Below are 55,153 nucleotides of genomic sequence, written 5' to 3' on the forward strand. Positions count from 1 at the left end.
TGCCTCTCCATCATCGTCACCCCGGGCTTGACCCGGGGCCTGCCTTTCCTTTCACCGTCAGCCAGAAGAAAGGCGGGTCCCGGGTCAAGGCCCGGGATGACCGAAGTGGGGTAGCTCAACGTCCGCTCTCCACCCCAAAGCGGACTATCCATCTGCGCGGAGGAAGCGATGCCGCCGGCGAATCTTTAGCGCGCGGCAAAGCCTTCAGCTGTCAACCAGCCCGCCAGAAGCGCCAGATATTCCGCTGAATCTGGGCTCTCGGTGCCGTCGTGCTTCGGGTCGAGCGAGATCGACCGGTCGGCCGATACCTCCATCGCATGATCGGCCCCGGCGATGCTGTGCACGGTCATCTTCGGCATTTGCGCCGCAATCGCGCGCAGGCGGTCGACCGATACAGCGACGGGTACGACGGCATCGTCGGCGCCATAAAGGACAAGCGTGGGGACAGCGACCGCCGACAGATTCTTGAGCGGGTCGTTCTCGATCTCGCGGCGCCAGCCCGAAACCGCGCGGTCGCGGACGGTTTCGCCCATATAAGTATATTTGAACCACGGCTGTGTCTTCGCCGCGTCGATCATTTTCTGCGCCGCCTCGCGGCTTCCCGACCCGCGCATATAGGCATCGACCGCTTTGCGCGTCGCGGTCATCTGGTCGATTTCGCCCTGCGAATGCCCGTTGGCGATCAGGTGATTGGTCGACGAAAACAGCATCTGCACATCGGCGGTGACGACGGGCGCCGACACCGCAACCACAAAGGCGACGTCGGCGCTGCGCGAAGCCGCGAGCGGGCCGATCCATCCGCCCTGACTCAGCCCCCAGATGCCGATCCGCCTAGAATCGATGCGCGCGTCGCCCTTCAGGCTTTGCACCGCAGCGATCGCATCGTCGGCGAGCAGGGTAAAATCGCCCCCGGCCGTCTTCGTGCCCGACTGCCCAGATCCGCGCCGGTCATAGGCGAAAACCGCGATGCCGAGCGCCGGGAGGGCGGTCTTGAGATGGTCGTAGAGCGACGCATCGCGGAGCGGCGAGGAGGCGCTGTGCGTGACGACGACCGCGGCCACCGGCCTGCGGTTCGCCGGCATATAGAGCGTTCCGGCAAGCTCGGTGTCGCCGTTCGTGAAGCGGCGCTCCTCGGTCGCAACCTTTGTCGTCGCGGGCGCGCTCCACGGCAGCGGCGCAGCACGCGGTTCCGCCATCGCCGGCTGGAGCACCGCGAGCGCGACAACCGACGCCCAAAGACGGGCGACCGTTCGCATCAGGCGCCCCGCACGCCCGAAGACGGCGGGACCATGCTCACTTGATCTTGCCGCGGTTCGCGTAAAGCAGGGCAGCGATCACCGCCGCCGATCCGATACCGAGCCCGGCGGCAGCGGCCGTCTTCCAGCCGCGCTTGCCCTTGCCCGCTTCCTTGTCGGCGGCTTCGGTGGCCTCGGCCGCCTCGCGCTGCTGCTGACGCTCGCGCGCGGCACGCAGCACTTCATTTTCTTCCTGTTCGTCGTCGTGAGGCGGCGGGGGAGGCGGCACTTGGTCGGTCATCGTCTCTCTATGTCCTTGTTGTCAGGCGAGTGCCTGATCAACAGGCACATAATCGGTTCCGATCGCTTCGGCTACGGCCTCGAACGTCACCTTACCATTCCAAACGTTCAAACCCTGCGCAAGATGCACGTCGCGTTTCAAAGCTTCCTTCCAGCCGAGGTCGGCGATGCGGAGCGCGTGCGGCAGCGTGACATTGTTGAGGGCATAGGTGCTGGTACGCGCGACCGCACCGGGCATGTTGGCGACCGCATAATGGACGATGCCGTCGACGACATAGGTCGGGTCGGCGTGCGTCGTCGCATGGCTCGTCTCGAAGCAGCCGCCCTGGTCGATCGCGACGTCGACGAGCACCGAGCCCGGACGCATCGTGCCGAGCATGTCGCGCGTCACGAGCTTCGGCGCCTCGGCGCCGGGGATCAGCACCGCGCCGATCACGAGGTCGGCCTCGGCAACGCATTCGGCGAGATTGGCGCGGTTCGAAAAGCGCGTCTTCGCGCGTGCCTCGAAAAAGGTACCGACGCGTTCGAGCACTTCGGGATCGCGGTCGAGGATGGTGACGTCGGCGCCGAGCCCGGCCGCCATCTGCGCCGCGTTGAAACCGACGACGCCGCCGCCGATCACGCACACCTTGCCCGGCGCGACACCAGGAACGCCGCCGAGCAGCACGCCGCGGCCGCCATGCGCCTTTTCGAGCGCGGTCGCGCCGGCCTGAATCGACATGCGCCCCGCGACCTGGCTCATCGGCTTCAGGAGCGGCAGGCCGCCGTGCGGGCTGGTGACGGTTTCATAGGCGATGCAGATCGCGCCCGACTTCATCAGGTCGCGCGTCTGGTCGGGATCGGGCGCGAGGTGGAGGTAGGTGTAGAGGATCTGCCCTTCGCGCAGCATCGCGCGCTCGACGGGCTGGGGTTCCTTCACCTTCACGATCATCTCGCACATCGCGAAGATTTCTTCGGCACTCTGGACGATCTCGGCGCCCGCCTCGACATAATAGCGGTCGTGCGCCCCGATGCCTTCGCCGGCGCCGGTCTGGACCAGCACGCGGTGGCCGTGGACGACGAGTTCGCGGGCGCTTTCGGGAGTCAGGCCGACGCGATATTCGTGGTTCTTGATTTCCTTGGGGGTGCCGATGATCATGGTCGCTCTCCGAATATGGATGTCATCGGCGATCGACTATGGCCGCCGAAAACTTGTCGGCGCTTTTAGCAGGAAAACGGTGCGAGGTGCTTGCATATGCTCCTTTGATTCTGCACAAGCACGCGAGATTTTCGCGCCATATGGGCAGATCGCGCAATATGATTGATCGCATCGACGCAAAGCTGCTTCACCTGCTGCAACGCGAAGGCCCCAAGCCCGCCGCCGAGCTTGGCGAGATCGTCGGGCTGTCGGCATCGGCGTGCCACCGCCGCATCCGCGCGCTCGAGGCGGCGGGGATCATCACCGGCTATGCGGCGCGGCTCGCCCCCGACCGCATCGGACTGGGACTCGACGTGTTCGTCGACATCAGCCTGACCTCGCAGAGCGAAGAGGCGCTGACCGCGTTCGAAAGCGCGGTGAAAAGCTTCGACGAGATATTGGAGTGCCAGCTGTTGTCGGGCGCGTCCGATTACCGCCTCCGCGTCGCGGCGCGCAACGTCGCCGATTTCGACCGGCTGCACCGCCACTGCCTGTCGCGCCTGCCCGGCGTCGCGGCGATGCACAGCGCCTTTGCGCTGCGCACGATCAAGGCGTTCGAGGGCTATCCGGTCGCATCCGCCGGTTAACGGCGAATTTACCACTTCATCGCATATCCCGTTCACCAGTTTCGCAAGATGACTGCGTGGCGACAGACCCGCGCGTCTTTGGGGTGATCAGGGAAGCCAAGATCATGGTGAAGGACAATCCGATTCATAAGCAGCAGATCGATCCGGTTTTGATGTCGGAGCGTTTTCCCTATTACGACCTCGACGGCCGGCTCGCCGCCTGCGGGGCCGAAATCCACGCGATCATCGCGGGCCGCGAGGAAGCGGTCGCGCGCGCCTATTGGGACGCGTTCAACCTGCTTCCCGGCGTCGAGCGCAAGGTCGAGGGCGAACTTTACGACAGCTATGTCCGCGGCAGCGCGCGCCACACCTTCACCAAATATGCCGATGCCGCCGGGCAGGAAGTCGCGACGATCGCGTGCCAGAACACCCATATGGCGCGGCGCGTGAAACTGCCGCTCGCATCGGTCATGTCGTGCATCGCCGAGAGCCAGCGGCTGACGATCGAATATGTCGTCGACGCGTGCATTGGCGAACCCGAGCGCCTGGCGCGCCTGACGAGCGCGATCAACCGGCTCGCGCTGCTCGAATTCGACATCATGCAGCGTTATGCGGCCAAGCTCGACCGCGCCGTCTTTTCGAGCGAGCGACAGGCGCTGGCGGGCGATTTCGACCGTTCGATCGCGTCGCTGGTGCAGGATACCGACGGCGTGCGCGAACAGCTGGCGCGGCAGGCGGCCTCGGCCGACCAGGCGGCAAAGGGCATGATCGCCAAGACGAGCGAAGTCGCCGCCGCGTCCGAACAATCGGCGATGGCGATGCGCGAAGCCGCCTCGACCGCCGCGGGCCTGATCCGCGCGATCGAGGATGCCCGCAGCGAGGTCGAAGCATCGGCGACGGTCGCGACGCGCGCATCCGAACAGGCGGGCGAAGCCGTCGCGATGTCCGAAGCGCTGTCGCACCATGCCGAATCGATCGAATCGATCCTCGGCCTGATCCGCGAGATCGCCGGACAAACCAACCTTCTCGCCTTGAACGCGACGATCGAAGCCGCGCGCGCCGGCGAATCGGGCCGCGGCTTTGCCGTCGTCGCGCAGGAGGTGAAGAGCCTCGCCAACGAAACCGCGCGCGCGACCGACGATATCGCGGGCAAGATCACCGCGATCCAGCAGGCGACGCGCGGATCCGTGTCGGCGAACCAGTCGATCCAGCAGACGATCGTCGAAGTGCAGCGTTCGGCGCAGCGTATCCGCGACGCGATGGACGCGCAGGCGCAGACGGTCACCTCGATCACCGCCGCGGTCGACGAAACCGCGCTCGCCGCGGACAGCATGTCGTCGACGATCGCAAGCATCCGCAACGATTCGGGGATGGTCGCGGGCGAAATCAGCACGCTGAGCGAGGAATTCGCGCGGATGGGCGGCCGGTTGCAACAGCTGGAAAAAGCCGCAAGCGATTTCAGCAGGCGCGTGGCGTAAAACTGCCACTTCCCCTGCTTGGCAAGCCCTGCCCCGCTGCCTAAGGCGGGGGCATGAGCACGCATATCCTGATCACCGGCGCGAGCCGCGGCATCGGCGCGGCGATCGCCGAAGCCCTGACCACCGACGCGACGCGCGTCGTCGCGCTGTCGAGCGCCGACGGCGACCTCGCCGACCCAGCCACCCCCGACCGGCTGTGGCGGGCGAGCCTCGATCGGCTCGGCGGCCGCATCGACGTGCTGGTGAACAACGCCGGGGTGTTCGAGGCCAATCCGATCGATGACAGCGATGCCGATTGGCTGGCGAACTGGAACCGCACATTGCAGGTCAATCTGACCGCCAGCGCGCAGCTGTGCCGCCATGCCGTACGGCACTGGCAGGATCGCGGGTCCGCCGGCCGCATCGTCAATATCGCGAGCCGCGCGGCGTATCGCGGCGATAGCCCGGCGCACTGGCATTATGCGGCGTCGAAATCGGGCATGGTCGCGATGACCAAGACGATCGCGCGCGGCTATGCGAAGGACGGCATCCTCGCCTTCGCGATCTGCCCCGGCTTCACGATGACGGGCATGGCCGACGAATATCTGGCGAGCCGCGGCGGTGACAAATTGCTCGCCGACATTCCGCTGGGCCGCGTCGCGATGCCGGACGAAGTCGGCGAAATGGCGCGCTGGTGTGCGCTCGACGCCCCCGCCTCGATGACCGGCGCGGTGCTCGACGTGAACGGCGCGAGCTATGTCCGCTAGATGAGCTGGATCGTTTCCCTCCCCTGCACCCGCGCCGAGGCCGAGGCGCTGTCGGGCGAGATACCCGAACTCGACGCCCTGCCCGAGGCGCCCGTCGTCGTGACGCGCGAAATCGACGAGGACGCCGGACTGTGGCAGCTCGACGCCTATATGGATGCCAGGCCTAGCGCGGCGTTGCTGACCCTGCTCCAGTCGTTCGTGCCGAGCGCAAAGGGTATGAAGCCCATCGTCGAGCAATTGCCCGAAGAGGATTGGGTCACGCTGTCGCAGCAGGGGCTCGAGCCCGTGCAGGCGGGTCGCTTTTTCGTGCATACGAGCAGCCACGCCGACCGCGTGCCGGCGGGTACGACATCCTTCCTGATCGACGCGAGCCAGGCATTCGGAACCGGCGGCCACGACACGACCGCGGGGTGCCTTGCCATGCTCGACCGGCTGGCGCGGCAGGGCGCGAGTCCGCGCAACATCGCCGATATCGGCACCGGCACCGGGCTGCTCGCCTTTGCTGCCATGTCGCTGTGGCCGCGCGCGCGAACGATCGCGTCGGACATCGACCCCGCGAGCATTTTCGTGACGCGCGACAATGCCGCGATCAACCGGGTGCCGCTCGGCCGCAGCGGCGGGCGGCTGGCGCTCGCGGTCGCGCCGGGGACCGACCATCCCGCGATCCGTCATCGCGCGCCCTATGACCTGGTCATCGCGAACATCCTTGCCGGGCCGCTGATCACGCTGGCGCCCGATATCGCCGCGGCGACCGCGCCGGGCGGCCACGCCATCCTCGCCGGGCTGATCGCGCGCCAGATGGAACCGGTGCTCGCCGCCTATCGTGCGCAGGGCTTCCGCCTCGCCGCGCGCGGCGGCAGCGCCGAATGGCCGTGCCTGCTGCTCGTCAAGCGCCGCCGTTACGGCTGGCGGCGCAAGGAACGCGCCTTTCACCGTTCGGACCCGGCGGACGCCAGTTTCGGTAGCTGGTAAGGATCAGTCCGCGGAGATCGTCAGCGTGCCGAAGGTCATGAAGATCATCGTCGAGCCCGACGGGCCGCGATAAGCGCCCTGCGCCTTGGCCAGATAGGCTGCGAGCGCGGCGAATTGCCACGCATCCTCTTCGCTCGCCTCGATATGGCGGGTCGTGAAGGCTTCCAGTCCGTGCTTCGCACCGAAATCGCGAACCAGCGCGGCGTCGGCGCGGAGCGGTTCGGGAACCGAGGGATGGTCCCAACCCCAAAGCCAGGTGCCGTCCAAGGTGTTCAGCGTACCTACAACCTGCACTGGCGCCACGATCTTCCATCCGCGTTCATTGGTGAACACGATCGTTCCGGCCTCCAGATCGGCATCCCAACGCGCCGTCCCGAGGCGCCACGTCGCGTTATGCGCATTGGTAAGCGCGTCCAGATAATGGATCGCCGCGTCGAGCGACCGGTCGGGTTCGTCGGGCGGCAGGTCGCCATCGTCGAGATCGCTTTCGGCGAGGTGAATCGGTTCGATGCGATCGGGTGGACCGGCGTCGCCGCCGCCATCCTTCGCACCGCCCAGCATATCGCGCAATTTCCGGAACACAGGATCCTCCCGCACCGATATTAGGCGGGCCCGGCGCGCGCCGACAACCGGAAAATCAGCCGCTCTTTGCGAGCGCATATTCCTGCGTGCCGCGCGTCACCACCGCATCTTCCGACAATATGTCGGCGATCGGGATCGGCGGTAGCGCGGCATTGGCGGCATAGAGCGGCGCGAAATCGATATTCACCGTCGTGTCGAGCAGTTGCTCGAGGCTGTCGATGACGAAATAATTCTGCTGGAAATCGTCGATCCGGTAATCGGTGCGCATCACCCGCGCGAGATCGAAGCCGATGCGGTTCGGGCTGTCGCTGTCGAGCGCGAACACGCTCTCTGCATAGGACGAGACGATACCGGCGCCATAGATGCGCAGACCACCCGCTTCGCGAATGAGCCCGAATTCGACCGTATACCAGTAAAGCCGCGCGAGCTGTTTCAGCGCGTCGAATTTCAGGCTGCGCAGCCCGCCCTCGCCATAGGCGACCATATAGTCGGCGAACACGGGGTCGGCGAGCATCGGGACATGGCCGAAAACGTCGTGGAAAACGTCGGGTTCCTGCAGATAGTCAAGCTGCTGCGGCGTGCGGATGAAATTGCCTGCGGGGAAGCGCCGGTTCGCGAGATGGTCGAAAAACACGTCGTCGGGCACGAGCCCCGGCACCGCGACGACCTGCCACCCCGTCGCGGCCATCAGCCGCGCATTGAGTTCGCGATAATCGGGAATGCCCGGTTTTTCGAGGCGCAGAACGTCGATCCCGCGCAGGAAGGCGTCGGACGCGCGGCCGGGCAGCATGTCCGACTGGCGCGCGAACAGCCGGTCCCACATCGCATGTTCGTCGGCGGTGAAGGCGTCCCAATTTTGCGAAATCGTCCAGTCTGCCGCGGCGCCGGGCGGCGGCGTGTCATGGACGTGGGTAAACTGGCTTTCCATGTCCGCACCCTATCACAGAAATGGTTTCAGGTGAAACTTCATCCGCCGAGCGTCACGACCGTCGTCGCGAGCCGGTCGACCTCGGCGCGATCGTGGCTGACATAGAGGATCGGCAGTTTGAGCTCGTCGCGAATCCGCTCGATCACCGCCATGATATCGCCCCGCCGCGCGGCATCGAGCGACGAGAGCGGCTCGTCCATCAACAGGATTTCGGGACCCGCGAGCAACGCCCGCCCGATCGCGACGCGCTGCGCCTCGCCGCCCGACAGGCTGTGCGGCCAACGGTCGAGAAGCTCGCCGATGCCGAGGAAGGCGACGGCTTCTTCGGGTGTCATCCAACGGTTCGCGGGTTGCGCGAGGTCGTGGCCGTAGAGCAGGTTCGCGCGCACGCGGCGGTGCGGAAAGAGCCGGCCGTCCTGAAAGACATAGCCGACTCGGCGCGCCTCGGGCGGCAGGTCGATGCCATCGCCGAACAATATCCGGTCGCCGACGCGGATATGGCCGCGGTCGGGCCGAAGCAGCCCTGCGACCATATTGAGGATGCTCGTCTTGCCGGCGCCCGAGGGGCCGAACAGCGCCGTGAGCCCCGGGCCGGCCGTGAAGCGCGTTTCGACGATCCGGTCGCCGCGCCGCTTTGCGACGTCGATATCAATCGCCATGGCGCCGGCTTTCACGGTGGGTGCGGCGCACGAGCCATTCGGACAGGACCAGCGCGGCGAGCGACAGCGCGACCGAAAGCAGCGCGAGCCGCGTCACCATCGCTTCGCCGCCCGGCACCTGCAGCGCCGAATAGATGGCGAGCGGCAAGGTACGCGTTTCGCCGGGGATGTTCGAGACGAAGGTGATCGTCGCGCCGAATTCGCCGATCGAACGCGCGAAACCGAGGACGAGCGCGGCGAGCACCCCGGGGAGCGCGAGCGGCAGGCTGACGCTCCAGAAGCTGTGCCAAGGCGTCGCGCCGAGCGTGCGCGCCGCGCCCTCGAGCCGCCGGTCGATGCCCTCGATCGACAGCCGCATTGCGCGCACCATCAGCGGCAGCGCCATGATCGCAGCGGCGAGCGCGGCGCCGGTCCAGCGGAACATCAAGGTCACGCCGAACCAGCGGTCGAGCCAGCCGCCGACGGGACCCAATGGACCGAAGGCGATGAGCAGCAGCCAGCCGGTGACGACCGGCGGAACGACGAGCGGCAGATGGACGAGCCCGTCGAGGAGGACGCGGCCCGGAAAGCGGTAGCGCGCGAGCACCCATGCGAGACCGAAGGCGATGGGAAGCGTCGCAAGCACCGCGACCCCGCCGACCTTCAGCGACAGCGCGACGATACCCCATTCTTCGGGTGACAGCATCAGGGCGCCGAAAAGCCGTGGCGGGCAAAGATGGCGCGGCCCTGCTTCGAGAGGAGGAAGGCGCGGAAACCTGCGGCATCCTTGCTGCGCGACGCCTTGAGCTGCGCCACCGGATAGCGGATCGGCGGATGGCTTGCCGCGGGGAAGGTGCCGACGACGCGCACCGCCTTCGACGCGCGCGCGTCGGTTGCATAGACGATGCCGAGCGGCGCGGCGCCGCGTTCGACGAGCGCCAGCGCGGCGCGGACATTTTCTGCCGGAGCGACCCTGGCGGCGACGCGGCCCCAGACGCCGAGACGCGTGAGCGCGACCTTTGCATATTTGCCGGCGGGCACCGCATCGGGATCGGCGAGCGCGAGGCGGCCCGAGCCGAGCGCCCGCGCGAGCGGGAAGCCGCGGGCCGGGGTCAGCCGGACCGTGCTCGATACCGGAGCGATGAGGACGAGCCGGTTGCCGAGCAATGTCGTACGCGTGCCGGCGCGCAGCAGGCCCGCTTTGGCCACCGCGTCCATCCATTCCTCGTCGGCCGACAGGAAGAGGTCGGCAGGCGCGCCGGCGATGACCTGCCGCGCGAGCGCCGACGAGGCGGCGAAGGAGATCACGGGTCGGGCATGCCCCCTAGCGGCCCAGGCGTTCGCCGCTTCGGTCAGCGATTCCTGCAGGCTGGCGGCGGCGAGCACGACGGGACCCCGCTCCTGCGCCATCGCGAGCGGCGCCAGAAACATTGCCGTGAAGAGAGCGAGGAGGCGGAGGAGACGGGCCATGGCCAATGCTATAGCGCCCTCACCCCTCGCGCGATAGCGGCGTGCGCAGCCTGATGCAGCCGTAGCCGCGGGTGAGTGCGCCGCGCGCCTCCAACTCGCGGAGCGCGGCACCGAGCGTCACGCGCGACACGCCGAGCAGGTCGGCGAGCTGCTGCTGCGTCGCGGCGACCGTGCAGCCATCGGGCGCGTCGGCCGCCATCGCCGCGAGCAGGCGCCGCAGCCGCTCGGCCGTCGGCAGCCGCCGCTCGGCATCGATAATGTCGAGCGACACCGCGAGCTGGCGCCCGAGGCTGCGCAGCAGCAGCTCGGCCCAGCCGACATCCTCCTGCATCAGCCGGCGGAGCAGTGGCCGGTCGATCGCGACAAGCCGCGCGGGGCCGCTGGCGATGGCATCGACCTGTCGTTCCATGCCGGTGAAGAAAGCAAGCTCGCCGAAAATATCGCCGGGCCCGAGTACCGCAAAGGCGGTGAAGGCGCCGTCCTCGGCATAGCGGCCGACGAGCACATGTCCCTCGATCACCGCCCAGAAGGCGTCGCCGGGATCGCCCTGATGCTGGACGAACTGCCCGTCGGCGAACGTGCGCGGATCGCGCGCCGCAAGCAGGCGGTCGCGCTCGTCGCCCGCGAGGCGGGTGCGCTCGGCGAGCGCCAATTGATAAGATCTTTGCATTTCTGTCGCCGCTTTTGCGGCACGATGCGCGCAATAACAAGCGGCAAGGCCGCGAAGGGAGATTGAGGATGCACCTGACCACCGCCCAGTCGAGCGCGATCGTCGCGGCGATTTTTCTCGGCTTCTGCCTGATCGAGCTGATCCGCACGCGCCTGTTCGCGAAGGACGAGCAATCGCGGCACGACGGGATCATCGAGATCATCAGCACCTTCATGCTGCTGATCGTCACGCAGCCGACGATCCTGCTGATCGTCGGCGCACTCGGCCACAGCTTCTTTCCGCAATATGAGGGCGCGCTCGCGAATGTGCCGTTCCTCGTCGCGCTCGCGCTCTTCCTCGTCTGCGAGGATATGATGCAATATTGGTGGCACCGCGCGAGCCACAGCTTCGGCTGGCTCTACAACCTCCACCGCGCGCACCATAATGCGCGCTATATGAGCGTGCGGCTCGTCTACCGGAACAACATCATCTATTATGCGATGATGCCGAGCATCTGGTTCGCGGGCGTGCTCGTCTATCTTGGGCTCGGCTGGTTCTATGCGGGCTATCTGGTCGTCAAGATGGCGGTGATCATCGGCGCACACAGCGATGTCGCGTGGGATGCGCCGCTGTACCGGATAAAGGCGCTGTCGCCGGTCATGTGGGTCGTCGAACGGACGATCAGCACCCCGGCAACGCACCATGCACACCACGGCCGCCACGCCGACGATCCCGCCGTGAACTACAAGGGCAATTTCGGGAACCTGCTGTTCTTCTGGGACGTGCTGTTCGGCACCGCGAAGATCACGCGGCACTATCCGCAAAGCTATGGCGTGGAGAACCTGCCGCCCGCGACGCTGGGGCAGCAATTGCTGTGGCCGATCTTTCCCGAGAACAAGGAGATGGACGCGTGTATCCCCGGCGCCGTGCCGTCGGCGCCGGGGCCGGCGGCGGCAACGAGCTAGGCCGCCACCCCGAGCCAGCGCGCCGCGCGCGGCAGGCGGGGAAGCAACAGCCGCTCGGCGATCCAGAGCAGGATCAGCGAGGCGGCGAGCAAGGGCAGCAGTGCCGCGAGCAGCAGGACGATCGCCGCGACGCCGCGCAGCCGCGCGGGGTCGCGCGCGGCAGGCGGTGCGCCCAGCGCGCCCTCCGGCCGGCGGCGGCGCCACATCAGGAAACCCGAAATGGCGAGCATGACGAGCGCAAGCGCGGTCGCGACGCCGATCAGCTGGTTGGCGAGACCGAACAGCTGCCCCTCGTGCCAGGCGATGCCGTAACCGACGACGCGGTCGACGGCATGTTTGTCCGCAAAGCCGCTGCGCGCGACCTCGGCACCGGTCGTGGGGTCATAGCTCACCTTGCGTACCAGCGGGCGGTTCTGCGTCTGCGTGGTCAGGGTCCAGTTATTGCCGTTGGGCGGACCGAAGAGGTTAGGCGCACCGGGCGGCAGGACGATCACAGGGGCGGGCATATTTTCGGCGCGCGCGCGCGCGACGATCTGCGCGAGCGGAATCGCGGGTGCGGGATGGGCCGCATGGCCCGCCATCGCCATCGCGCCATGGTCGTGCGCGGCATGGTCGCCGGCCGCCCCGCTTTTCCAGTCCTGCGCGCCCGATACCCAGCCCATTTCGGCGCGGATCGCGCGAAAGCCGCTTGCCCAGACGTCGGTCCATGGCAGCGCGGTGAGGAGCAGGATGAGCGCAAAGCCCGACACCCAGAAGCCGGTCACCGCATGAAGGTCGCGCAGCGCGGTACGTCCGCCCAGCGACAGCCGCGGCCAGACGACTCCCGCCGTCCCGCGCCCCTGCGGCCACCAGAGATAGAGGCCGGTCAGGATCATCACGATCGCCCAACTCGCGGCGAGTTCGACGATGAGGCCGCCCGTCCGTCCGATCAGCAGGCTGCCGTGGATTTTCGCGAGCCATGCCGAAAGGCGTTCGTCGGGATCGGCCCAGCCGATCACGCGCCCCTGCGGCGAAACCGCAACGTCGACCATCGTCCCGCCCGACAGGCCGAGATGGACGACCGCGGCGTCGCCGGGCGCCTCGGCTATGCGATAATAGTGAAAATTGGCGCCGGGAAAATCGGCGATCGCCGCGGCGACCTGTGCATCGGCGCCGACCGCGCCCGCAGTCGGCAAATCGCGCCACGCGCGCTCCTCCCACCGGTCGAGCTCGGGTTTGAACAGATAGGCAGCGCCTGTCACCGACAGGATGAGGATGAAGGGGATGACGAACAGTCCGGCATAGAAATGCCAGCGCCAAATCGTGCGATAGAGCGGAATGCGGTTGCTGTCGGTCATCCCCCGTCCCCTTTAGAAGCGCGCGCGAATACCGGCGGAAACCGCGCGGCGTTCGACGGGGTAGTAGATCGCCGAGCTCGGCGTCACCATGATCGCCGCGCTGATGTCGCCAATCGCCTTTTTGCCCGTGATGTTGCGAACATCGACAAAGGCGTCGATCCCTTCGGCGATCGTCGCACCGCCGGTGACGCCGATCAGCGCATAGCCGGGGGTCGAGACGAGATTATGGTAGTCGGCGAAAGGACCGTCGGGCACCCATTCGACGTTCGGCGCAACATGGAACGCGTCGCTGCCGATGCGCAGTTCGGCGCGGTAGACATGTTTCGGCACCACGGGCAGCCGGTTGTCGCCATAGTCGGCGTCGCCCCGGAAGCGGAAATTGCTGTAGGTATAGACCTGCCGCACCCGCAGCCATTCGGCGACGTCGAACTGCAAAGCCGCCTCGACGCCTTCGTGGCGCGTGCGGCCGGCGTTGAAGGTCGAGGCGGGGACCGTCGGGCCGACGTTGAACTGGAGCAACTCGCCCTTGATGTCGCTGCGATAGTAGGTGAGGTCCCAGCTCGCCGGTCCGGCTTTGCCACGCGTTCCGATTTCGGCGGTCCAGGCACGCTGCGGGTCGAGCGCGACGAAGCTCGCGATCTGCGCCAGCTCGTTGAAGCCGGGGAATTCGACCGAACGGCTGTAATTGGCGTAAAGCTGGACGTCGGCGACGGGTTCGAACAACAGGCCGAATTTGGGCGAGAAAGCATCGAAGTCGGCGCGGCCGACGGTGCCATTCTGCGCCGGCGCGGCGGCATTGAAATTGATCACCTGCTTGCGCTTGCCGTCGGCGTAAATGCCCCCCGCGATCAGCGACAGCCGCTCCACGGGTTTCACGCGCAGTTCGCCATACAGCGTCGCCGCGCGCGCGTCCTGATCGGCGTTGAAGCGCACCGCGCCGCGCTTGCCCGCGAGATTGACGAAGCGTTTCGAGCGGATGTCGCCGACGCGCAGTTCGCCGCCGACGGTCGCCTCGATAACATCGCCCGCATAGTCGAAACGGAAATAGCCGCCGCGATCGGCGCCCTCCTGATCGATCACCTCGAAGATCGGGTGGTAGAGCGACTTGACGTTGAGGAAAGCGCCGACGTCGAGCGTCAGCGCGCCCCAGTCGAAGCGCGTGCGGTTCTGGATGCGCAGCGAATCGACATCGCGCGCCTGATCGAGCGCGATCGCGCCGAGGCTCGCCATGCGCGGGGTGGTGAGCGCCTGCGTGCGCGTCAGCGCGCCCGGGATTTCCTGATCGATATTGTTGAAGCTGACATAGAGCCGGTTCGACACGACATCGCTGAACTGCATCCCGACATTGCCGTGGAAGCGGAAGCTGCGCCGTTTGACATGGTCGCGGTCGCCGTCCGAGCTGTCGGCGCTGACCGCCGCCCACGCATCGACGCGATCACCCGCCACACCCGCCGACACCAGCCCGCGATAGCTATCGAAGCTGCCGGCGTCGGCGCGCAGGTAAAACCCCTCGGCGGTGCGTCCGGTCGGGGTGACGCCGTTGATCGCGCCGCCGAGCGTTCCCGATCCGAAGCGCAGCGCGTTGGCGCCGCGATAGACCTCGAGATGGTCGAAGAAGATAGGTTCGAGTTCCTGGAAATCGCCATTGTCGTCGGCAAGGTTGATCGGCACCCCGTCCTGCAGCAGCGTGAGCCCGCGCATGTGGAAGCCGCGCGACAGGCCCGATCCGCGGATCGAAATGCGCACTTCCTGCCCGTAGCGCGGCTGGAGATAGACGCCGGGCGAGAAAGCGAGCGTGTCGCGGAGCGAGACGATCGACTTGTCGGCATAGTCGCGGTGGCTGACGACATCGGCGCCGCCCGCGGTCCGACTTACGCGCTCCTCGGCTTCGTTGGTGAGCGCGGGCGCCGTGACGATGATTGTCGGGTCGGCCTCTTCGGCGTGGGCGGGTGTGGCGGCGATACAGACGGCGAGCGCCAGCAGCGGCGCCCCCCCGTGGAAATGGGTCTTCATGATAGGTCTTTCGCTGAATGCAGTCATGGGCCGCACCGCGGGAAGCGCGGGCAGCCGGTGGGTCTGGATCAGGCGAAAGCGGGCGGTCCGGTACTCGGCGGCAGCGGCGATGCGATACCCGGCGCGAAGCCGAGCGAGGGCACCGCGACGGGTACGGGTTCGGCGACGACCGGCGCCGCGGCGAGTAGCGGCAGGTCGGGGACGATCGGCGCATTCGCGAGCGCGCCCCATGGGCAATGCTGCTGCGCTTCGCCCTTGTCGTGGCTGCCCGCCTTGTCGCCAGCCTTCTCGAACTCGATCGTCATCGTCCCGCCGGGGTTGGCGGGGTCCGAACAGATGCGCACGGTGATCGACCCGCCCGCATCCGATTCGATCATCCAGCCGGGCGCGACGAGCACGCGCGCGGCGAGCGCGAGGAGCAGCGGCACGAGCAGCAGGAAGCCGGGACGGCGAAAGGCGGCGAGGATGCCCACGTGCCGCGCCTTATGGCGCCGGCACGATGCTGGCAAGCGGACAGATTGCCCTACTCTGCCCCAAGCTATTCAGCGGGCGTCTCGTCGGTCTTCTTGCCGGTGCGCGTCCACGGATAGAGGAACTGGCCCCAATAGTTTTTCGGCACATCTTCGGGGATGCCGTAATTTTCGGGCCAGCGGTCCTTGGGCAGATGGAAGGTGCCGAACAATTTGTCGATCCACGGGAAATGGATCGCGAAATTGACGTCGAACGCCTCGCGCTCCAGCCCGTGATGCCAATGGTGAAAACGCGGGGTCGCGATCCAGTGGCCGAGCCGGTTGAAATTGCCGCCGACATTGGCGTGCAGCAGCGACGACCAGACATAGACGAAGCCGATATAGGCCTGCATCACCGAGGGCGCGAAACCGAGCGTGAAGAGCGGCAGCGAGGTGATCGAGCGCAGCAGGATGATCTCGACGAAATGCATCCGCGACCCCGCGAGCCAGTCCATCGATTTCGCGCTGTGGTGCACCGCGTGGAAGCCCCAGAGGAAGGGGTAGCGGTGGAAGGTGCGGTGGAAGAAATATTGCGCCAGATCCGACGCGACGAGCACGATGCCGAACTGGACGATCCACGGCAGCGAGGCGACACCGGCGCGGAACGCCTCCCAATTGCTCGTATTCTCGTTGATGATCGTCGAGGGTGCGAGTGCGAGGAAGCCGAGCACCTGCACGAACATCGTGCTGACGAGATAATAGAAAAGATCCTCGCGCCATTCGGTGCGGAACAGGCGCTGCGTCCGGCGATGCGGAAAGGCGCGCTCGAGCGGCGCGAACATGAAGCCGGTGACGAGCAGGTTCACGACGAAGAAGTCGAGCCCGAAGAAGATACCCCAGTCGCGCGTCTCCTGCGGCTGGACGTTCGCGCCGCCGACGAGGATCGCCGCCAGCCCGATCATCAACGCGGTGAGACCGAGCACCTTGCGCGGCCGGAGCAGCAGGCTGAGCAGCGAGAGGCCGTAGCTGATCAATAGCGTCGCATGGACGACGCCGCGGAAACCGCCCCAATGTTTGATGATTTCGAGTTCGGGGGTCGCGAACCAGTCGGGGAAGCGCAGCGCGATGACCATGAAGAAGCCGGCGATCGCAAACAGCAGCCCGAAAAAGCCCGACAGCCAGCCGCTGCCGAACCGCCGCACCTCGGTATGCGATTCGAGATCGCGCATCAGATTCTGAAGATAGTCACGCTTTGCCATGTGGCCCCCTCACAGCATTTTCGCCGCGCCGTCTGTGATGATGCGCACGGGTTATTATCACGCTAACCCGCCGCCGCGACAATCTCCGCCCACCCGGCTTCGTCGATCACCCGGATGCCAAGCGCGCTCGCCTGCTTGAGTTTCGATCCCGCGCCGGGGCCGGCGACGACGAGGTCGGTCTTGGCGCTGACGCTGCCCGCGGCCTTGGCGCCCAGCGCTTCGGCTTGCGCCTTGGCCTCGTCGCGGCTCATCGTCTCGAGCTTGCCGGTGAAGACGACCGTCATGCCCGACACCTCGCTTGTCCGCGTTTCGACGATGTAGAGCGGCGGCGCGACTTCGGAGAGGAGGTCGTCCCACAACGCGCGGTTGTGCGGTTCGTGGAAGAAATCGGCGAGCGCCTCGCCGACCGCGATGCCGATGCCGTCGGCGCGCACTTCAAGGATCGCCTTGAATGCCTCGACACGGCGCGCCGTATATTTGCCGTCGGATTCACCCTCAGCGCGCGGATTGGCCTCCAGATAGCTACGAATTTCGGCGGCCTTTTCCGGAAGGCGCCGGATGTCGCCGAGCCCCTTGAGCAAATCGCGCGCGGTCACCGCCCCGACATGACGGATGCCGAGCCCGAAAAGCAGCCGCGCGGCATCGGGCTGCCGCTTCGCCTCGATCGCAGCGAAGAGATTGTCGACCGACTTGTCCTTCCAGCCTTCGCGCCCGAGCAGATCGGCGCGGTGCGCCTTCAGGCGAAAGATGTCGGCCGGCCCCTTGTCGAGCCAGCCCAGCTCCAGAAACTCGGCGATGCTCTTTTCGCCCAGCCCCTCGATATCGAGCGCGCCGCGGCTGACGAAATGGCGCAGGCGCTCGAACTTTTGCGCATTACAGATGAGGCCGCCGGTGCAGCGCACATCGACCTCGCCCTCCTCGGCGACCGCCTCGCTGTTACAGACGGGGCAATGGTCGGGGAAAATATATGGCGCGCGATCCTCGTCGCGAGTCAGGTTCTCGACGACCTGCGGGATCACGTCGCCCGCGCGCTGGATGACGACGCGGTCGCCGGGGCGCACCCCCAATCGGCCGATCTCGTCGCGGTTGTGGAGCGTGACGTTCGACACGACGACGCCGCCGACGGTGACGGGCACAAGGCGCCCGACGGGGGTCAGCTTGCCCGTGCGGCCGACCTGGATATCGATGGCTTCAAGCGTGGTCTGCGCGCGCTCGGCGGGAAATTTATGCGCGATGGCCCAGCGCGGCGCCTTGGCGACGAAGCCGAGCCGCTGCTGCCAAGCGAGGCTGTCGACCTTGTAGACGACGCCGTCGATGTCATAATCCATGTCGGCGCGGCGGCGCTCGATCTCCGCATAATGGGCGAGAATATCGGCGACCGATTCATAGCGCGTCAGCAGCGGCGACACCGGGGCGCCCCAACGCTCGATCGCCTTCATCACCTCAAATTGCGTTTCGGCGGGCAGCGCGCTGACCTCGCCCCAGCCGTGCGCAAGGAAGCGCAGCGGACGCGACGCGGTGACGCTCGCGTCCTTCTGGCGCAGCGAGCCTGCCGCGGCGTTGCGCGGGTTGGCGAACTGACGGACGGTGGCGGGATCGAACTCCTGTTCGCGCTGCGCGGCGAGCGCCCTGCCCTCTTCCATCAGGCGTTCGTTGAGCGCGGTGAAGTCGGCCTTCGCCATATAGACTTCGCCGCGGATCTCGAAAACGTCGGGCGCGGCGCCGTTCAGCTGCTGCGGAATGTCGGCAATGTGGCGGACGTTGGCGGTGACATCCTCGCCGACGCTGCCGTCACCGCGCGTCGCGGCCTGCACAAGCTTGCCCTTTTCATAGCGCAGCGAGCAGGAGAGGCCGTCGATCTTGTCCTCGGCGGTCATTGCGATCGCAGAACCCAGGTCGAGGTTGAGGAAGCGCCGCACGCGCGCGGCGAATTCCTCGACATCCTCACCCGAAAAGGCGTTGTCGAGGCTCATCATGCGCTGGGCGTGGGTGACCTTCGCGAGCGGCGACCCCTCGACCGCGGCGCCGACTGCATTGTTCGGGCTGTCGGCGCGGATCAGGTGCGGAAAGGCGGCTTCGAGTTCGTTGTTGCGGCGAACGAGCGCGTCATAATCGGCGTCCGAAATCTCGGGCGCATCCTCGGCATGATAGCGTTTGCCGTGATAGGCGATCGTCTTCGCCAGACGCATCAGTTCATTGGCGGCATCGGCTTCGGTCGTCACGGCGTCTTCAATGCTTTCACGAAATCGGGATCGGAAAAAACCTGCCGAACGAGCAGCGGGTACAGTGCATTATACTGCCGAAACGCCTCGGGGATAGCGATGGCGCCGATAAAGTCGCCCTTCCAGCGTTTTTCGACCCGATAATCTTTCGAAAAGCGCTCGGCGCCGTCACGAACCACCGCGATGCGCGCGCCGATCGACGCGCGCGTTTCCCCGGCACGGCTCTCGGTCAGCCGCGCCGTGATCGCGACGGGCGCGGCGGCATCGAGCCGCCCCGCCGCCCCAAGTTCCCTTGCGAAGCCCATCCGCAGAAATTCGGCAAAACCGCTCCCTTTTGGCGGGCTCATGGTCGACCCGCGGATCACGACCGTGCCGGCGACCGGTGCCGTCCCGCCCGCATCGACAAAGGGTCCGAGAGCCACCGCCGGCACCTTTTCGGCGCGCAGCAGCTTCAGCGTTTCGATCGACGGCGCAGTCTCTTCGACCCGCGTATGGACGCAGGCGGCGAGACCCAGCGCGATGACCCCCATGGCAAGGACGGCACGCATCGCAGCGCTTATTGCGGAAAGGCGGGATCGGAAACGAGATTGTTGATACCGTGATCGGTCGCCTGCCGCACCACCATCTTCACGGCTTCACTAACATTCTTGACCTGTGTACCCGGAATTTCGACGTCCTTCTTGCCATATTTCATATGAAGCGCGTGCTGCACCAGTGTCTGGACAGAAGCGGCGCCTTCGCCCGGCAGATATTCGAAGGCCACGTCATAACGGTCGGTAGCAACCACGCCGCCGAACAGCCCGAAGCCCAGACCGGCGCGAAAGCCGTCCTTCTTCGCCTTGTCGAGCTCTTCCTGCGCGATGACATTGTTGAACTTGATGCTGAGTACGGCGCCGCCCGCGACCGGTGCCTCAACCACCTCCGTAAAAGCGCCGGTCGCCTTGAGTGCGTCGAGGATCCACGGCTTCACTTCTTTCGTCGCGCGCGGATTCGGCTCTCCGTTGCGCTGGAATTCGAAGATCAGCTGCACGGGCCGGGGCGTTGCCGGCGTCTTCTTTTCCTCGGGTTTCAGATCGCCAAGGCTGTTGTCCACAAACCATTTCGCTGCCTGCGCGGCGGTCGGTACGCACAACAGCATGAACGCGGCTAGCAACGACAGCGTCGCGGCGCGAATGGACATAAAATGATTCCGCATGGAAGTTCCCCCTCTCCCCTGATGAGAAGCGGATATCATCACCGCCGAAATCGACAAGCCCCGAACGTCGGATCAGGGGTGTCCAGCGCGCACCGGCTTGAACTCGGCGCGCATGCCAAATCCGGCAATCAATGGACGACCTTTACTGATCGCGTCCTGCACCGCGGGAAGCCCTAGCGACGCGGCGTGCGCCTCCTTCGTTTCCCATAGCTCGACGATCCAGATCGCATCGGGGTTCGCGCTATCCTCGCCGATCAGATAGGCCATGTTGCCGGGCATCGCGCCCGTCCCTTCGGACAGGATCGCGACCAGTTCGGCGCGCTTGCCGGGCTGCGCGATCATCTGGCCGATCAGGCCATATTCGGGAACAAGCTCTTCCATTCGCTTCTCCAGCGCCTGCAATTGACCCACCGGCAGCAGCGCCGCCGCCATCGCCAGCATCGCGGCCATATGTTCGCGCCGGTTCATTTCGCGATCGCCAGCACATGCACCTCGCGCCGAATGCGGAAACCGAGCGATTCGTAGAGCGCAATCGCTCCGGCATTGTCGGCGTAGCTGTGCAGGAAAGGCGTCTCGCCACGCGCGACCATCGCACGCATGACATGCCCGATCAGCGCGCGCGCGAGCCCGCGGCCGCGGCAATCCTCCCACGTCGCGACCCCGCTGACCTCGGCCATGCCAAGGACAAGGATGCGCTGCCCCGCCATCGCGAGCAGGCGGCCGTTTTCGCGGATGCCGAAGAAGGGGCCGTAACGATGCGTCTTCGGCCCCCATGGGCCGGGCTTGGCATGGTCGGCGAGCGCAGCCATTTCGGGGGCGTCTTCGTCGCCGAGCGCAAGGATCGCGGGTTCGCCGTCGCGCAGCGCGGGCGGCGGGCCCTCGGCGACCATCTGCGCCAGCACCGCGCGTTTCACTTCGCGCGTGCCGGGTGGAACCACCCAAGGCTCACCCTCGACGATCCAGATTTCGCCGTCGCCCGGAACCAGCGCGGCAAGCGCCGCCTGCGCCGCGTCGCCCGTATCGGCGGCAACGCCGAACACGCCATAGCCGCGATCGATCCGCACCGCGCGCGCATCGCCTTCGGCCAAGTGCGCCTGCCGGCCGGTGAGCATGCTCCAGACCGGACGATCGAGGGGGTGGGGCGCGGTCACGCCGGCCAGTATATTTTTGTGAGTGGGAGCAGGCGCCGACCCTCTTCATCAAGCTTGTCATATTGCTCGATAAGGGCCCGCGCCAATTCATCCAGCTCCATAAGGTGGGTCACCGTCGAAGCGCGTTCGGCCTCGTAACGCGCATCTCGCGTAAAACCTCCGGTGCTGACATAGAGACCGCGATCATCAGGGTGGCGACCACCAAGAAAGCTTCGGATTTCTTGCGAACCCATCTGCCCGCGTCGATGTTTAACCTCAACCACGATCCGCGGTCGCTCAAATCCGAAACCATCCTTCGACGCTATGATATCTTTGCCGCGATCGGGCCCGGCGGGCGAGACCGTCGTCCGATAACCCAGCGCGCGCAGCAAAGACGCGACGACCTCTTGCATGTCATCCCAGGCAAGTGCGAGCAATCGATCCTTGACGCGTTCGATCGCTTGTTCGGCCAATCCGTCAAAAGGGTCTGCAACATCGTCGGGGTCTTCGACCAACTCAGCTGGCGCGGCTGAGGCGCCTTCCTCGCCGGAAGCCAGGTTTCGCAATTCCTGAATCGCTGAAGGCGCGACCTTGAACAGGGTCAGGATGGCTCCTAGCCGCCCCCGTGCTGCGTCGGACAATTTGTCGCGCGACACCGAGGATTGCCATTCCACCGATCGCTGAACGGGCAGGAGTTCAATTTGGTCCGGAGCAAAGGCTGGTTCGCCAGTCACGACACCCAAATGATAAAGCCGACTGCGAGGATCGTACGTCATGACGGGATCGCCGACACTCACCTCCCTGAGAAAGCGCCAAATCTGACCAGCGCTAACACGCTTTTGCTGTTCGCTATTGTCAGGATATGCCTCGGAAATTCGATTCAGAACCTCGTCAAAACTCTGGGCGCGGGAGTAATCCCCGGCTTCCCGCCAGCCGATGGCAACAACATTTCTGTTCAAGAAATCTTCCGCGAGCGCGCTTCGTCGCCCCGCATTCACCTTCCACACATACCCCTCCTATACATTCTCCAGCAACCGCTCGGCCTGCGCGCGCGCTTCCGCGGTGACCTCTGCGCCCGACAGCATGCGCGCGATTTCCTCGCGGCGGCCTGCGTCGTCGAGCGCATGGACACTGGTGCGCGTAACGATGCCCTCGCTCGACTTGGCGATGATGAAATGCGCGGCACCCTTGGCGGCGACCTGCGGGCTGTGCGTCACCGCGAGCAATTGTTTGCCGGCACCGGCGAGGCGCGCGAGCCGTTCGCCGATCGCGCTCGCCACTGCGCCGCCGACGCCGCGGTCGATTTCGTCGAAGATGATCGTGTCGGCGCCGCCCTCTTCGGCAAGTGCGACCTTCAGCGCGAGGATGAAGCGCGAGAGTTCGCCGCCTGAGGCGATCTTGGCGAGCGGCGCAAAGGGCGCGCCGGGGTTCGTCGAGATAAGAAACTCGACGCGGTCCATGCCCTCGGCGCTCCAGCGTTCGGCGGGCAGCCGTTCGACGAGCGTCTGGAAACGCGCGGCGTCGAGTTTGAGCGGCACGAGTTCGCCGGCGACCGCGGCGTCGAGGCGGGTCGCCGCCTTGCTCCGCTGGTCGGACAGCGCGGTCGCGGCATGGGTGTAGGCGGCGGCGGTTTCGGCCACCGCGGCTTCGAGCTTCGCGAGCCCCGCGCTGCCGCCCTCGATCGCGTCGAGCCGCGCGGCGAGCGTGCCGGTGAGTTCGGCGAGTTCGTCGGGCTGGACATTGTGCTTGCGCGCCATCGCCCTGAGTTCGAACAATCGCGTTTCGGTCGCCTCGAGCCGCTCGGGATCATATTCCATCGCGCGCGCAGCTTCGTGGAGTTTCGTCTCCGCCTCGTCGGTCTCGATGATCGCGCGGTCGAGTGCCGCGAGCGCTTCGGCAAGCAGCGGATGATCCCCCGCGAGCCGGTCGAGCCGCCGCGCCGCGCCGCGGAGCTGCGCCGGACCGCTGTCGCTGCCCTCGAACGCCTCCATGATCGCGCCGAGATCGCCCGCGAGCTTTTCGCCCTTTTGCATCGCGGCGCGTGCTTCGGCGAGTTCGGCCTCCTCGCCCGGCTGAGGGCCAAGCGCCTGCAGTTCGGCGACACAATGTTCGAGCCATTCGCGGTCGCGCTCGGCTTCGGAGATTGCAGCCCTTGCAGCGGCCAGCTTTTCCTCCGCGGCGCGCCATGCGGCGTGGGCGGCAGCGACACCGCGCGTGTCGGCGCGCGCATAGGCGTCGAGCAGCGCACGGTGCCCGGCGGGCGCGAGCAGCCCGCGATCGTCGTGCTGGCCGTGAATTTCGACGAGATAGCTGCCGACCTCGCGCAGCAGCGCCGCCGAACAGGGCTGGTCGTTCAGGAAGGCGCGGCTCCCGCCGTCGGCTTTCAGCGTGCGGCGGATCAGCAGCGGCTCGCCCGCTTCCTGCGCGATCTCGTTTTCGGCGAGCAGCGCGGCAAGCGGCGTGCCCGGCGCGGGGGCGGTGAAGCTGGCGGTGACCTGTGCCTTGTCGGTACCCTGCCGCACCAGCGCGCTGTCGGCGCGCGCGCCGAGCGCGAGCCCGAGCGCGTCGAGCAGGATCGACTTGCCTGCCCCCGTCTCGCCCGTCAGCACGCCCAGCCCGGCCTCGAAATCGAGGTCGAGCCGTTCGATCAGAACGATATTGGCGATGGAAAGCGCCGTCAGCATGCCCTGCCCTTACCGCAGAACAAAGCCAGAATCTACGCGCGAGCGATCACGCGCTCGGCGCGTGCCGCTGCATCAGCTTGTAGGCGCGCTCATACCATTCGTTGCCCGGATAGTTGGCACCGAGCACCGCCGCCGATTTCTTCGCTTCCGACGGGATGCCGAGCGCGAGATAGGATTCGGTCAGGCGATAGAGCGCCTCGGGCGTGTGGCTGGTCGTCTGGAACTTGTCGACGACTTCGCGGAAACGGATCGACGCCGCGAGCCAGTTCGAGCTGCGCTGGTAGAAACGGCCGATTTCCATTTCCTTGCCCGCGAGATGGTCCTGCACCAGGTCGATCTTCAGCCGCGCGTCGGCCGCATAGCGGCTGTCGGGATAGCGGCGGATCACTTCGCCAAGCGCGTTCGACGCCTGCTGCGTGATTTTCTGGTCGCGGGTGACGTCGCTGATCTGCTCATAATAGCTGAGGCCGATCAGATAATAGGCGTAGGGCGCATCCTTGTTGCCCGGGTGGATCGCAAGGAAGCGCTGCGCGGCCTCGATCGCCGGGGTATATTCGCGGTCCATATAATAGCTGAACGAGCTCATCAGCTGCGCGCGGCGCGCCCAGGGCGAATAGGGATGCTGGCGCTCCACCTCGTCGAACAGCGCGGCGGCAAGCCCATATTGCTTGCGGTCGAGCCGGTCCTGCGCCGCGCGGTACAGCGTGTTGACGTCGCGCGCGACGTAGCGCGTATCCTTCTTGACCCCGCCGCCGCCGGCACAGGCGGCCAGGGGCGTGATCAGCATTGCGGCGGCGAGCAAGCGCATGGTCACGCGCGAGGAGGCAGATTGAGTCATGCGCGCGGTATAGCCACAGCGCAGATGAACGCAAAATAAATGATGGGGGCTCGGCGCAGCTTTACGGCGTTTTGACGACGCACCCTTGCGGAACATCCGCCGGCGCCGGAACGCGGCGCGCGGTCTTGATCGTCACCTGCGGTTCGATCATCTGTCCGACCATCACGCCTTCGCCCGCGGTCGGCGAAATCGGCGCGTTGAAGATTGCCTCCGCGATGTCGGCGCCCGCTACGACTTCGCCGAACACCGCGAAGCCGACGCCGTCGCCGCCCGGCGCATCGCTGTCGAAGCCCTTAATGTCCGACAGGAGCAGGAAGAAGTCGGTCGTCGCGTCGCCGGGATTGAGCCGCGCCATCGACAGGGCGCCCTTGCAATTGGTGAGGCCCGTTGCCTGGGTCGGTTCGTGCGCGATCGGCGGGAAATTCTTGCGCGCATCGCCGCGGTTGCCCGCCTGGATCAGCTGGTTCGCCGGCCCCCAGCTCTTCGTCGAACGATAGAATTTGAACCCGTCCATCCGCTTCGTATCGACGTAGCGAAGGAAATTGGCGCTGGTCACCGGCGCGCGCTTGTTCTCGATCCGCAAGGTGATCGTGCCAAGGTCGGTGGCGAGCGCGACATAGGGCCGCGTATCGGCCTCGACCACCGGCGTGACGGGCGCCGGCACGGGCGGAACGGGCGGCGGCAATTGCGTGGCCTGTGGCGGAGCGCCCGCGGCCTGGGCGGCGAAGGCGAGCACGGGGGCGAGCGCGGAGAAGATCGTCAGCATCGCCGATACATAAACAATAAAGCGCGGGGCTGGCGACCCCCGATTCGACGAAGCCCCGATGCGGCAAGACAGGGCCGCATTGGAAAATGCGCCGCGCCCCGCTAGGCACGGGCGGGACCGGAAGCGAAGAGGAAGCCGATGACCGAGACGCCGAACCGCGACGCACCCGAGGGTGCGGCCGCCCCCACCCCGTCTGCCGCCGAGATCGGATCGCGGTTCCTGCGCTATCTGCCGCTGATCACCATAGCGCATTTCCTGATCGGGCTGCCGGCGCTGATCGCGTCGCTCGCGCTCGCCTGGTTCGCCTTTGTCCAGGCCGATGCGACGCAGAAGATGCAGACCGGCGGCGTCATGCCCTTCGTCACCTTCGGGACGAGCAATGGCGACGCGGAAGGCAATCAGGATATTGCGCTGACGCTGACGAACAATGGCGTCGGCCCCGCAATCCTCGGCCCCATCGAAATCCGTTACGAAGGCAAGCCGATGACCACGCCGATCGACCTTCTCCGGACCTGCTGCACAAAAAGCGAAACGCAAGCCTTGCGCTTTTCCACCTCGCCTTCGACCGGAATCGCCGTGCGGCCCGGCGAGACGATCGAATTCGTCAGCTTTCCGCGCACCCCCCAATCCGAGGACGTATGGCAGACCTTCAACAAGGAGCGGTGGAAGCTCAAGGTCCGCGCCTGCTATTGCTCGATCTTCAACGATTGCTGGGTGACCGAAGGTATGCAGGGATTGCCGAAGGCGGTGAACAAATGCCCGGCGAACTGGTCGCTCTATCGCGAGGACGCCGGAAACCGGATCGCGGGAGTCGACACGGATTAATTCAACCAATCGGTTGACAATAAAATCGGATGCCTCATATTCAACCACATGGTTGAACATGATTCGCACACCCTCGACACAATCTTCCACGCGCTTGGCGATGCGACGCGCCGCGCCATGCTCGGCGAACTCGCCGACGGCGAACGCACGGTCGGCGAGCTCGCCGAACCCTTCGCCATGTCGCTCGCTGCGGCGTCGAAACATATCAAGGTGCTCGAAACCGCGGGGCTGGTACGCCGCGACATTCGCGGGCGCACACATGTCTGCAGCCTCGACCCCGTCCCGCTGATGCGCGCCGACCAGTGGATCGGCATCTATCGCCGCTTCTGGACGGGACGCCTCGATACGCTCGAGAAAATCCTGCGCGCGCAAGATGCCGCGCCGCCCCCTCCCCCCAAGAAACCCTCCCCGGGAAAGAAGGAGAATGACGATGACGACGATGCATGACGAGGACCGCTACGGCTTGCTTACCGAGCCCGCGACGCTGACGATCACCCGCCTGCTTCCCGGTCCCGTCGACCGGATCTGGGCCTATCTCACCGACAGCGACCTGCGCCGCCAGTGGCTCGCAGCGGGCGCGATGGAGGCAAAGGTCGGCGCGCCGGTCGAACTCGTCTGGCGCAACGACGAGCTGACCGACCCGCCGGGCACGCGCCCCGATGGCTTCGGCGACGAGCACCGGATGACGTGCGAGGTCGTCGCGGTCGACGCGCCGCGCCTGCTGTCGATCAGCTGGGGCAGCACCGGCGGCGTGACCTTCACGCTCGAGGAGAAGGGCGACGAAGTGCTGCTGACGATCGTCCATAAGCGGATCGAGGACCCCGAAGTGCGCCTGAGCATCAGCGCCGGCTGGCACGCGCATCTCGACGTGCTCGAAGCGCGGACGCGCGGGATCGAGGCGGCGCCGCACTGGGACAATTGGACCCGGCTGCGCGGCGACTATGCCGAGCGGCTGTTCGGCTGATCGACGAGGAAACGGCCGAAGGGGCGCGGGATTCGTTCCCGCGCCCCTTCGTTCGCGCCCCTTGCGCAGGCACCAACTGTTATATATTAATAATACAGTTTGGCAGCGGAAGGGGCGGCCATGAAACGCAGGTGGAAGATCGTGCTGGGCGCCGTCGGCGCGCTGGTCCTCGCGGGCGCCGGCGGCTTCGCCTATATGCTGGTTCAGCCGCCGCCCCCGGCCAGAATCGTCGAGCCCGGAGCCGAAGGGCGGCGCATTGCGGGCGCGGGCGTCCTCGCCAACTATTACCCCGCGAGCGGCGCCGGCCCGCATCCGGCCATCCTCCTGCTCGGCGGCTCGGAGGGCGGCCTCGCCAAGGAAGTCCGGTCCCAGGCGCTGCTGTTGAAGGCCGAAGGCTTCAGCGTCCTCCAGCTTGCCTATCACAATGCGCCGGGAAAGCCGGCGAAGCTCAAAAATGTCCCGCTCGAAGATTTTTACCGGGGCCTCGACTGGCTGAAGAAGCAGCCGGGGATCGATCCGGCGCGGATCGGCATCGTCGGCTATTCGAAGGGCGCCGAGGCGGGGTTGCTCGTCGCGACGCGCTATCCCGGCATCCGCGCAGTCGCGCTCGGCATGCCTTCCAGCGTCGTATGGGACGGGATGAGCGGCGAGAATTACATGCTCGGATCGTTCAGTTCGTCGTGGAGCGAGGAAGGCGAGCCGGTGCCCCACCTCGCCTACAAGGGACGGCCCGACGAACGCGGGCTGATGGCGGTGTTCGAGGGCGGACTGAAAGCGCTCGACAAAAACCCCCCGCGATCATCCCGGTCGAGAAATATAAGGGCAAGCTGCTGCTCGTCTGCGGCGAGGCCGAGAAACTGTGGCCGAGCTGCCCGATGACCGACCAGATCGTCCGGCGCGCGAAAGCCAAAGGCGCGGCGGAACCGGTCGTGTTCCGCTACAAGGACGCCGGCCATGCGGCGATGGGGGCGCCGTTCGCCGATGCGGCCGCCGCGAAGAAATGGAGCAAGCTGGGCGGGACGGCGGAAGGAAACAGCGCCGCGCGTATCGACAGCTGGCCGAAGATCGTGGCGTTTCTGAAGGCCGAACTCGCACCGGACAGCGACCGTTAGCGACCGGTTTCGGCCGATAGAGGCGGGGGCAGCTTCCCACCCCAAGGCAAGCAAAAAAAGGGGCCGCCTTTCGGCAGCCCCTTCTGTTGTTCCTTAGCGGAAAGCTCAGTCTTTCAGGAAATCGGGCACATGGCCCTGGTCTTCCGGACCTTCGCTGCGTTCGCGGCGCGGGCCGCGGTCGCCACGGTCGCCGCCGTCACGGCGCGGGCCGCGATCACGGTCGCGGCCGCCGCGTCCACGGTCGCCACGGCCTTCGCCGTCACGGCGCGGACCGCGATCACCGCGCGGTTCGCGCGGCGGGCGGGTGTCTTCGAGCTCTTCGCCGGTTTCCTGGTTCACGACGCGCATCGACAGGCGAACCTTGCCGCGCTGGTCGATCTCGAGAACCTTGACCTTGACTTCCTGACCTTCGGCGAGGACGTCCGAGACCTTCTCGACGCGCTCGTTCGCGATTTCGCTGACGTGGACGAGGCCGTCCTTGCCGCCCATGAAGTTCACGAACGCACCGAAATCGACGAGATTGACGACCTTGCCGTCATAGATCTTGCCGACTTCGGCTTCCTCGACGATGCCGGCGATCCACTTGCGCGCGGCTTCGATCTGGTCGAGGTCGCTCGACGAAATCTTGATCAGGCCTTCGTCGTCGATGTCGACCTTGGCGCCGGTGGTCGCGACGATCTCGCGGATCACCTTGCCGCCGGTACCGATGACGTCGCGGATCTTCGACTTGTCGATCTGCATCGTTTCGATGCGCGGCGCGTGCGCCGACAATTCGCTGCGGGTTTCGCCGAGCGCCTTGTTCATCTCGCCAAGGATGTGCGCGCGGCCTTCCTTGGCCTGGTTCAGCGCGGCTTCGAAGATCTCGCGCGTGATGCCCGCGATCTTGATGTCCATCTGCATCGTGGTGATGCCTTCGGCCGTACCCGCAACCTTGAAGTCCATGTCGCCGAGGTGATCCTCATCGCCGAGGATGTCGCTGAGGATCGCGTAATCCTTGCCTTCGAGGATCAGGCCCATCGCGATGCCCGAGACGGGGCGCTTGATCGGCACGCCGGCGTCCATCATCGCGAGCGAACCGCCGCAGACCGACGCCATCGACGACGAGCCGTTCGACTCGGTGATGTCGCTGGTGAGGCGGATCGTGTAGGGGAACTCGTCCTTCGTCGGCAGCACGGGGTGCAGCGCACGCCATGCCAGCTTGCCGTGACCGACTTCGCGGCGGCCCGGCGCGCCGAAGCGGCCGACTTCACCGACCGAATAGGGCGGGAAGTTATAGTGCAGCATGAAGTTCTGGTACGACAGGCCATTGAGGCCGTCGATCATCTGCTCCGCATCCTTGGTGCCCAGAGTGGCCGTAGCAATCGTCTGGGTTTCGCCGCGGGTGAACAGCGCCGAACCATGCGCGCGCGGCAGGAAGTGCGTTTCGGCGACGATCGGACGAATCTGCGTCGTCGTGCGGCCGTCGATGCGCTTGCCGTCCTTGAGGATGGCGCCGCGGACGATTTCGGCTTCGAGCTTCTTGGTCAGCTTGATGCCGGCCATGACTTCCTGAGGGGACAGGCCGTCGGCAGCGAAGCTTTCCTTCGCCTTCGCGCGCGCTTCGTTGAGCGCGTTCGAGCGCGCCGACTTGTCGGTCAGCTTGTAGGCAGCGGCGATGTCCTTGCCGATCAGCTTCTTGAGCTTGTCCTTGATCGCGGCATTGTCGTCGCCGGCGGCGACTTCCCACGGGTCCTTGGCGGCCTGTTCGGCGAGCTTGACGATCGCCTTGACGACCTCCTTGCACGCATCGTGCGCGAACAGGACGGCGCCGAGCATGATCTCTTCCGACAGCTCGTTGGCTTCGGATTCGACCATCATCACCGCGTCGTAGGTGGCGGCGACGACGAGGTCGAGGTCGCCTTCGGCAACCTGCGCATCGGTCGGGTTCAGGATATATTCGCCGTCGACATAGCCGACGCGCGCGGCGCCGATCGGGCCCATGAAGGGCACGCCCGAGATGGTGAGCGCGGCCGAGGCGGCGACCATCGCGAGGATGTCGGGCTCATTGTGGCCGTCATAGCTCAGGACCTGGGCAATGGCGTTGATTTCGTTGTAGAAACCTTCGGGGAACAGCGGGCGGATCGGACGGTCGATCAGGCGGCTGACCAAAGTTTCCTTTTCGGTCGCACCGCGCTCGCGCTTGAAGAAGCCGCCCGGGATGCGGCCGGCGGCCGAATATTTTTCCTGATAGTGGACGGTGAGCGGGAAGAAGTCCTGCCCGTCCTTCACCGACTTCGCGGCGGTCACGGCGCACAGGACGACCGTTTCGCCCAGCGTCGCCATCACGGCGCCGTCGGCTTGGCGGGCAACCTTGCCCGTTTCGAGCGTCAGCGTTTCACCGCCCCACTCGATCGATACTTTTTTCACGTCAAACATGTGGTTTCCTTCGCCCGCCGGGCCCTATGCCGGGCGGGGCCTCTGATTCCGGGCAATCCGGCCCGGGGCGGTGTAGGGCGTCTGTCTGCCCTATGGCGGTCCCGCCGGATGCGGGAGCGGCCCTGTGGTCCGGCACGTTGCGCGGAGCCAATATGACAGCGGCCCCGGAAGTCCGGGGCCGCCAGAAATTCTTATTTACGAAGACCCAGCTTCGCGATCAGCGCCTGATAGCGACCCTCGTCCTTCTTGCGAAGATAGTCGAGGAGGCTGCGACGCTTGTTGACCATCATCAGAAGGCCGCGGCGGCTGTGGTTGTCCTTGTGGTGCGCCTTGAAGTGATCGGTCAGCGTGTTGATGCGGTCGGTCAGGATCGCGACCTGGACTTCCGGCGAACCGGTGTCGCCCTTTTCGCGGGCATTGTCCTTGATGACTTCGGCTTTGCGTTCGGCGGTAATCGACATATTCAAACTTCCTTCGAACATCCTTGCTTACAAATTGAAGCCCCGGACGACTTTCAGCGTTCCCGCCAAAGCCTCGATCAGGGCAACGGGACGCATGTCGCTGTCCCTTCCCCAATAGAGCCCGTCTTCCGTGCTACCCCCGGTCCAGACGCGACCCTGACGGATCGCCCCTGCCGCTTCCGGGGAAAGGTTCAGAGCCGGGATGTCGACCAGCCCTGCCTCGAGCGACAGAAATATTTCTGATTGCGCGGCCCCTTGGCCGAATGCGTTCAATTTGTCCAGCGAAATCGCCTGTTCGAGCGCGAACGGGCCCGCCTTGGTGCGGCGAAGCATCGTGACGTGACCGACTGTGCCGACGGCATGCGCAATGTCGCGAGCGAGGCTGCGGATATAGGTGCCCTTCGAGACATGGGCGGTGAGGGTGATTTCTTGGAGCCCCTCCCCTCCCTCGTCACCCCGGACTTGATCCGGGGTCCATTCTTCCGGCGCGGCGATGGATGCCAGATCAAGTGTCGAACGAGGCACGCGATTCGTTCGACCATGACGAAGAGAATGGATTGTGACGCTGCGCGCCTTCATCTCGACCGCCTCCCCCTTGCGGGCGCGGTCATAGGCGCGTTCGCCGTCGATCTTGATCGCACTGAATGCCGGCGGCACCTGTTCGATCGGACCGGTGAAGCGCGGCAGCACCGCTTCGATCTCAGCCAGCGTCGGACGCACGTCGCTCGTCGCGACCACTTCGCCCTCCGCATCGAGCCCGGCCGTCTCGGTTCCGAACCGCACGGTGAAGTCGTAGACCTTGCTCGCGTCGAGCATCCGGCCGCAGAGCTTGGTCGCCTCGCCCAGCGCGATCGGCAATACGCCCGATGCCAGCGGGTCGAGCGTGCCGCCATGGCCGACCTTGACCTTGCCGAGGCCCGCCTCGCGGCACACGCGCTTGACTGCGCCCACCGCCTGCGTCGAGCCGAGCCCGACGGGTTTGTCCAAGATGATCCAGCCGTTCATCCCGCGCCGCTAAAGCATTTTCAAGCCAGGTGGAACCTGGTGGTTCGCAAAATGCGGCAGACCAAAACCCGCAGGTCGAAGCCTGTCAATTTTGCGCGGCTTTTTCGGCTTCACGCGCTGCTTTCCGTTCCGCTTTCGACGGCGGCGGTGCCGAGGTCACGAACGAGGTCAGCGGGCAGCTCTCGCCGCGCACGACGATCGACGCGAAGCGGTCGAGCCGGCCGGCCCCGCGCGTTTCGACACCGATCGCCTGCGCAAAATCGATATCGCGGCAGATCCCGGCGAAGGCGCCGTAATACCAGTTGCGGCGGCTGTCCTGGATCCAGATGCCGCGGTCGCGATCGGCCCGCCAGTTGCGGATCGTGCTGTCGCTGGGGAAGACGATGCTCGCCTCGACGCCAAGCGCGCGCGATTCCTTTGCGGGCGCCGGGGCCGGCTCGGCGGTCGCCGATACCGAAAGCGGGAACAGCAAGGCGGCGAAGGAAAGGGCAAGTTTCTGTTTCATGATGGCGGCGCGATTAGCAGATCGAGCCTGAACCCGTGCTGACCCCCGCGTCATATGGCGTTCATCGCCGCCATTCATCGGCGAGCAGCGACCAGAGGCCGGTGTCGCGGACATGGCCCGTCCAAGTGATGCGTTCGGACCGCAGCACGCCTTCCTTGGCACAGCCGAGCTTTGCCACCGCCGCCTGGCTGCGCTTGTTGCGTTCGTCGATGCGAAATTCGATGCGCCGGATCCCGACAGCGAAGGCATGGTCGATCATCAGCTTTTTCAGCCGCCCGTTGAAGCCGGTGCCGCGCGCGGCGGGATGGATGAAGCTGTTGCCGATCTCGATCGTCTGCGCCGTCCAGTCGGGCCGCAGCCATGCCGTCATCCCGACGAGCGTGTCGCCGCCGAAAATGGCATAGGGCATCCGGCTTTCATGGCCGATCAGCGACGTGAAGCTGGCGTCGAAATGATCGGGATCGAAACTCGACGAATAGACCGGCCAGATATCGGCGTCGGCGGCGCAGGCGGCGCGAAGCGCCTCACGGTGCGCTTCCTCCAGCTTGACGAGGCGCAAATCATCGTCGGCCAGTTCGACATAGAGATCGCTGCGCATCACTGGACGCCGGCGGTTGCGAGCAGGATGCCGAGCCCGACGATGGCGCCGCTCAGACTCTTGCTCTTTTCGACGTCGATCCACTCGTCGAGCGCGTGCGCGCGGCCGCCCTCGCCGCCCGATCCGATCGTGACCGCCGGAATGCCGAGGCTCATCGGCAGGTTCGAGTCGGTCGACGAGAAGGAGGCTTTCGGATCGAACCCGTTGGCGCGGATGATCGCATTGGCGCTCTGCACAATCGGCTGCGTCGCGGCGGTCTCGCCCGCGGGGCGGTCACCGATCATCTTGATATCGGCGGCGATCGGCCCTTCCTTCACCGACCGCGCGGCATTCTCGCCCTCGACGCTCTTCTTCACGATCGCGAGGAACGCTTGTTCGAGCTTGGCGAGTTCGGCTGGATTTTCCGACCGCATGTCGAATTCCATAAACACCTCGTTCGGGATCGAATTGACCGAGGTGCCGCCGCCCACGACGCTGGCGGAATAGGTGGTCTTGGGGGTCGCAGGGACCGGGATCTTGTAGAAATCGACGACCGTCTGGCTCATCGCAGCCATGGGGTTGACGAGCCCGAACGCGCCAAAGCTGTGGCCGCCGGGTCCCTTGTACGTGATGCGATAGCGCTTCGACCCGACGCCGCCGGTGACGATCCGCGACGGATCGAGCCCATCCATCGAGAAAAAGGCCTTCACCCGGTCCTTATATTTGCCCTTGGTCAGGAGGTAGCGAACACCGCGCAGGTCGCCGGGACCTTCCTCGCCGACATTGCCGACGAAGATGATGTCCTGCTTCACCTTGATGCCGCTCTCCTTCATCGCGCGGGCATAGGCGAGCAGCACCGCAAGGCTGCGCGTATCGTCGCCGATGCCGGGGGCGTGGAGGCGCGTGCCTTCGCGGCGGACCTTGACCGGCGTGCCTTCGGGAAAGACGGTGTCGAGATGCGCGGCGATCATCACCGCGGGGCCGCCAGCGGGGCCGGTGCCGCGATAGACGCCCATCGCATTGCCTTCTTCGTCGATTTCGACATCGGCGAGTCCCGCATCCTTCAACATGTCGCGATAGGCGGCGGCGCGTGCGGCTTCCTTGAACGGCGGCGCGGGGATTTCGGTGAGCTTGACGATTTCCCCGACCATCCGGTCGTGATCGCGATCGAGGATTTTCACCGCGGCCCGATAGCCCTTGGTCTTGAGCACGGCTTCGGGCTTCGATGCCGGCGCCGCCTGCGCGGGAACCACAGCCAGAAGGGCGGCGGCTAGACTCAACGACACGATATTACGCATGATATTCCTTTCGCGAAAACTGTCCGGGGCGATTCCGCCCCTTGCCGGGTCTGCCGATCAGGCCGGAATCAGCGACGCCGCGGCTTCGCGCCGTTTCGCCATGAAATGGCGCCGGCACATCGCGACATAGCGATCATTGCCGCCGATCTCGGTCTGCGCGCCCTCGACCACCGCGCGGCCATTTTCATCGACGCGCAGGTTCATCGTCGCCTTGCGCCCGCATTCGCACACGGCTTTGAGTTCGACGAGCGCGTCGGCGATACCGAGCAACGCCGCCGATCCCGGAAAAAGCTCGGCCGAAAAGTCGGTGCGCAGGCCATAGCAGAGCACTGGAATATCGGCCTCGTCGGCCAGCCGCGCGAGGTCGAGCACCTGCGCGCGCGACAGGAACTGCGCCTCGTCGACGAGCACGCAGGCGAGCGGGCGTTCGGCATGTTCGGCGCCCACCGCCGCCCAAAGGTTGCTGTCGGGATCGAACTTGTGCGCGTCGGCCATCAGCCCGATGCGGCTCGTCACCTGCCCGACGCCATAACGATCGTCGAGCGCCGCGGTCCACAGCATCGTTTCCATGCCGCGCTCGCGATAGTTGAAATCCGCCTGCAGCAGCGTCGTCGATTTGCCGGCATTCATGCTGGCATAATAGAAGTAGAGCTTGGCCATGCGCCGATGCTTAGGATCAATCCGGGCGCGGTTCCACCCCGTTCAATCGGGAAGCAGCAGCCGCCAGCTCTCGCTCACTTCGGGTTTGCCGAAATCGTCGTGCGTCTCGACCGACTCGACCACGAATCCCTGTGCCGCATAGATTTTGCGCGCGCTGGTCAGGACGGCGTGCGTCCACAGCACGATCTCGCGATACCCCGCAGCGCGGGCGAATTCGACGCAGCGCGCGACGAGGTCGCCGCCGATCCCGAGCCCGCGCGCCTCGGGTTCGACATAGAGTAGCCGCAGCCGCGCGACCCGCTCGTCCTCGGCGACCAGAAAGACCGAACCGAGCATGCGCCCCGCCCGCTCGGCGATCCAGCATTGCTCGCGCCCCGGCTGGAAATTGCGAATGAAGCCGGCGGCGATCTCGCCGATCAGCGCCTCCATCGGCGGCCCCCAGCCATAGACCTGCTGGTAGAGGATCGCTTGCCGCGCGGTGACCATGCCCATGTCGCCGACCGTCCACGTCCGGACATGATAGGCCTGCCCCTCGGCATTTCCCAACCGGTCGGCGATCCAGTCGACCGCGGCGCGCAACCCTGCGACATCCTGTTCCGACAGCCCGCCCAGAAGCCTCGCGGTTTCGTCGAAGGTGCGGGCGTCGAGCGCCGCGAAGGCGGCCCGGCCTTCGCCCGTCAATGCGATCGGCCGCTCGCGCGCGTCGGCGCCGCGCCCGCGCTCGATCCATCCTCGCCGCGCGAACTTGCCGATGATCCGGCTTAGATAGCCCGGATCGACCCCCAGCTCCTCCTGTATCCGCTTGGCCAGGACGGGTTCGCCGACCGCGATCTCGTAGAATATGCGCGCTTCGACCAGCGACAATTCGCTGCCCATATAATGCGGATCGAGCGCCCCCATCCGCCGCGTGTAGAAGCGGTTGAAACGCCGGAGCGCGGTCACGGCGGAAGCGAGCGCGGGATTCGGGTCGAGGGTGGCGGTTTCGGTCATGCCATGCTCGTGAGCCAATTAGTTGCCAATGTCAACTATTAGATGAAAATGCCTGACCGCTGTCGCTTGACACGCCGCCACCCCCTGTCATGCTGCGCACAATAAACGCAGCACAATCAGTGGGGAGAGCTGCCGATGCGACTGATGCCGGTGACCGACGCGATGTTCCTGTGGGGGGAGAGCCGCGAGATGCCGATGCACATCGGCGGCATCAACCTCTACACGCTGCCCGAGGGCGTCGACGAAACCGAATGGCTGGACGAACAGCTCGGACTGCTCCGCCAGTCCGAAGGATTGCGCCGGCCGTTCAGCGAGGTGCTGAAGCTGACCCCGTTTGGCCAGTACGGCCCGATCCGCCTCGAACCCGACCGCGACATCGACATGCACTATCATGTCCGCGCCGCCGCGCTGCCCAAGCCGGGGCGGTACCGCGAGATGTTCGAACTCGCCTCGCGGCTCCATTCGGGGCTGCTCGACCGGACGCGGCCCTTGTGGGAAATCACCCTCATATCGGGCCTGCCGAACCGCCAGATCGCGACCTTCAAAAAAGTCCATCACGCGTTGATGGACGGCGCCGCGAGCATTCATTTCTATAATTCGATGCTGTCGGCGGACCCCAAGGAACGCCGCGCCGCCTCGCCGCTCTCGGTCGAGGCCTATGAAGCCTATAAGCGCCTCTTTCCGCCACCGAAGAAACCAGCGCGCCCCAGCCTGACCGACATCAAGGCGATCGGCGATTTCCTGAAGGAGCAGTGGGGCAACAGCGTCGGGGTGACCAAGGCGATGAACCAGTATCTCGCCGCGATGTTCGGCATCGGCGGCGACGGGCTCGTCACCCCCTTCACCGGCGTGCCGCGCACGAGCTTCAACCGCAACATCACCGGCGCGCGCCGCTTCGTCGCGCAAAGCTGGTCGCTGGAGCGCGTCCGCGCGATGGGCAAGGCCTATGACGGGACGATCAACGACGCGGTCCTCGGCATGTGCGCGGGGGCGATGCGCAAATATCTGCAATCGCTGAACGAGTTGCCCGACAAGCCGCTGAAGGCCATGGCGCCGGTGTCGATCCGCCCGAAGGACGATATCGATTCGGGCAATTCGGTCGCGTCGGTGACCGCGAACCTCGCGACGCATGTCGACGATCCGGCGACGCGCATGGCGATGATCCAGGAATCGATGAATTCGGCGAAGGCGCAGCTGCGCGCGATGACCGCGGCGCAGATCCAGCTCTATACCGCGATCACCAGTTTCCCGATGATGCTCACCGCGTTGACGCGTACCGCCGACAAATTTCCGGCCTATTCGGTAACGATCTCGAACGTCCCCGGCCCGCGCGAGCAGATGTACTGGAACGGCGCACGCCTCGACGGCATGTACCCCGCGAGCATCCCGGTCGACGGCATGGCGATGAACATCACGCAGGTGTCGAATTTCAAGAATATCGACTTCGGCATCACCGCGTGCCGCCGCAGCGTTCCGCACGCGCAGCGGATGATCGACTATCTGGAGGAAGCGCTGGTCGAGCTGGAAATGGCGGCGGGGATCAAGACGCCGAAAGCGAAGTAGCTCTCTATCCTCGTCACCCCGGACTTGATCCGGGACCTCGCTTCTCAACGGTGGTTAGTGGGCCCCCGGATCAAGTCCGGGGTGACGATGGTGGAATTCAGCCCTCGCCCTCGCCGCTTTCCAAATCGCGCGCCACCTTCGGGTCGCGCAGCAATTTTTCGATATGGCTCGCCTCGTCAAAGCTTTCGTCCGACAGGAATTTGAGCTTCGCGGCATATTTCATCCGCACCTTCGACGCGACGGTCTTTTGGAGATAGGCGGTGTTGGTTCTGAGCGCCTTGAGCACCGCTTCCTCGTCCTTGCCGAGCAGCGATTTCACGAACACCGTCGCATGGCGCAGGTCGGGCGACATGCGCACTTCGGTGATGCTGACGGGATGCGTCGCGAGGATGTCGTCGTGGACGTCGCCGCGCGCGAGGATTTCGGACAGGAGGTGGCGCACCTGCTCGCCGACGCGCAGCACGCGGACCGACGGGCCACTGTCCTTGCTGCGGTCCTTTTCGGTCTTCATGCCTTCATAGTCTCCAACTGGTCGAGCTTGCCGACGATCCGGGCGATCGAGCGCATGTTGCGCGCCGTCCCCTTATGCTCCAGCCGGCGCTCGATCATCCGCGCGGTCAATTTGCTGTCCGGCGCCGCGTCGCCATAGTCGATATAGAGCGCGCGATCGCCGAGCGCGAGACGCTCGTTCGGCCGGATCCATTTATCGCCGGCCAGCGCCTCGAACTGCGCCTGCGTCGGCTGCCCGTCGAGGAACATCGTGTGGACGATGCGGTCCTCGTTGGTCCCCGCGAACGGATTGTCGGCGATCGCCGCCGCCAGTTCGTCGCGGCTACGCACGAGCGCCGCCGAGGTCATGTCGAAGCGATCGTAGACCATCAGCGTCAATTTCTCCTCGAGCCCGCGCGTCGGCCGCGCGGGGTGGGAGAAAATGACGTTGCCGCTGGCGACGACGGTTTCGACATCGCTGAACCCCTCGGCCTCGAACGCTGCACGCAAGTCGACCATCGTCAGACGGTTTCCGCCGACATTGATACTACCGAACAGTGCGACATAGCGGGCCATGCCGGCGTTCATCCTTTTCCCGCGACAGCGGGGGTCCGCATTTTGGCGAGGGCGCCGGAGGAGGCGCCGCTAAACCCCGCCATCGACCTGTGCCTCCGTAAAGAAGGTCAGCCGATTGCTCGCAGGGTCCTGGATCGTGATCTCGTACGACCCCCATGGCGTCAGCTCGGGCTCGCCGGGGCGCGCGTTGCCGTGCTGCTTCGCGCGCAGTCCGGCCATATAGGCCGACACATCATCGACGGGAATGCGCACCGCCCCGCCGGGGGTCGCATCGCCATAATGTTCCGACAGGTGCAGCACGCAGTCGCCGTAACGCACGCCCATATAGAGCGGCGCCCCGTCATCGAACCGATGCTCGAACTCCAGCGCGAAACCAAGGAAGTCCAGGTAGAAATCCTTGGTCCGCTTCTCGTCGAAGCTGCGCAGGATCGGAACGGGCGTGCCGAACATCGCGAACGACGCGCCTTACAGCGTCCGTTCGCGCAGTTCGACTTCGAAGACTTCGAGGTGGTCGCCCGCCTTGATGTCGTTCGTATCCGCCAGCACGACGCCGCACTCGAGACCCGCGCGCACTTCGGCGACATCGTCCTTGAAGCGGCGCAGCGACGCGATCGTCGTTGCCGAGATGATGACGTCGTCGCGCGTGAGGCGCGCGTGGAGCCCCTTGCGAATGACGCCTTCGAGCACGAGCAGACCCGCAGCCTTGTCGCGCTTGCCGGCGGGGAACACATCCTTGACCTCGGCGCGGCCGACGACATTTTCGATACGCTCCGGACCGAGTTCGCCCGCCATCTCCTTCGCCACGTCGGCGGTCAGGTGATAGATCACGTCATAATACATGAAGCGCACTTTTTCGCGGGCCGCGATCTCGCGCGCCTTGGCGTTCGGACGGACGTTGAAACCGATGATCGGCGCGCCGGTCGACGCCGCGCGCGTCACGTCGCTTTCGGTGATCGCACCGGCACCCGACAGGAGCACGCGAACGCGAATCTCGTCGGTCGACAGCTTGTTCAGCGCATTGACGATCGCCTCGACGCTGCCCTGCACATCGCCTTTGACGATGACCGGATATTCGATGACATTCGCCTTGTCGGCGAGCGCCGAGAACATGCCTTCGAGGCTGACCGGCGCCTGTTCGGTGCGCTTGCGGGTCGCCTGTTCCTGGCGATAGGCGGCGACCTCGCGGGCACGTGCCTCATTCTCGACGACCGTCAGCGTATCGCCCGCCATCGGTACGCCGCCAAGGCCGAGCACTTCGACCGGCATCGACGGCGTCGCCTGCTTCACCTGCTTACCATGATCGTCGACGAGCGCGCGGACACGGCCGCTTTCGGCGCCGCAAACGAAGATGTCGCCGACCTTCAGCGTGCCGCGGCGGACGAGGATCGTCGCGACGGGACCGCGGCCCTTGTCGAGCTTCGCCTCGATCACGGTGCCTTCGGCGGCGCGATCGGGGTTCGCTTTCAGCTCCATGATCTCGGCCTGCACCGCAATCGCGTCGAGCAATTTGTCGAGACCGGTCTTCTTCAGCGCCGACACTTCGACATTCTGCACGTCGCCGCCCATTTCCTCGACCACCAGCTCATGTTCGAGCAGGCGTTCGCGGACGCGCTGGGGATTGGCACCGTCCTTGTCGACCTTGTTGATCGCGACGATGATCGGCACGCCGGCCGCCTTCGCATGGTTGATCGCCTCGATGGACTGCGGCTTGAGGCCGTCGTCGGCCGCCACCACGAGGATGACGATGTCGGTGACGTTCGCGCCGCGCTGGCGCATTTCGGTAAAGGCTTCGTGGCCCGGCGTATCGAGGAAGGTGATGACGCTGCCGTCCTTCGCCTTCACCTGATAGGCGCCGATATGCTGCGTGATGCCGCCGGCTTCGCCCGCCTGCACATTCGCGCCGCGCAGCGCGTCGAGCAGGCTGGTCTTGCCGTGGTCGACATGGCCCATGATCGTGACGACCGGCGCGCGCGGCTTGAGGTGCGCGGCATCGTCGACGTCCTCGTCGTGGCGGATGTCGACATCGCCTTCGCTGACGCGCTTGATCTCATGCCCGAACTCGGTGACGAGCAACTCGGCGGTATCCTGGTCGATCACTTGGTTGATCGTGACCGGGCTGCCCATCTTGAACAGCGCCTTGACCAGGTCGCTGCCCTTTTCGGCCATGCGGTTCGCCAGTTCCTGCACCGTGATGCTTTCGGGCACGACGACTTCGCGGACCTGCTTTTCGCGCGGACCCGAGAAGCTGGTGTGCGAGCGCTTTTCCTTTTCGCGGGCGCGCTTCAGCGCGGCGAGGCTGCGCGCGCGCGCGCCTTCGTCCTCGTTGAGCGCGCGCGTCACGGTCAGCTTGCCCGACTGGCGGCGATTGTCCGTACCGCGGTTCGTCTTCGGCTCGGGACGCTTCGGTTCGGGGCGCTTCGGCGCTTCGACCGGGGTGAAGCGGCGCGGTGCCGGGGCGGCGCTCGTCGCCGGGCGCGGCGTAGCGGCAGGCGCTTCGCCTTGCGCGTCGGCGGCAGGCACTTCGGCGGCCGGAGCGGCGGGCGCAGGCGCGGCGGCAGGCGCTTCCTCAGCGGCCTTGGCGGCGGCTGCCGCTTGCTCGACACGTGCTTCGACGCGCGCCTTTTCTTCCTCGGCAGCGCGGGCACGCGCGGCTTCGTCACGGCGACGATTATCCTCAAGCGCATTCATGCGCGCTTCTTCGGCTTCGCGGAGCAACTGCGCCTGACGCTCCTGACGCGACATCAGGCTGTCATTCTCGCTCGCGCGCGGCGCGGCCGGCTTCGGAGCGGGCGCAGGGGCAGGAGCGGGTGCCGGCGCAGGGGCCGGCGCGGCCTCGACCTCTTCGACCTCGGGTGCCGGCGCGGCTTCGCCCGGACGGCCGATCACGCGGCGACGCTTCACCTCGACCACCACCGTATTCCGGCGCCCGTGGCTGAATTGCTGCTGCACCTGTCCGGCCTCGACCGTCCGCTTCAGCCCGAGCGGCTTGCGGGTAAGGGTCGGCTTGTCCTGTTCGTCACTCATCGAAAACCATCATTCCTTCAAAACGCGTCCGAAGCGGCGGTGCCGGCTGGCGCCGTCCCTGTTTTTTCCTCGCCGGCGGGCGGCGGGGCATGCGGATCGGAATCGCGGTTGGCCGCGTCCCTACTCCATCCTGTGAAAAACTGCCAGCGGCTCAAATGCGCCAGCACCCTGTCCGCCGCGCGGGCATCCGTAATCGCCAGATGCACCGCATTCTCGCGGCCCAATGCCATAGATAGGGTGCCGCGGTCCACCGGCAAGACCAGTCCTTCGCGCCCCGACCCTTCGGCGTCGTCGCCGACACGCCACGCCTGCGCCAGCTTCTTGCGGCCATCGTCGCCCGCATCGCTGGCATGGAGGAGCAGGCGAACCTGTCCCTTGCGCGCCGCCGTTTCGATCTTTTCATTGCCGCTGAGCAACGTGCCCGCCCGCGATTCCAGCCCGAGCCGGTCGAGCGTCGCGCGCTGAAGCTGCGCCTCGATGCGCGCGCCGAGATCGTCGGGGATCGTGAAATTGCCGTCTTGCAGCGCGCGCGCCAGCCCGCCCTTCAGCTTGCCCTTGGCCTGCGCGGCTTCCAGCGTGGCGCGGTCGACGCCGATCCACGCACCGCGTCCCGGCGCCTTGCCATGGACGTCGGGCGCGATGATGCCGTCGGGGCCGAGCGCGAGGCGCACGAGCTGCTCCGCCGGCGAAACCTCACCGGTTACGACGCAGCGCCGCTCGGGCACATGCTGGCCGCGCCCCTTTGCGCGGTCGGTTTCGGTCAGCTGATCATTGCGCGGGGTCCGCATCGGCGGCCTCCCCGGTTGCCGGTTCGTCGTCGAACCAGTGCGCACGCGCCGCCATGATGATCTCGTTACCCTGCTCTTCGCTCAGGCCATATTCGCCGAGCACGCCGCCCTTGTCCTCGGCACGCTCGCTGCGCGCCGGACCACGACGATTGTCGGTCCGCTTCTTCGCGATCAGTTCGTCGGTCGCAAGGTCGGCGAGATCGTCGAGCGTCTTGATCCCGGCCTTGCCGAGCACGACGAGCATCGCTTCGGTGAGGTGCGGGATATCGGCGAGCGCATCCTCGACACCGAGTTCGCGGCGTTCGGCGCGCGACGCTTCCTCGCGGCGCTCGAGACCTTCGGCGGCGCGGCTCTGCAGTTCCTGCGCCAGCTCTTCGTCGAAACCTTCGATGCTCGCGAGTTCGTCGATGCCGACATAAGCGACTTCTTCGAGTTCGCCGAAGCCTTCGGCGACGAGCAGCTGCGCGAGCGTTTCGTCGACGTCGAGCTCTTCCTGGAACATCGTCGAGCGTTCGACGAATTCGCGCTGGCGCTTTTCGCTCGCGTCGGCCTCGGTCATGATGTCGATCTGGCTGCCGGTGAGCTGGCTGGCGAGACGGACATTCTGGCCGCGGCGGCCGATGGCGAGGCTGAGCTGGTCGTCGGGAACGACGACTTCGATGCGGCTGTCATCCTCGTCGATGACGACGCGCTGCACCGTCGCGGGCTGGAGCGCGTTGACGACGAAGGTTGCCGTGTCTTCGGACCAGGGGATGATATCGATCTTTTCGCCCTGCATTTCCTGGACGACCGCCTGAACGCGGCTGCCCTTCATGCCGACGCACGCACCGACGGGGTCGATCGAGCCGTCGTAGCTGATGACGCCGATCTTCGCGCGCGAACCCGGATCGCGCGCGGCGGCCTTGATCTCGATGATGCCGTCGTAGATTTCGGGCACCTCCTGCGCGAACAGCTTCTTCATGAAGTCGGGGTGCGCGCGGCTGAGGAAAATCTGCGGGCCGCGCGTTTCGCTGCGCACCGACAGGATCAGCGCGCGGACGCGGTCGCCGACGCGCATCAGTTCGCGCGGGATCTGCTGGTCGCGGCGGATGACGCCCTCGGCACGGCCGAGGTTGACGACGATGTGGCCGAATTCGACCGACTTGACGACGCCGGTGATGATCTCACCCGCGCGGTCCTTGAATTCCGCATATTGGCGCTCGCGGTCGGCTTCGCGCACCTTCTGGAAGATCACCTGCTTCGCCGACTGCGCGTCGATGCGGCCGAGGTCAACCGCGGGCAGCGGGTCGACGATGAAGTCGCCGATCTTGGCGTCCTTCTGGAGCTTCTGGCCGGCAGCGAGGTCGACCTGCTTGAAATAATCCTCGACCTGCTCGACGACCTCGACGACGCGCCACAGGCGGAGGTCGCCGGTCTGCGGATCGAGCTTTGCGCGAATGTCGTTCTCGGCGCCGTAGCGCGCGCGCGCGGCGCGCTGGATCGCTTCCTCGATCGCCTCGATGACGATGCCCTTGTCGATCATCTTCTCGCTGGCGACGCTGTTGGCGATCGCGAGGAGTTCGGCCTTGTTGGCGGAAATGGCAGTGGCCATCAGTCCTGTCCTTCTTCTTCCATTTCGTCGGCGCCCTCGATCGAGAGCGGGACGGTTGCGGCAATCAATTTGTCGGTGAGAACGAGCTTCGCCGTGTCGATCGCGTCGAACGGCAGCTTGTGTTCCACACCTTCCTTATCCGAAATCGTGATGACGTCGCCGTCGATGCCGACCAACTCGCCGTTGAAGCGCTGGCGGCCGTCGCGCTTTTCCTTGAGCGCGATCTTCGCCTCATGCCCCGCCCAGTCGGCGAAGTCGGCGCGGCGCGTCAGCGGGCGGTCGATGCCGGGCGACGACACCTCGAGCCGGTAAGCGACGTCGATCGGGTCCTTGCCAGCCTCTTCCAAGGCGTCGAGCCGGTCCGAGATGCGGCGCGACAGGTCGGCGCAATCGTCGATCGTCAGCTGGCGCGTGTCGGGGCGTTCGGCCATCACCTGCAGCGTCGGGTCGCTGTCGCCGCCGAAGAAAGCGACGCGCACGAGCGCAAGGCCCATCGCCTCGGCTTCGGGCGCGATGATCGCATTGAGGGTGTCGAAATCGACCAAGCTATATTCCCAATCCGGATGACCGGAAAGCATGTGGGTACAGCCGCCGCGGCCCGCGGCCCCGACGTCCCAACTGGCTAACCATGTCAAGAAGTACGGCGCATATAGGCTTTGGCGGCTGAGTCGGCAAGGGGGAATGCGGGCGGGCAGCGCCCCGAAACTATTCCTGCACCTCGACCGCGATATGCGGCCATGCCGCCGCCAGCTTCCCCGCCCAGCGCTCATAGGGCCAGGGAATGACATTCTCGTCGAACCAGAACAGCCGGTTGCCGTCGAGGTCATAAAGGTGAACCTCGTCGTCGCTCTCGTCCTGCCGCACGATCCGGATACTGCCGATGCGCGACGGGTGGATGCGCCCCGCGTCGCCACCGGTCGTCCCGACGCGCCCCTGCCACCAGACGAGATCGCCGGTCGCGGCGTCGACAAAACTGCCGCGGTTCGGATTCGCGAACATGTTGAGCCCGGCGCCGAGCGCGACGACGGCGCCCAGCGCCCGCGCCAGCGGAACCAGCCAGGGCGCACATTCGCGGCCGTCCTCGCTGCAATTCGTTTCGGGGTCGATCGTCGATCCCGCCCAGAAGAAGGCGACACCGAAGACAAGCAGAAGCCACATCCGGAAATCGGTTCGCGCGCTGCGCCTGTACGAAGGGATCATTGGCGAAGCCATGCCGCGAACCTAGCCGGTCAACCTCAACGGAGTGCTAATGTTCGGCTTCGCCGCAACCGCAAAACCGGCTATTCGGGGAGCGAGCTTCAGGAGGCGAATATGGCCGGCACCCTCGTTACAGCCCTGCTCTGGTTCTCGATCGTCGCGTGCGGGCTGCTTGCCGGACTCTATTTTACCTTCTCGGCCTTTGCGATGACGGCCTTTGCGCGGCTCGACACAGCCGCAGGCGTGGCGGCGATGAACAGCATCAACCGGGTGATCCAGCGCTCGTTGTTCATGCCGCTGTTCGTCGGATCGAGCCTGTCGAGCCTTGCGCTCGCCGTGATCGGCGCGCTTCATCGGGACGAAGCCGGCGCCTGCGCGGCGCTGGCCGGCGGCGCGATCTATTTCATCGGCATGTTCGTCGTCACGATGATCTTCAACGTACCGCGCAACAATGCGCTCGACGCCAGCGACCCGGCAACCGCCGAAGGCGAGGCGCTCTGGCTGCGTTACCGGAAAGAATGGACGGGCTGGAACCATGTCCGCACCCTCGCCTCGACCGCGGCGCTGGTCCTGTTCGTGATCGCGCTCGGCGGACGTCCCTGACGCGGGTGAAACATTTTGTTGGCGTTTCAGCGTATAAGACTAACAGGGCGGCCATGCGCGAATCGCGCGCCGGGTGCCGACGGAAACCGATGTACGCATGAAACCCGAACTGTCCCTGACCGCCCGCTCGACGTGGCGCGACCCGATGCCGGAAAAACCGGCAGGGCCGGGGCGTAGCTTCTGGGCCGCGATCGTCGCGGTTGTCGCGGTGGCCTGCCTCGCCTTCCTGCTGTCGAGCGGGCAGCTTCGCGCGCCGGCGGTCTTCGGACCCTATAGCGTATCGGTGCCGCTGAATTTCCGGACATATGATCCCGAACGCTGGGCGGTCATGAATGCAGAAGATTATGAAGCGGCGCTAAAAATCGACCCGACGCTGCCCGATCCCGCGAGTGTCGGCTACAGCGATGCCGCGGCCTTGCCACCGACCGATCCCGCCCTCCTTCGCGACGAGGCCTTCGTCGGACCGCCGGCCAAGCCCTATGTCTTTCGCGGCGTCACCGCGCTCGATCGCGAGCGCGCGCATTATTGCCTGACCGCCGCGATCTATTACGAAGCCGCGTCGGAAACCGACGACGGCATGCGCGGCGTCGCGCAGACGGTAATCAACCGCGTCCGCCACCCGAGCTTTCCGAACACTGTGTGCGGCGTCGTATTCCAGGGGTCGCAGCGCGCCGGCGTCTGCCAGTTCACCTTCAGCTGCGACGGCGCGATGGCACGCGCACCCGAACGGCGGAACTGGCTCCGCGCAAGCCGGATCGCCTCGTCCGCGCTCGGCGGCTATGTCTTTCCGAAAGTCGGCCTTGCCACCCATTATCACACACAGGCGATCTGGCCTCGCTGGGGCAAGAGCCTGGTGATGACGAACATCGTCGGCGCGCATATCTTCCACCGCTGGCGCGGTCGCTGGGGGATGCCCGATGCCTTTCGCGCGCCTTATCTGGGCCGCGAACCCGTGCCCGGCCCCTATCTGCCGCTCGCGCAGCAGCTAGCGATCCTGAAAGGCCAGGGCCTGCCGCCCGGCGCCGGCCCGGTTCCCGCGCTCACCGGCCCCGCCGCGACACTGCCCGATAGTGCCGCGGCGCCCTTGCCGGGCTCCATGGCCCCTGCCGTGCCCGTCGCGCCGCTCCCGACCCCGGCGCCCGCCGCACCGACCTACACCGACCCGCGGCTCAACCAGTCGGGCCAGATCCGTGAAGAATTCCGCGGCAGCGGAGAGTGGAAACAGTGACGCAAACGGCCTAGGCTGCCCGATCATCACGGGAGGCCATCATGGGACATGTCAAAGGCATTGGCGGACTGTTTTTCCGGGCGCGCGATCCCGAGGCACTCGGCGCCTGGTATCGCGAACGGCTGGGCGTCGGTGGCGGATGCAGCGCCGATGACAGCGTGCCGCCGAACCAGTGGGTCTGGAACGTCACCGCAGGGCCATTGGTCTTTTCGCCGTTCAAGGCAGACACCGACTATTTCGCCGCCGACCGCCAGTTCATGATCAACCTGCGCGTCGACGATCTCGACGCCGTGCTGGCACCGTTTCGCGAGGCGGGCGACGCGATCATCACGAAGGATGAATGGGACGACCCCGCCATCGGCCGCTTCGCGCGCGTCCACGATCCCGAGGGCAATCCGATCGAGCTTTGGGAGCCGCCGAAGCCGTAGAATCTTTGTCCGCTATGCGGACGCGGCACCGGCCCGCTCCCCCACCCGGCCTCCCATAGAATACTATGTCGGGAGGCCGGGTGGGGGAGCGGGCCGGTGCCGCTGCCGACGTCGGTCGGCGAAAATCAGCGTCCCTGGCTGCGCCAGCGCTTGACCACGCGATCGAGAATTTCGGCCTCGCCGCCGGTTTCGCGCCACAGTTTCGAGAAGAGCGGATCGCTCGACGCCGGCCGCTTTTCCTCCTCGAGCGTGTCGAGATAGACGCGGATCGGGATCGACACGCCTTCGCCGCAGACGATGCATTCGCGGTTGCGGAGCGCCGGAATCGAATCGATGAAGCCGCGCGCGCCTTCGGGCATCGCCGCCTTCACGAAATGCTGGTCGCGCTCGTTGTTGAGGCGCATCGAGATGATCGTGCCGCACTGCGACAGCACGCCTTCGGCCAAATCCGACGGGCGCTGGGTGATGAGGCCCAGCGACACGCCATATTTACGGCCTTCCTTGGCGATGCGTTCGAGGATCTTGCGGACCGCCTGTCCCGTCCCGACGTCCTTCGACGGGATGTAGCGGTGCGCTTCCTCGCACACGAGCAGGATGGGGCGCTGTGGTTCGCCGCGCGACCAGATCGCATAGTCGAACGTCAGGCGCGAGAGCACCGCGACGACGACGCCGGTGATGTCCGACGGCACGCCAGACACGTCGATGATCGAGATCGGCCGGCCGTCCGACGGCAGGCGGAAGATCTTGCCGAGGAAGCTTGCCATCGTGTCGGCGACGAGCATACCCGAGAACATGAAATTATAGCGCGGGTCGGCGCGCATTTCCTCGATCTTGCCCTTGATGCGCATGAAGGGCGCCGACGAGGTTGCCTTGTCGAGCTTGCCCATCTCGTTCTGCAGGATATTGAGCAGGTCCGAGAGCAGATAGGGGATCGGCGAGTCGACCGTGATCTTGCTCATCCCTTCGGCGAGCCGGTTCTTCGTGCGCGCCTGCAGCAGGCAGCGCGCGAGGACGTCGCAGTCGGCCTGCCGGTCGCGACCTTCGGCGGTGACGAAGACTTCGCAATGTTCCTCGAAGTTCATCAGCCAATAGGGCATCGCCAGATTGTCGACGTCGAACAGCGCGCCGGTGCCCCTGAAGGCGGCCGAATATTCGCCGTGCGGATCGATCATCACGATATGGCCCTGCGGCGCGAGTTCGCAGATCTTGTGCAGGATCAGCGCCGCGCTCGTCGACTTGCCGGTGCCGGTCGAGCCGAGCAGCGCGAAATGCTTGCCGAGCATCGCGTCGACATAGAGCGAGCCGCGAATATCCTTGGTCGGATAGACGGTGCCGATTTCGACATGCGCGCGCTCGTCGGCGGCGTAGATCTGCTTGAGGTCGGCGCTGGTCGCCGCAAAAACCTGGCTGCCCGGAATCGGATAACGCGTGACGCCGCGCCGGAAATTATGAATGCGGCCGGTGATCTTTTCCTCTTCGCCTTCGCCGAGGAAATCGATCGTCGCGACGATCAGCCCTTCGCCGCGTTCGTGCAGTTGCTGGTCGCGGATGCTTGCGATCAGCCACACATTGCCAACGCGCACCTTGACCTGCGCGCCGACCTGCCCCGCCATCGCCACCGCGGCGTCGCTGGACGACGACAATTTGCCGATCGTCACCGCATCGAGCAGGATGCGTGAGGCCGACCCCGAAATGTCGACGACTTCGCCGATCATCAGATCGTCGCGATGATGGGTAACCGCCGGCGCGACCGATGCCGCCATGCCTCCGCCCGCAAGCCGAACATGCTGCACCGCTGTCGAGTCCCCGGCATTCAAGCCGCCACCCTGCATATCCATCAATTCGCCCCGCCTGTCATGGTCCCGGGCATCGGTATCGCAGCTGAGGGTAAATATAGGCTAAAGGCTGTCAGCGACGACGGAAGATAGCCGACGCGCCATAACCGAGTATGAGCGACAGGAAAACGGCGCTGAGCCCGTAGAGAAAGCCGTGACGCTGCGCCGCGAGCGCGACGAAACGTTCGAAGCCCGCCTTGCGGATCTGGACGTCGCGCGAGGCGACCGCGAGCACGCGGCCGCGGCTGATCAGATAGGTTTCGGCACGATAGGTGCCGACGGGAACGCGCGCCGGCACCGGGATACGCGCGCGGTAAAGCACGCCTTCGGTGATTTCGACCGCCGCTGGATTTTCATAGAAAAGCCCGATCCTGCGATAGAGGTCGGTCAACCCGGCTTCGAAGCGTTCGAGCTTCCTCGCCTCCGAAAAACCGCTGGGCGACATCGACAGGTTGGCGAGCCCGAGCTCGAAGATCGCCGCGGTGCGCTCGTCGACGAGCTTGTCGATCGGGCGCGACGATCCGATCGCATAAAAGCCGGGCGACGTGCGCAGCCGCAGGCTGTTCGCATTGACCCAGATTCCCGCGACGCGCCGTTTTTCGCGCAGGATGATCGGGCGTACCGGCCCCTTCAGCACGACGACGATATCGGCGCGCTGGTCGGGCAGCCGTTGCCCCGGATAGAGGATCGCGCCGAACAGAAGCAATTCCTCGCCGGTAAAGCTGTACTGGATATCGATCGCGCGGCTCGACACGTCTGGGACCAGTCGTGGATCGGCCGCGAACGCCGCTTTTGCAGGGAGCAGCGCCAGCGCGAACCATAGGAACAAGGCGCGCACGGCTATCATTGGACGGTGTAGATTTCTTCGGGGCGGATGAAGAGGTCGACCGCCATGCGCAGCGCGACGAGCAACACGATCGCCGCCAGCGCCATGCGCAGATATTCGGGCTTCACCTTTTGCGCGAAGCGGGCGCCGAATTGCGCACCGGTGACGCTGCCGAGCAGCAGCAGCCCCGCGAGCACGATGTCCACCGCACCCGTGGTCATCGCGTGGACCATCGTCGTCGCGATGGTGACGAACAGGATCTGGAACAGCGAGGTGCCGACGACAACCTGCGTCCCCATGCCGAGCAGATAGAGCATCGCCGGCACCATGATGAAACCGCCGCCGACGCCGAGCAGCATCGTCAGCACGCCTACCGCCATGCCGAGCAGCAGCGGCGCCAGCGGCGAGATATAGAGGCCCGAGCGATAGAAACGCCAGCGCATCGGCAGGTTGGCGACCATCGGATGGTGGCGCCGCTTGCGCGCCGGGGCCGGCAGTCCCGCCTGCGCCGCGCGATACGAACCCCACGCCTCGCGCCCCATGAAGGTGCCGACGGTTCCGAGCAGGACGACATAGAGGATGTTGATCACCGTATCGATCTGTCCCCATGCGGCCAGCAATTCGAACAATCCGGCGCCGATCAGCGAGCCGATCAGGCCGCCGGCGACGAGCACGCCACCCATGTGCAGGTCGACACCATCGCGTTCGAGATGCGCCATCACGCCCGACACGCTCGCGCCGGTAACCTGCGTCGCCGCCGACGCCGCCGCCACCGTGGGCGGAATGCCGTAGAAGATCAGGAGCGGCGTGGTCAGGAACCCGCCGCCGACCCCGAACATGCCCGACAGAAACCCCACGCCGCCGCCAAGCAGGATGATGACCAGCGCATTGACCGACAGATTGGCGACTGGGAGGTAAAGATCCATGGGCCCCGAAATATGCGTCTGCGGCGTAAAACTGCGCCGAGTCCCGCGACCCTAGAGCATTTTTTCGAGGCGGGGAATCGGCTGTGACAGCTAAATTTTCCAGGCCGTCAGAAGTCGCTCGCGAGCGTCAGCGCCAGCCCGCTCTCGGGGTGCGCGTCGCCGGCGACGCGCTGGCGCCAGTCGAGCGCGACGCGGCTTCCTTCGCCGACGTCGGGAAGGCGGAGCGTCAACCGCGGACCGACATCGACGCGCGCGGCGCCCGGCTGCACCGCGCCCGCCGCCAGCGCCCCGAGCCGCAGCGGCGCGTTGTCGTCGGCCCCAACGCGGCGATCGACCACAACCGCGCCGTCGACGAACCCGTCGCGCCGCCGCGCGCCGACAAGACCCGCCTGCCCATAGGCCTCGAGCCGGAAGCCGGCGGGCAACGCGACGTCGCCGACGCCGCCGCTGACCATCGCGGCGAAGGCGCTTCGTCCTTCCTTGCCGGTCGCGACTCTGCGCTCGATCGCCAGATCGACCGGTAGCCGCGCCAGCGGCGCGAAGACAAAGCCGAGCGCGACCTCGCGCTGCTCGGGCCGGCGTATCGCCATCGTCGCGCGCGCATAGACGCGGGCGCGCCCGGTCTCGCCAAAACCATAGCCAAGCCGCAGCCCCGCCTGACTGCCGCCAAGCTGGCTCGCCGCCGCAATACCCTCAGCCCCACCATGGTCGCCGTCGCGCAGATACGCCCAGCCGCCGAGCGACCAGCCCGCCAGTTGCCGCTTGATCCAGAAAGGCTTGCCCTGCCCCGGTTCGGCGCGTGCGGCGGCGGCGTCGCGCAGCCACATCGGCTCGCCGGCCGCCACGGCCGATCGTGTCGCGCGCCCGGGCATCGCCGGCAGGAGCCGCGCGATCAGGGCGAGACGCAGGCTGTGCCGGTCGACGCTCAACCCGCCGCCCGTCGGTACGGACAAAGCCATTGCGCTCGCCCTCCCGTTTGCGGGGCCTTGCGACCGCGCCGCCGTAACGGTCGATGCCCGACCCGTCCTGTCGAAAGCCATCCTTTCGGGTCCGCCGTCCCCCGAGCCCTTGTTCATCGGGGAGGTCGCGTTCGCCGCGAAGGGCGACGGCGCCGACCACGGCGGCACAATCGCAGCCGGCGGCAAAGGCACGGCCGGATTCCACGCCGTCAGAACGCGCAGCGACACCCAGCCGCCGATGCACAGGAACAGGAAACGCAGGGCGGGTGCATCGCGGCGAAGCGCCGATCGCCGCACCATCATCGCGGCGCGACCGGTACGGCGACGGGATCCGCAGACATGTCGCTTTCGAGATGCTCGGTCTTGTCCCACACCACCTCGCCCGACCGCAGCATCCGCCAATAGATCGCGACCGCGCGCCGCGCGGCGAGCATCGCGATGATATTGGCGACAAAGGCGCGCGGCAATGCGAGCCAGCCCTGCCGCCAACCGTACCAGCGCGCGGTGAAATGGCCGCGCAAGCCCAGCCGCCAGAGTAGCATGACCGCATTGAGCGCGAGGAGCAGGCGCAAACCCTCGCCGATTGCCACCTCGCGCCAGCCGAACAGCGCCTGCCCGGCCCAGCCGATCGCGGTGACGATCAATCCCGCATAGGCGGCGAGCAGCACGAGTGCGGCAAGCGGCGCACGCCGGTCGCGCCACAGCATCCAGCGCGCAAGCCAGTTGCGGCCTGGCGACGGGCCGATGCCCTGCCGCGCCCCTGGCCAGCCGAGATGATCCCAGCCGGCAAGCGCAATTCCCGCAACCCAGCGCGCCTTTTGCCGCACCGCGGCGTCGATCCGGCCGGGGAAGGCGCCGCGCGACACAATCGGTGTCCCCGTCCGGCCGACCGCCGTCATGAACCGGGCGCCAAGGCCATAGGTGCCGAGCAGCATCCCGACCTCATAATCCTCGGTCAGGCTGTCGCAGCGAAAGGGATCGCCGCCGCGCTCGATCGCGAGCAGTGCGAGCGCGCCCCGGCTCAGCGCGCAGCCGACGCCGGCCGAAGGCAGCGGCATGCCGAGACGCGAACGCACCACCAGTTCCTTGCCATGCGCTTCGGCAAATTCATCGCCATAATGGCCGCCGATCCACTGCGATCCGCCGACGATCCGCGGCACGACCGGGATCTGTACCATCGCATTGTCGGCAAGGCCGATACGATAGAGCGCGAGTTCGTCGGCGTGGACATGGTCCTCGGCATCATGGAGCACCACCGCGGCGCAGCGCATGGCACCGGCGCGCTCGTCCTCGCAAAGCGCGGCCCACAGCCGGTTGAGATTGTCGCCCTTGGTCGTCGGCCCCTCGCGCTCGTTGATCACGAGCCGCAGCCGCCGATCGCGTGCGATCAGCGGCGAGACAGCGAAAAGCGTGGTTGCATCATTGGGATAACAGCCCACATAAAGGACGAAATCCTCGCCCGCCCAGGCATCGAGCGTCCGGCGCAACATCGCCGGAAGGACGCTGGCCTCGTCCCACGCGGGAATGAAAACGGCGAGCGTTCCGGCGATCGGCGCCGTGGCCGGCATGCGGGCCGGATCCGGCCGACGGGTCGCCAGCCACAAGGCATCGAACAGCAAGTCGTCGAGCCCGATCAACAGGATTCCGACCGATGCGAACAGCATCAGTTCGTGGCCGGCCCCCATCACCAGCCATTCCAGCCATGCAGACGAAAGCTCCACCTGCTAGCCCGGCCCCCAACCGTTGCGGCATGATGCCCCTTTAACAAGGATGTTAATCTGCGGCGTGAATTTGTAAAGCTAGGCGCTTGTCGATAGGGAAACGACAATCCTTTGCAGCTACCGGGACATATCCAATCGTGAATCGCAGTTTTCCGCCCCGTTCAGCCTTGCGCGACTTTCTGGAGAGCGAAAGCGCCGGCGGGATATTGCTGATTTTCGCAGCCATTTTGGCGATGATTGTTGCCAATTCGTCGCTCGGTGAAACCTATGAGCATGCGATCCATGCCGTGACCGGGCCGGTCCTGACCGACAAGCTGGGGCCGATGACCGTCCATCTCTGGATCAACGACGGGCTGATGGCGATCTTCTTCCTGCTCGTCGGGCTCGAGATCAAGCGCGAGTTCGTCGATGGACGCCTCGCGAGCTGGGAACGGCGGCGCCTGCCCTTCATCGCGGCGGCGGCCGGAATGGCAGTGCCCGCCGCGCTCTACATGGTCTTCGCCGGAACGACGCCGGGGCTGGCACAGGGCTGGGCAATCCCGGCCGCGACCGACATCGCCTTTGCAATGGGCGTCCTCGCCTTGCTCGGCAAGCGCGCGCCCACCTCGCTGAAACTCTTCCTCGTCACCGTCGCCATCGTCGACGACATGGGCGCGGTCGCGATCATCGCACTCTTCTATACCGCCAAGATCAACCTGCTCGCGCTCGGCGCGGCAGCCGTCATCCTCGGCGTCATGTTCGCGCTCGGCCGAATGCGGATGAAGAGCCTGCCGCTCTATCTGCTGCTGTTCGCGCTGCTCTGGTACGCAATGTTGCTGTCGGGTGTGCATGCGACGATCGCGGGCGTGCTCGCCGCGATGGCGATCCCGTTCGAACGCACGCCCGGCGCGCCCGACAGCGAGACCTCTCCGCTGCACCGGCTCGAACATGCGCTCCACCCATGGGTCGCCTTCGCGATCGTACCGCTGTTCGGCTTCGCCAATGCCGG

58 protein-coding genes (1 of these 58 cut by a window edge) are annotated in these 55,153 nt (G+C 66.0%); 15 read left to right on the plus strand and 43 right to left on the minus strand.

Going from position 1 to position 55,153, the window contains the following annotated elements; translation table 11 throughout:
• Nucleotides 1-185: 185 nt before the first annotated feature.
• From VGU00_RS08515 to ald, 3 genes are read right to left on the minus strand one after another with little or no spacing between them, the layout of a single operon-like run.
• Nucleotides 186-1,256, minus strand: a complete 1,071-nt coding sequence (locus tag VGU00_RS08515) for an alpha/beta hydrolase family protein (RefSeq protein ID WP_327467476.1) — start codon at nucleotides 1,254-1,256, stop codon at nucleotides 186-188.
• Nucleotides 1,257-1,293: 37 nt separating this feature from the next.
• A complete protein-coding gene (locus tag VGU00_RS08520) occupies nucleotides 1,294-1,536 on the minus strand; it encodes a hypothetical protein (protein ID WP_327467478.1) in 243 nt (80 codons plus the stop codon).
• A 21-nt stretch (nucleotides 1,537-1,557) separates the two neighbouring features.
• The gene (ald, locus tag VGU00_RS08525; protein ID WP_327467480.1) at nucleotides 1,558-2,673 is read right to left on the minus strand and encodes an alanine dehydrogenase; all 1,116 of its coding nucleotides are present in this window, start codon (nucleotides 2,671-2,673) and stop codon (nucleotides 1,558-1,560) included.
• A 158-nt stretch (nucleotides 2,674-2,831) separates the two neighbouring features.
• Here ald and VGU00_RS08530 point away from each other — a divergent pair, with 158 nt between their 5' ends.
• From VGU00_RS08530 to VGU00_RS08545, 4 genes are all read left to right on the plus strand, one after another.
• Nucleotides 2,832-3,299 (plus strand): Lrp/AsnC family transcriptional regulator, encoded by a 468-nt coding sequence (locus tag VGU00_RS08530; protein WP_327467482.1) that lies wholly within the window; start codon nucleotides 2,832-2,834, stop codon nucleotides 3,297-3,299.
• Nucleotides 3,300-3,403: 104 nt separating this feature from the next.
• Complete coding sequence (locus tag VGU00_RS08535) at nucleotides 3,404-4,756, plus strand: methyl-accepting chemotaxis protein (RefSeq protein WP_414713518.1); 1,353 nt, start codon at nucleotides 3,404-3,406, stop codon at nucleotides 4,754-4,756.
• A 53-nt stretch (nucleotides 4,757-4,809) separates the two neighbouring features.
• Complete coding sequence (locus tag VGU00_RS08540) at nucleotides 4,810-5,502, plus strand: SDR family oxidoreductase (RefSeq protein WP_327467486.1); 693 nt, start codon at nucleotides 4,810-4,812, stop codon at nucleotides 5,500-5,502.
• On the plus strand, nucleotides 5,503-6,474 hold the full coding sequence (locus VGU00_RS08545; RefSeq protein ID WP_327467488.1) for a 50S ribosomal protein L11 methyltransferase: 972 nt from the start codon (nucleotides 5,503-5,505) through the stop codon (nucleotides 6,472-6,474).
• Nucleotides 6,475-6,477: 3 nt separating this feature from the next.
• On the opposite strand, the gene VGU00_RS08550 is transcribed toward VGU00_RS08545, so the two are convergent.
• From VGU00_RS08550 to VGU00_RS08575, 6 genes are read right to left on the minus strand one after another with little or no spacing between them, the layout of a single operon-like run.
• Nucleotides 6,478-7,056, minus strand: coding sequence for a DUF6882 domain-containing protein (locus VGU00_RS08550; RefSeq protein ID WP_327467490.1), 579 nt, complete (start codon nucleotides 7,054-7,056; stop codon nucleotides 6,478-6,480).
• Between the two features lie 55 nt (nucleotides 7,057-7,111).
• The gene (gene phhA / locus VGU00_RS08555) at nucleotides 7,112-7,984 is read right to left on the minus strand and encodes a phenylalanine 4-monooxygenase (protein WP_327467492.1); all 873 of its coding nucleotides are present in this window, start codon (nucleotides 7,982-7,984) and stop codon (nucleotides 7,112-7,114) included.
• 38 nt (nucleotides 7,985-8,022) lie between these two features.
• A complete protein-coding gene (locus tag VGU00_RS08560; RefSeq protein ID WP_327467494.1) occupies nucleotides 8,023-8,643 on the minus strand; it encodes a molybdenum ABC transporter ATP-binding protein in 621 nt (206 codons plus the stop codon).
• Nucleotides 8,633-9,328, minus strand: a complete 696-nt coding sequence (modB, locus tag VGU00_RS08565; protein WP_327467496.1) for a molybdate ABC transporter permease subunit — start codon at nucleotides 9,326-9,328, stop codon at nucleotides 8,633-8,635. The genes VGU00_RS08560 and modB overlap by 11 nt, the downstream gene beginning before the upstream one ends.
• A complete protein-coding gene (gene modA, locus VGU00_RS08570; RefSeq protein WP_327467498.1) occupies nucleotides 9,328-10,092 on the minus strand; it encodes a molybdate ABC transporter substrate-binding protein in 765 nt (254 codons plus the stop codon). The genes modB and modA overlap by 1 nt, the downstream gene beginning before the upstream one ends.
• 19 nt (nucleotides 10,093-10,111) lie before the next feature.
• A complete protein-coding gene (locus VGU00_RS08575) occupies nucleotides 10,112-10,762 on the minus strand; it encodes a Crp/Fnr family transcriptional regulator (RefSeq protein ID WP_327467500.1) in 651 nt (216 codons plus the stop codon).
• 68 nt (nucleotides 10,763-10,830) lie between these two features.
• Between VGU00_RS08575 and VGU00_RS08580 the strand changes: the two genes are divergently transcribed.
• Nucleotides 10,831-11,706 carry a sterol desaturase family protein gene (locus VGU00_RS08580; RefSeq protein WP_327467502.1) on the plus strand — a complete coding sequence of 292 codons (876 nt, stop codon included), beginning with the start codon at nucleotides 10,831-10,833 and terminating at the stop codon, nucleotides 11,704-11,706.
• Here the strand turns inward: VGU00_RS08580 and VGU00_RS08585 are convergent.
• From VGU00_RS08585 to VGU00_RS08645, 13 genes are all read right to left on the minus strand, one after another.
• Nucleotides 11,703-13,043, minus strand: a complete 1,341-nt coding sequence (locus VGU00_RS08585; protein ID WP_327467504.1) for a PepSY domain-containing protein — start codon at nucleotides 13,041-13,043, stop codon at nucleotides 11,703-11,705. The genes VGU00_RS08580 and VGU00_RS08585 overlap by 4 nt on opposite strands.
• Nucleotides 13,044-13,055: 12 nt before the next feature.
• Nucleotides 13,056-15,056: a TonB-dependent receptor gene (locus VGU00_RS08590; RefSeq protein WP_327467506.1), complete on the minus strand. Its 2,001-nt coding sequence runs from the start codon at nucleotides 15,054-15,056 to the stop codon at nucleotides 13,056-13,058.
• Between the two features lie 68 nt (nucleotides 15,057-15,124).
• Entirely contained in the window at nucleotides 15,125-15,529 is a 405-nt protein-coding gene (locus tag VGU00_RS08595; protein WP_327467508.1) for a DUF2946 family protein, read from the minus strand.
• 65 nt (nucleotides 15,530-15,594) lie between these two features.
• The gene (locus VGU00_RS08600) at nucleotides 15,595-16,764 is read right to left on the minus strand and encodes a sterol desaturase family protein (RefSeq protein WP_327467510.1); all 1,170 of its coding nucleotides are present in this window, start codon (nucleotides 16,762-16,764) and stop codon (nucleotides 15,595-15,597) included.
• A gap of 62 nt (nucleotides 16,765-16,826) precedes the next feature.
• Nucleotides 16,827-18,953 (minus strand): NAD-dependent DNA ligase LigA, encoded by a 2,127-nt coding sequence (ligA, locus tag VGU00_RS08605; RefSeq protein ID WP_414713519.1) that lies wholly within the window; start codon nucleotides 18,951-18,953, stop codon nucleotides 16,827-16,829.
• 29 nt (nucleotides 18,954-18,982) lie between these two features.
• The gene (locus VGU00_RS08610) at nucleotides 18,983-19,534 is read right to left on the minus strand and encodes a hypothetical protein (RefSeq protein WP_327467512.1); all 552 of its coding nucleotides are present in this window, start codon (nucleotides 19,532-19,534) and stop codon (nucleotides 18,983-18,985) included.
• A gap of 8 nt (nucleotides 19,535-19,542) precedes the next feature.
• A complete protein-coding gene (locus VGU00_RS08615) occupies nucleotides 19,543-20,220 on the minus strand; it encodes a hypothetical protein (RefSeq protein ID WP_327467514.1) in 678 nt (225 codons plus the stop codon).
• Between the two features lie 33 nt (nucleotides 20,221-20,253).
• The gene (locus VGU00_RS08620) at nucleotides 20,254-20,649 is read right to left on the minus strand and encodes a putative quinol monooxygenase (RefSeq protein WP_327467516.1); all 396 of its coding nucleotides are present in this window, start codon (nucleotides 20,647-20,649) and stop codon (nucleotides 20,254-20,256) included.
• Nucleotides 20,646-21,332: a GNAT family N-acetyltransferase gene (locus VGU00_RS08625; protein WP_327467519.1), complete on the minus strand. Its 687-nt coding sequence runs from the start codon at nucleotides 21,330-21,332 to the stop codon at nucleotides 20,646-20,648. Before VGU00_RS08625 ends, VGU00_RS08620 begins: the two co-directional genes overlap by 4 nt.
• A complete protein-coding gene (locus VGU00_RS08630) occupies nucleotides 21,329-22,318 on the minus strand; it encodes a restriction endonuclease (protein ID WP_327467521.1) in 990 nt (329 codons plus the stop codon). Before VGU00_RS08630 ends, VGU00_RS08625 begins: the two co-directional genes overlap by 4 nt.
• Nucleotides 22,319-22,327: 9 nt before the next feature.
• Nucleotides 22,328-23,995, minus strand: coding sequence for a DNA repair protein RecN (recN, locus tag VGU00_RS08635; protein ID WP_327467523.1), 1,668 nt, complete (start codon nucleotides 23,993-23,995; stop codon nucleotides 22,328-22,330).
• Between the two features lie 46 nt (nucleotides 23,996-24,041).
• Complete coding sequence (locus VGU00_RS08640; RefSeq protein WP_327467525.1) at nucleotides 24,042-24,833, minus strand: outer membrane protein assembly factor BamD; 792 nt, start codon at nucleotides 24,831-24,833, stop codon at nucleotides 24,042-24,044.
• 61 nt (nucleotides 24,834-24,894) lie between these two features.
• Nucleotides 24,895-25,599 carry a peptidylprolyl isomerase gene (locus tag VGU00_RS08645; protein WP_327467527.1) on the minus strand — a complete coding sequence of 235 codons (705 nt, stop codon included), beginning with the start codon at nucleotides 25,597-25,599 and terminating at the stop codon, nucleotides 24,895-24,897.
• Between the two features lie 138 nt (nucleotides 25,600-25,737).
• Between VGU00_RS08645 and VGU00_RS08650 the strand changes: the two genes are divergently transcribed.
• The 5 genes from VGU00_RS08650 to VGU00_RS08670 all read left to right on the plus strand — a co-directional run bounded on the left by VGU00_RS08650 (nucleotide 25,738) and on the right by VGU00_RS08670 (nucleotide 28,500).
• The gene (locus VGU00_RS08650) at nucleotides 25,738-26,424 is read left to right on the plus strand and encodes a hypothetical protein (RefSeq protein WP_327467529.1); all 687 of its coding nucleotides are present in this window, start codon (nucleotides 25,738-25,740) and stop codon (nucleotides 26,422-26,424) included.
• 48 nt (nucleotides 26,425-26,472) lie between these two features.
• Nucleotides 26,473-26,871, plus strand: coding sequence for a metalloregulator ArsR/SmtB family transcription factor (locus VGU00_RS08655; protein ID WP_327467531.1), 399 nt, complete (start codon nucleotides 26,473-26,475; stop codon nucleotides 26,869-26,871).
• Nucleotides 26,855-27,388 carry an SRPBCC family protein gene (locus VGU00_RS08660; protein ID WP_327467533.1) on the plus strand — a complete coding sequence of 178 codons (534 nt, stop codon included), beginning with the start codon at nucleotides 26,855-26,857 and terminating at the stop codon, nucleotides 27,386-27,388. The genes VGU00_RS08655 and VGU00_RS08660 overlap by 17 nt, the downstream gene beginning before the upstream one ends.
• Nucleotides 27,389-27,508: 120 nt before the next feature.
• Entirely contained in the window at nucleotides 27,509-28,267 is a 759-nt protein-coding gene (locus VGU00_RS08665) for an alpha/beta hydrolase family protein (RefSeq protein WP_327467534.1), read from the plus strand.
• Nucleotides 28,219-28,500 carry an acyl-CoA thioester hydrolase/BAAT C-terminal domain-containing protein gene (locus VGU00_RS08670; protein WP_327467604.1) on the plus strand — a complete coding sequence of 94 codons (282 nt, stop codon included), beginning with the start codon at nucleotides 28,219-28,221 and terminating at the stop codon, nucleotides 28,498-28,500. Before VGU00_RS08665 ends, VGU00_RS08670 begins: the two co-directional genes overlap by 49 nt.
• A 105-nt stretch (nucleotides 28,501-28,605) precedes the next feature.
• Here the strand turns inward: VGU00_RS08670 and pnp are convergent, their stop codons facing one another.
• The 8 genes from pnp to VGU00_RS08710 form a co-directional block, all read right to left on the minus strand.
• On the minus strand, nucleotides 28,606-30,915 hold the full coding sequence (gene pnp, locus VGU00_RS08675) for a polyribonucleotide nucleotidyltransferase (protein ID WP_327467535.1): 2,310 nt from the start codon (nucleotides 30,913-30,915) through the stop codon (nucleotides 28,606-28,608).
• Between the two features lie 191 nt (nucleotides 30,916-31,106).
• Nucleotides 31,107-31,376 (minus strand): 30S ribosomal protein S15, encoded by a 270-nt coding sequence (rpsO, locus tag VGU00_RS08680; protein ID WP_327467537.1) that lies wholly within the window; start codon nucleotides 31,374-31,376, stop codon nucleotides 31,107-31,109.
• Nucleotides 31,377-31,403: 27 nt separating this feature from the next.
• The gene (gene truB / locus VGU00_RS08685; protein ID WP_327467539.1) at nucleotides 31,404-32,381 is read right to left on the minus strand and encodes a tRNA pseudouridine(55) synthase TruB; all 978 of its coding nucleotides are present in this window, start codon (nucleotides 32,379-32,381) and stop codon (nucleotides 31,404-31,406) included.
• Between the two features lie 85 nt (nucleotides 32,382-32,466).
• On the minus strand, nucleotides 32,467-32,886 hold the full coding sequence (locus VGU00_RS08690; RefSeq protein ID WP_327467541.1) for a DUF6491 family protein: 420 nt from the start codon (nucleotides 32,884-32,886) through the stop codon (nucleotides 32,467-32,469).
• A 61-nt stretch (nucleotides 32,887-32,947) separates the two neighbouring features.
• Nucleotides 32,948-33,484, minus strand: coding sequence for a GNAT family protein (locus tag VGU00_RS08695; protein WP_327467543.1), 537 nt, complete (start codon nucleotides 33,482-33,484; stop codon nucleotides 32,948-32,950).
• Nucleotides 33,484-34,761 (minus strand): M20/M25/M40 family metallo-hydrolase, encoded by a 1,278-nt coding sequence (locus VGU00_RS08700; RefSeq protein WP_327467545.1) that lies wholly within the window; start codon nucleotides 34,759-34,761, stop codon nucleotides 33,484-33,486. Before VGU00_RS08700 ends, VGU00_RS08695 begins: the two co-directional genes overlap by 1 nt.
• A gap of 57 nt (nucleotides 34,762-34,818) precedes the next feature.
• A complete protein-coding gene (locus VGU00_RS08705; RefSeq protein ID WP_327467547.1) occupies nucleotides 34,819-35,421 on the minus strand; it encodes a thymidine kinase in 603 nt (200 codons plus the stop codon).
• A 42-nt stretch (nucleotides 35,422-35,463) separates the two neighbouring features.
• Entirely contained in the window at nucleotides 35,464-36,411 is a 948-nt protein-coding gene (locus VGU00_RS08710; protein WP_327467549.1) for a bifunctional helix-turn-helix transcriptional regulator/GNAT family N-acetyltransferase, read from the minus strand.
• A gap of 135 nt (nucleotides 36,412-36,546) precedes the next feature.
• Here VGU00_RS08710 and VGU00_RS08715 point away from each other — a divergent pair, with 135 nt between their 5' ends.
• Nucleotides 36,547-37,974: a wax ester/triacylglycerol synthase family O-acyltransferase gene (locus tag VGU00_RS08715; protein ID WP_327467551.1), complete on the plus strand. Its 1,428-nt coding sequence runs from the start codon at nucleotides 36,547-36,549 to the stop codon at nucleotides 37,972-37,974.
• 97 nt (nucleotides 37,975-38,071) lie between these two features.
• Here VGU00_RS08715 and rbfA read toward each other — a convergent pair whose 3' ends face one another.
• The 8 genes from rbfA to VGU00_RS08755 all read right to left on the minus strand — a co-directional run bounded on the left by rbfA (nucleotide 38,072) and on the right by VGU00_RS08755 (nucleotide 45,600).
• Nucleotides 38,072-38,485 carry a 30S ribosome-binding factor RbfA gene (rbfA, locus tag VGU00_RS08720; RefSeq protein WP_327467553.1) on the minus strand — a complete coding sequence of 138 codons (414 nt, stop codon included), beginning with the start codon at nucleotides 38,483-38,485 and terminating at the stop codon, nucleotides 38,072-38,074.
• Nucleotides 38,482-39,051 (minus strand): DUF1697 domain-containing protein, encoded by a 570-nt coding sequence (locus VGU00_RS08725; protein WP_327467555.1) that lies wholly within the window; start codon nucleotides 39,049-39,051, stop codon nucleotides 38,482-38,484. Before VGU00_RS08725 ends, rbfA begins: the two co-directional genes overlap by 4 nt.
• A 57-nt stretch (nucleotides 39,052-39,108) precedes the next feature.
• Nucleotides 39,109-39,489, minus strand: coding sequence for a glyoxalase superfamily protein (locus tag VGU00_RS08730; RefSeq protein WP_327467557.1), 381 nt, complete (start codon nucleotides 39,487-39,489; stop codon nucleotides 39,109-39,111).
• Between the two features lie 15 nt (nucleotides 39,490-39,504).
• Complete coding sequence (gene infB, locus VGU00_RS08735) at nucleotides 39,505-42,063, minus strand: translation initiation factor IF-2 (protein ID WP_327467558.1); 2,559 nt, start codon at nucleotides 42,061-42,063, stop codon at nucleotides 39,505-39,507.
• A 17-nt stretch (nucleotides 42,064-42,080) separates the two neighbouring features.
• Nucleotides 42,081-42,851, minus strand: a complete 771-nt coding sequence (locus VGU00_RS08740) for a DUF448 domain-containing protein (protein ID WP_327467560.1) — start codon at nucleotides 42,849-42,851, stop codon at nucleotides 42,081-42,083.
• Complete coding sequence (gene nusA / locus VGU00_RS08745; protein ID WP_327467562.1) at nucleotides 42,832-44,442, minus strand: transcription termination factor NusA; 1,611 nt, start codon at nucleotides 44,440-44,442, stop codon at nucleotides 42,832-42,834. Before nusA ends, VGU00_RS08740 begins: the two co-directional genes overlap by 20 nt.
• Nucleotides 44,442-44,987 carry a ribosome maturation protein RimP gene (gene rimP, locus VGU00_RS08750; RefSeq protein ID WP_327467564.1) on the minus strand — a complete coding sequence of 182 codons (546 nt, stop codon included), beginning with the start codon at nucleotides 44,985-44,987 and terminating at the stop codon, nucleotides 44,442-44,444. Before rimP ends, nusA begins: the two co-directional genes overlap by 1 nt.
• A gap of 160 nt (nucleotides 44,988-45,147) precedes the next feature.
• Nucleotides 45,148-45,600, minus strand: a complete 453-nt coding sequence (locus VGU00_RS08755; protein ID WP_327467566.1) for a hypothetical protein — start codon at nucleotides 45,598-45,600, stop codon at nucleotides 45,148-45,150.
• A gap of 153 nt (nucleotides 45,601-45,753) precedes the next feature.
• Between VGU00_RS08755 and VGU00_RS08760 the strand changes: the two genes are divergently transcribed.
• The 3 genes from VGU00_RS08760 to VGU00_RS08770 all read left to right on the plus strand — a co-directional run bounded on the left by VGU00_RS08760 (nucleotide 45,754) and on the right by VGU00_RS08770 (nucleotide 47,898).
• The gene (locus VGU00_RS08760) at nucleotides 45,754-46,242 is read left to right on the plus strand and encodes a DUF1772 domain-containing protein (protein ID WP_327467568.1); all 489 of its coding nucleotides are present in this window, start codon (nucleotides 45,754-45,756) and stop codon (nucleotides 46,240-46,242) included.
• 97 nt (nucleotides 46,243-46,339) lie between these two features.
• The gene (locus VGU00_RS08765) at nucleotides 46,340-47,470 is read left to right on the plus strand and encodes a cell wall hydrolase (protein ID WP_327467570.1); all 1,131 of its coding nucleotides are present in this window, start codon (nucleotides 46,340-46,342) and stop codon (nucleotides 47,468-47,470) included.
• Nucleotides 47,471-47,511: 41 nt separating this feature from the next.
• Nucleotides 47,512-47,898, plus strand: a complete 387-nt coding sequence (locus VGU00_RS08770; protein ID WP_327467572.1) for a VOC family protein — start codon at nucleotides 47,512-47,514, stop codon at nucleotides 47,896-47,898.
• Nucleotides 47,899-48,023: 125 nt separating this feature from the next.
• On the opposite strand, the gene VGU00_RS08775 is transcribed toward VGU00_RS08770, so the two are convergent.
• The 5 genes from VGU00_RS08775 to VGU00_RS08795 all read right to left on the minus strand — a co-directional run bounded on the left by VGU00_RS08775 (nucleotide 48,024) and on the right by VGU00_RS08795 (nucleotide 54,165).
• Nucleotides 48,024-49,661 (minus strand): ATP-binding protein, encoded by a 1,638-nt coding sequence (locus VGU00_RS08775; RefSeq protein ID WP_414713516.1) that lies wholly within the window; start codon nucleotides 49,659-49,661, stop codon nucleotides 48,024-48,026.
• 145 nt (nucleotides 49,662-49,806) lie between these two features.
• Nucleotides 49,807-50,580, minus strand: a complete 774-nt coding sequence (locus VGU00_RS08780) for a TIGR02186 family protein (protein ID WP_327467574.1) — start codon at nucleotides 50,578-50,580, stop codon at nucleotides 49,807-49,809.
• Complete coding sequence (locus VGU00_RS08785) at nucleotides 50,577-51,485, minus strand: sulfite exporter TauE/SafE family protein (protein ID WP_327467576.1); 909 nt, start codon at nucleotides 51,483-51,485, stop codon at nucleotides 50,577-50,579. The genes VGU00_RS08780 and VGU00_RS08785 overlap by 4 nt, the downstream gene beginning before the upstream one ends.
• 107 nt (nucleotides 51,486-51,592) lie before the next feature.
• On the minus strand, nucleotides 51,593-52,444 hold the full coding sequence (locus tag VGU00_RS08790; RefSeq protein ID WP_327467578.1) for a hypothetical protein: 852 nt from the start codon (nucleotides 52,442-52,444) through the stop codon (nucleotides 51,593-51,595).
• A 299-nt stretch (nucleotides 52,445-52,743) separates the two neighbouring features.
• Nucleotides 52,744-54,165 carry a glycosyl transferase family protein gene (locus VGU00_RS08795; protein ID WP_327467580.1) on the minus strand — a complete coding sequence of 474 codons (1,422 nt, stop codon included), beginning with the start codon at nucleotides 54,163-54,165 and terminating at the stop codon, nucleotides 52,744-52,746.
• Nucleotides 54,166-54,332: 167 nt separating this feature from the next.
• On the opposite strand from VGU00_RS08795, the gene nhaA reads away from it, so the two are divergent.
• Nucleotides 54,333-55,153, plus strand: the 5' portion of a protein-coding gene (nhaA, locus tag VGU00_RS08800; RefSeq protein ID WP_327467582.1) for a Na+/H+ antiporter NhaA. The gene runs 445 nt beyond the window's last position; the window shows 821 of its 1,266 coding nt (coding positions 1-821); it begins with the start codon at nucleotides 54,333-54,335; its stop codon lies beyond the right edge, outside the window.

It is taken from the genome of Sphingopyxis sp. (genome assembly GCF_035944815.1).
Classification (GTDB): Bacteria; Pseudomonadota; Alphaproteobacteria; order Sphingomonadales; family Sphingomonadaceae; genus Sphingopyxis.

Coding starts and splice junctions, on each gene's coding strand:
- VGU00_RS08515 (WP_327467476.1), bottom strand. CDS start 1,256: ATGCGAACGGTCGCCCGTCTTTGGGCGTCGGTTGTCGCGCTCGCGGTG.
- VGU00_RS08520 (WP_327467478.1), bottom strand. CDS start 1,536: ATGACCGACCAAGTGCCGCCTCCCCCGCCGCCTCACGACGACGAACAG.
- ald (WP_327467480.1), bottom strand. CDS start 2,673: ATGATCATCGGCACCCCCAAGGAAATCAAGAACCACGAATATCGCGTC.
- VGU00_RS08530 (WP_327467482.1), top strand. CDS start 2,832: ATGATTGATCGCATCGACGCAAAGCTGCTTCACCTGCTGCAACGCGAA.
- VGU00_RS08535 (WP_414713518.1), top strand. CDS start 3,404: ATGGTGAAGGACAATCCGATTCATAAGCAGCAGATCGATCCGGTTTTG.
- VGU00_RS08540 (WP_327467486.1), top strand. CDS start 4,810: ATGAGCACGCATATCCTGATCACCGGCGCGAGCCGCGGCATCGGCGCG.
- VGU00_RS08545 (WP_327467488.1), top strand. CDS start 5,503: ATGAGCTGGATCGTTTCCCTCCCCTGCACCCGCGCCGAGGCCGAGGCG.
- phhA (WP_327467492.1), bottom strand. CDS start 7,984: ATGGAAAGCCAGTTTACCCACGTCCATGACACGCCGCCGCCCGGCGCC.
- VGU00_RS08560 (WP_327467494.1), bottom strand. CDS start 8,643: ATGGCGATTGATATCGACGTCGCAAAGCGGCGCGGCGACCGGATCGTC.
- modB (WP_327467496.1), bottom strand. CDS start 9,328: ATGCTGTCACCCGAAGAATGGGGTATCGTCGCGCTGTCGCTGAAGGTC.
- modA (WP_327467498.1), bottom strand. CDS start 10,092: ATGGCCCGTCTCCTCCGCCTCCTCGCTCTCTTCACGGCAATGTTTCTG.
- VGU00_RS08575 (WP_327467500.1), bottom strand. CDS start 10,762: ATGCAAAGATCTTATCAATTGGCGCTCGCCGAGCGCACCCGCCTCGCG.
- VGU00_RS08580 (WP_327467502.1), top strand. CDS start 10,831: ATGCACCTGACCACCGCCCAGTCGAGCGCGATCGTCGCGGCGATTTTT.
- VGU00_RS08585 (WP_327467504.1), bottom strand. CDS start 13,043: ATGACCGACAGCAACCGCATTCCGCTCTATCGCACGATTTGGCGCTGG.
- VGU00_RS08590 (WP_327467506.1), bottom strand. CDS start 15,056: ATGAAGACCCATTTCCACGGGGGGGCGCCGCTGCTGGCGCTCGCCGTC.
- VGU00_RS08600 (WP_327467510.1), bottom strand. CDS start 16,764: ATGGCAAAGCGTGACTATCTTCAGAATCTGATGCGCGATCTCGAATCG.
- ligA (WP_414713519.1), bottom strand. CDS start 18,953: ATGCGTCTGGCGAAGACGATCGCCTATCACGGCAAACGCTATCATGCC.
- VGU00_RS08610 (WP_327467512.1), bottom strand. CDS start 19,534: ATGCGTGCCGTCCTTGCCATGGGGGTCATCGCGCTGGGTCTCGCCGCC.
- VGU00_RS08615 (WP_327467514.1), bottom strand. CDS start 20,220: ATGATATCCGCTTCTCATCAGGGGAGAGGGGGAACTTCCATGCGGAAT.
- VGU00_RS08620 (WP_327467516.1), bottom strand. CDS start 20,649: ATGAACCGGCGCGAACATATGGCCGCGATGCTGGCGATGGCGGCGGCG.
- recN (WP_327467523.1), bottom strand. CDS start 23,995: ATGCTGACGGCGCTTTCCATCGCCAATATCGTTCTGATCGAACGGCTC.
- VGU00_RS08640 (WP_327467525.1), bottom strand. CDS start 24,833: ATGACTCAATCTGCCTCCTCGCGCGTGACCATGCGCTTGCTCGCCGCC.
- VGU00_RS08645 (WP_327467527.1), bottom strand. CDS start 25,599: ATGCTGACGATCTTCTCCGCGCTCGCCCCCGTGCTCGCCTTCGCCGCC.
- VGU00_RS08650 (WP_327467529.1), top strand. CDS start 25,738: ATGACCGAGACGCCGAACCGCGACGCACCCGAGGGTGCGGCCGCCCCC.
- VGU00_RS08655 (WP_327467531.1), top strand. CDS start 26,473: ATGGTTGAACATGATTCGCACACCCTCGACACAATCTTCCACGCGCTT.
- VGU00_RS08660 (WP_327467533.1), top strand. CDS start 26,855: ATGACGACGATGCATGACGAGGACCGCTACGGCTTGCTTACCGAGCCC.
- VGU00_RS08665 (WP_327467534.1), top strand. CDS start 27,509: ATGAAACGCAGGTGGAAGATCGTGCTGGGCGCCGTCGGCGCGCTGGTC.
- pnp (WP_327467535.1), bottom strand. CDS start 30,915: ATGTTTGACGTGAAAAAAGTATCGATCGAGTGGGGCGGTGAAACGCTG.
- rpsO (WP_327467537.1), bottom strand. CDS start 31,376: ATGTCGATTACCGCCGAACGCAAAGCCGAAGTCATCAAGGACAATGCC.
- truB (WP_327467539.1), bottom strand. CDS start 32,381: ATGAACGGCTGGATCATCTTGGACAAACCCGTCGGGCTCGGCTCGACG.
- VGU00_RS08690 (WP_327467541.1), bottom strand. CDS start 32,886: ATGAAACAGAAACTTGCCCTTTCCTTCGCCGCCTTGCTGTTCCCGCTT.
- VGU00_RS08695 (WP_327467543.1), bottom strand. CDS start 33,484: ATGCGCAGCGATCTCTATGTCGAACTGGCCGACGATGATTTGCGCCTC.
- VGU00_RS08700 (WP_327467545.1), bottom strand. CDS start 34,761: ATGCGTAATATCGTGTCGTTGAGTCTAGCCGCCGCCCTTCTGGCTGTG.
- VGU00_RS08705 (WP_327467547.1), bottom strand. CDS start 35,421: ATGGCCAAGCTCTACTTCTATTATGCCAGCATGAATGCCGGCAAATCG.
- VGU00_RS08710 (WP_327467549.1), bottom strand. CDS start 36,411: ATGACCGAAACCGCCACCCTCGACCCGAATCCCGCGCTCGCTTCCGCC.
- VGU00_RS08715 (WP_327467551.1), top strand. CDS start 36,547: ATGCGACTGATGCCGGTGACCGACGCGATGTTCCTGTGGGGGGAGAGC.
- rbfA (WP_327467553.1), bottom strand. CDS start 38,485: ATGAAGACCGAAAAGGACCGCAGCAAGGACAGTGGCCCGTCGGTCCGC.
- VGU00_RS08725 (WP_327467555.1), bottom strand. CDS start 39,051: ATGAACGCCGGCATGGCCCGCTATGTCGCACTGTTCGGTAGTATCAAT.
- VGU00_RS08730 (WP_327467557.1), bottom strand. CDS start 39,489: ATGTTCGGCACGCCCGTTCCGATCCTGCGCAGCTTCGACGAGAAGCGG.
- infB (WP_327467558.1), bottom strand. CDS start 42,063: ATGAGTGACGAACAGGACAAGCCGACCCTTACCCGCAAGCCGCTCGGG.
- VGU00_RS08740 (WP_327467560.1), bottom strand. CDS start 42,851: ATGCGGACCCCGCGCAATGATCAGCTGACCGAAACCGACCGCGCAAAG.
- nusA (WP_327467562.1), bottom strand. CDS start 44,442: ATGGCCACTGCCATTTCCGCCAACAAGGCCGAACTCCTCGCGATCGCC.
- VGU00_RS08755 (WP_327467566.1), bottom strand. CDS start 45,600: ATGTGGCTTCTGCTTGTCTTCGGTGTCGCCTTCTTCTGGGCGGGATCG.
- VGU00_RS08760 (WP_327467568.1), top strand. CDS start 45,754: ATGGCCGGCACCCTCGTTACAGCCCTGCTCTGGTTCTCGATCGTCGCG.
- VGU00_RS08765 (WP_327467570.1), top strand. CDS start 46,340: ATGAAACCCGAACTGTCCCTGACCGCCCGCTCGACGTGGCGCGACCCG.
- VGU00_RS08770 (WP_327467572.1), top strand. CDS start 47,512: ATGGGACATGTCAAAGGCATTGGCGGACTGTTTTTCCGGGCGCGCGAT.
- VGU00_RS08775 (WP_414713516.1), bottom strand. CDS start 49,661: ATGGCGGCATCGGTCGCGCCGGCGGTTACCCATCATCGCGACGATCTG.
- VGU00_RS08780 (WP_327467574.1), bottom strand. CDS start 50,580: ATGATAGCCGTGCGCGCCTTGTTCCTATGGTTCGCGCTGGCGCTGCTC.
- VGU00_RS08785 (WP_327467576.1), bottom strand. CDS start 51,485: ATGGATCTTTACCTCCCAGTCGCCAATCTGTCGGTCAATGCGCTGGTC.
- VGU00_RS08790 (WP_327467578.1), bottom strand. CDS start 52,444: ATGGCTTTGTCCGTACCGACGGGCGGCGGGTTGAGCGTCGACCGGCAC.